At 64.6% G+C, this 55,738-nt stretch carries 55 protein-coding genes and 1 tRNA gene (1 of these 56 cut by a window edge); 30 read left to right on the forward strand and 26 right to left on the reverse strand.

Annotation, left to right across the window (positions count from 1 at the left end; genetic code table 11):
- Positions 1-262: 262 nt before the first annotated feature.
- Entirely contained in the window at positions 263-916 is a 654-nt protein-coding gene (chpT, locus tag QY049_RS32735) for a histidine phosphotransferase ChpT (RefSeq protein ID WP_194477611.1), read from the reverse strand.
- 175 nt (positions 917-1,091) lie between these two features.
- On the opposite strand from chpT, the gene QY049_RS32740 reads away from it, so the two are divergent.
- Positions 1,092-1,919 (forward strand): 3'(2'),5'-bisphosphate nucleotidase CysQ, encoded by an 828-nt coding sequence (locus QY049_RS32740; RefSeq protein ID WP_258765366.1) that lies wholly within the window; start codon positions 1,092-1,094, stop codon positions 1,917-1,919.
- On the opposite strand, the gene QY049_RS32745 is transcribed toward QY049_RS32740, so the two are convergent.
- Positions 1,913-2,398, reverse strand: coding sequence for a YHS domain-containing (seleno)protein (locus QY049_RS32745; RefSeq protein WP_194477613.1), 486 nt, complete (start codon positions 2,396-2,398; stop codon positions 1,913-1,915). The two genes, QY049_RS32740 and QY049_RS32745, sit on opposite strands and share 7 nt — an antisense overlap.
- Positions 2,399-2,539: 141 nt before the next feature.
- Between QY049_RS32745 and QY049_RS32750 the strand changes: the two genes are divergently transcribed.
- The 4 genes from QY049_RS32750 to QY049_RS32765 all read left to right on the forward strand — a co-directional run bounded on the left by QY049_RS32750 (position 2,540) and on the right by QY049_RS32765 (position 5,618).
- On the forward strand, positions 2,540-3,148 hold the full coding sequence (locus QY049_RS32750; protein WP_194477614.1) for a DUF1134 domain-containing protein: 609 nt from the start codon (positions 2,540-2,542) through the stop codon (positions 3,146-3,148).
- A 117-nt stretch (positions 3,149-3,265) separates the two neighbouring features.
- The gene (locus QY049_RS32755) at positions 3,266-4,564 is read left to right on the forward strand and encodes a hypothetical protein (protein ID WP_194477615.1); all 1,299 of its coding nucleotides are present in this window, start codon (positions 3,266-3,268) and stop codon (positions 4,562-4,564) included.
- 159 nt (positions 4,565-4,723) lie between these two features.
- Positions 4,724-4,798, forward strand: a tRNA-Val gene (locus QY049_RS32760).
- 577 nt (positions 4,799-5,375) lie between these two features.
- On the forward strand, positions 5,376-5,618 hold the full coding sequence (locus tag QY049_RS32765) for a hypothetical protein (protein ID WP_258765365.1): 243 nt from the start codon (positions 5,376-5,378) through the stop codon (positions 5,616-5,618).
- 305 nt (positions 5,619-5,923) lie between these two features.
- Here QY049_RS32765 and QY049_RS32775 read toward each other — a convergent pair whose 3' ends face one another.
- The 3 genes from QY049_RS32775 to QY049_RS32785 all read right to left on the reverse strand — a co-directional run bounded on the left by QY049_RS32775 (position 5,924) and on the right by QY049_RS32785 (position 6,757).
- A complete protein-coding gene (locus QY049_RS32775) occupies positions 5,924-6,145 on the reverse strand; it encodes a hypothetical protein (protein WP_258765363.1) in 222 nt (73 codons plus the stop codon).
- 50 nt (positions 6,146-6,195) lie between these two features.
- Positions 6,196-6,450 (reverse strand): transcriptional regulator, encoded by a 255-nt coding sequence (locus QY049_RS32780; RefSeq protein WP_258765362.1) that lies wholly within the window; start codon positions 6,448-6,450, stop codon positions 6,196-6,198.
- Positions 6,451-6,547: 97 nt separating this feature from the next.
- Complete coding sequence (locus tag QY049_RS32785; RefSeq protein ID WP_258765361.1) at positions 6,548-6,757, reverse strand: cold-shock protein; 210 nt, start codon at positions 6,755-6,757, stop codon at positions 6,548-6,550.
- Positions 6,758-7,174: 417 nt separating this feature from the next.
- Here QY049_RS32785 and rpsU point away from each other — a divergent pair, with 417 nt between their 5' ends.
- Positions 7,175-7,450 (forward strand): 30S ribosomal protein S21, encoded by a 276-nt coding sequence (rpsU, locus tag QY049_RS32790; RefSeq protein ID WP_258766891.1) that lies wholly within the window; start codon positions 7,175-7,177, stop codon positions 7,448-7,450.
- On the opposite strand, the gene QY049_RS32795 is transcribed toward rpsU, so the two are convergent.
- The 3 genes from QY049_RS32795 to QY049_RS32805 form a co-directional block, all read right to left on the reverse strand.
- Entirely contained in the window at positions 7,440-7,718 is a 279-nt protein-coding gene (locus QY049_RS32795; protein WP_258765360.1) for a DUF1488 domain-containing protein, read from the reverse strand. The two genes, rpsU and QY049_RS32795, sit on opposite strands and share 11 nt — an antisense overlap.
- Before the next feature lie 119 nt (positions 7,719-7,837).
- Positions 7,838-8,134, reverse strand: a complete 297-nt coding sequence (locus QY049_RS32800) for a hypothetical protein (RefSeq protein WP_258765359.1) — start codon at positions 8,132-8,134, stop codon at positions 7,838-7,840.
- Positions 8,127-8,393, reverse strand: coding sequence for a hypothetical protein (locus QY049_RS32805; RefSeq protein ID WP_258765358.1), 267 nt, complete (start codon positions 8,391-8,393; stop codon positions 8,127-8,129). Before QY049_RS32805 ends, QY049_RS32800 begins: the two co-directional genes overlap by 8 nt.
- Before the next feature lie 364 nt (positions 8,394-8,757).
- On the opposite strand from QY049_RS32805, the gene QY049_RS32810 reads away from it, so the two are divergent.
- Entirely contained in the window at positions 8,758-9,060 is a 303-nt protein-coding gene (locus tag QY049_RS32810; protein WP_258765357.1) for a hypothetical protein, read from the forward strand.
- A gap of 162 nt (positions 9,061-9,222) precedes the next feature.
- Here the strand turns inward: QY049_RS32810 and greA are convergent, their stop codons facing one another.
- From greA to QY049_RS32825, 3 genes are all read right to left on the reverse strand, one after another.
- Positions 9,223-9,705 (reverse strand): transcription elongation factor GreA, encoded by a 483-nt coding sequence (gene greA, locus QY049_RS32815; RefSeq protein ID WP_258765356.1) that lies wholly within the window; start codon positions 9,703-9,705, stop codon positions 9,223-9,225.
- 99 nt (positions 9,706-9,804) lie between these two features.
- A complete protein-coding gene (locus QY049_RS32820; RefSeq protein ID WP_258765355.1) occupies positions 9,805-10,284 on the reverse strand; it encodes a hypothetical protein in 480 nt (159 codons plus the stop codon).
- A gap of 152 nt (positions 10,285-10,436) precedes the next feature.
- Complete coding sequence (locus tag QY049_RS32825; RefSeq protein WP_258765354.1) at positions 10,437-10,805, reverse strand: hypothetical protein; 369 nt, start codon at positions 10,803-10,805, stop codon at positions 10,437-10,439.
- Positions 10,806-11,441: 636 nt separating this feature from the next.
- On the opposite strand from QY049_RS32825, the gene QY049_RS32830 reads away from it, so the two are divergent.
- Complete coding sequence (locus QY049_RS32830) at positions 11,442-12,986, forward strand: heme peroxidase family protein (protein ID WP_258765353.1); 1,545 nt, start codon at positions 11,442-11,444, stop codon at positions 12,984-12,986.
- Positions 12,987-13,122: 136 nt separating this feature from the next.
- Here QY049_RS32830 and QY049_RS32835 read toward each other — a convergent pair whose 3' ends face one another.
- The 4 genes from QY049_RS32835 to QY049_RS32850 form a co-directional block, all read right to left on the reverse strand.
- Positions 13,123-16,251 (reverse strand): CHAT domain-containing protein, encoded by a 3,129-nt coding sequence (locus QY049_RS32835; RefSeq protein WP_301270402.1) that lies wholly within the window; start codon positions 16,249-16,251, stop codon positions 13,123-13,125.
- Positions 16,252-16,624: 373 nt separating this feature from the next.
- Positions 16,625-17,044: a hypothetical protein gene (locus QY049_RS32840; protein ID WP_258765351.1), complete on the reverse strand. Its 420-nt coding sequence runs from the start codon at positions 17,042-17,044 to the stop codon at positions 16,625-16,627.
- A 186-nt stretch (positions 17,045-17,230) separates the two neighbouring features.
- Positions 17,231-17,749, reverse strand: a complete 519-nt coding sequence (locus tag QY049_RS32845) for a hypothetical protein (protein WP_258765350.1) — start codon at positions 17,747-17,749, stop codon at positions 17,231-17,233.
- Between the two features lie 41 nt (positions 17,750-17,790).
- Positions 17,791-19,338 carry an acetolactate synthase large subunit gene (locus QY049_RS32850; RefSeq protein WP_194477629.1) on the reverse strand — a complete coding sequence of 516 codons (1,548 nt, stop codon included), beginning with the start codon at positions 19,336-19,338 and terminating at the stop codon, positions 17,791-17,793.
- Positions 19,339-19,608: 270 nt separating this feature from the next.
- Between QY049_RS32850 and QY049_RS32855 the strand changes: the two genes are divergently transcribed.
- Both QY049_RS32855 and QY049_RS32860 read left to right on the forward strand, forming a co-directional pair.
- Positions 19,609-20,184, forward strand: coding sequence for a L,D-transpeptidase (locus tag QY049_RS32855; protein WP_194477630.1), 576 nt, complete (start codon positions 19,609-19,611; stop codon positions 20,182-20,184).
- 83 nt (positions 20,185-20,267) lie between these two features.
- Positions 20,268-21,083, forward strand: coding sequence for a DUF2927 domain-containing protein (locus tag QY049_RS32860; RefSeq protein WP_258765349.1), 816 nt, complete (start codon positions 20,268-20,270; stop codon positions 21,081-21,083).
- 25 nt (positions 21,084-21,108) lie between these two features.
- Here the strand turns inward: QY049_RS32860 and QY049_RS32865 are convergent, their stop codons facing one another.
- Positions 21,109-22,236 (reverse strand): pyridoxal-phosphate dependent enzyme, encoded by a 1,128-nt coding sequence (locus tag QY049_RS32865; protein ID WP_258765348.1) that lies wholly within the window; start codon positions 22,234-22,236, stop codon positions 21,109-21,111.
- A 305-nt stretch (positions 22,237-22,541) separates the two neighbouring features.
- Here QY049_RS32865 and QY049_RS32870 point away from each other — a divergent pair, with 305 nt between their 5' ends.
- Genes QY049_RS32870 through upp form a run of 3 tightly spaced genes read left to right on the forward strand, consistent with a single transcriptional unit; the run spans position 22,542 to position 25,727 of the window.
- Positions 22,542-23,798 carry a GTP cyclohydrolase II gene (locus tag QY049_RS32870; RefSeq protein ID WP_194477633.1) on the forward strand — a complete coding sequence of 419 codons (1,257 nt, stop codon included), beginning with the start codon at positions 22,542-22,544 and terminating at the stop codon, positions 23,796-23,798.
- 7 nt (positions 23,799-23,805) lie between these two features.
- Entirely contained in the window at positions 23,806-25,044 is a 1,239-nt protein-coding gene (locus tag QY049_RS32875; protein ID WP_258765347.1) for a URC4/urg3 family protein, read from the forward strand.
- A gap of 53 nt (positions 25,045-25,097) precedes the next feature.
- Complete coding sequence (gene upp, locus QY049_RS32880) at positions 25,098-25,727, forward strand: uracil phosphoribosyltransferase (RefSeq protein ID WP_258765346.1); 630 nt, start codon at positions 25,098-25,100, stop codon at positions 25,725-25,727.
- Between the two features lie 8 nt (positions 25,728-25,735).
- On the opposite strand, the gene QY049_RS32885 is transcribed toward upp, so the two are convergent.
- Positions 25,736-26,854, reverse strand: coding sequence for a M48 family metallopeptidase (locus QY049_RS32885; RefSeq protein WP_258766890.1), 1,119 nt, complete (start codon positions 26,852-26,854; stop codon positions 25,736-25,738).
- A 12-nt stretch (positions 26,855-26,866) separates the two neighbouring features.
- Positions 26,867-28,015, reverse strand: coding sequence for a YjgN family protein (locus QY049_RS32890; protein ID WP_258766889.1), 1,149 nt, complete (start codon positions 28,013-28,015; stop codon positions 26,867-26,869).
- A gap of 371 nt (positions 28,016-28,386) precedes the next feature.
- Here QY049_RS32890 and QY049_RS32895 point away from each other — a divergent pair, with 371 nt between their 5' ends.
- A complete protein-coding gene (locus QY049_RS32895; RefSeq protein ID WP_258765345.1) occupies positions 28,387-29,649 on the forward strand; it encodes a cytochrome P450 in 1,263 nt (420 codons plus the stop codon).
- A gap of 94 nt (positions 29,650-29,743) precedes the next feature.
- On the forward strand, positions 29,744-31,018 hold the full coding sequence (locus QY049_RS32900; RefSeq protein WP_194477637.1) for a cytochrome P450: 1,275 nt from the start codon (positions 29,744-29,746) through the stop codon (positions 31,016-31,018).
- 266 nt (positions 31,019-31,284) lie between these two features.
- Here the strand turns inward: QY049_RS32900 and QY049_RS32905 are convergent, their stop codons facing one another.
- A complete protein-coding gene (locus QY049_RS32905) occupies positions 31,285-32,205 on the reverse strand; it encodes a LysR substrate-binding domain-containing protein (RefSeq protein WP_258765344.1) in 921 nt (306 codons plus the stop codon).
- Positions 32,206-32,330: 125 nt separating this feature from the next.
- On the opposite strand from QY049_RS32905, the gene QY049_RS32910 reads away from it, so the two are divergent.
- The 4 genes from QY049_RS32910 to mdlC all read left to right on the forward strand — a co-directional run bounded on the left by QY049_RS32910 (position 32,331) and on the right by mdlC (position 37,220).
- Positions 32,331-33,500, forward strand: coding sequence for an acyl-CoA dehydrogenase family protein (locus QY049_RS32910; protein WP_258765343.1), 1,170 nt, complete (start codon positions 32,331-32,333; stop codon positions 33,498-33,500).
- Between the two features lie 9 nt (positions 33,501-33,509).
- The gene (locus QY049_RS32915) at positions 33,510-34,607 is read left to right on the forward strand and encodes a CaiB/BaiF CoA-transferase family protein (RefSeq protein WP_258765342.1); all 1,098 of its coding nucleotides are present in this window, start codon (positions 33,510-33,512) and stop codon (positions 34,605-34,607) included.
- Between the two features lie 15 nt (positions 34,608-34,622).
- Positions 34,623-35,474 (forward strand): MaoC family dehydratase N-terminal domain-containing protein, encoded by an 852-nt coding sequence (locus tag QY049_RS32920; RefSeq protein ID WP_258765341.1) that lies wholly within the window; start codon positions 34,623-34,625, stop codon positions 35,472-35,474.
- Between the two features lie 123 nt (positions 35,475-35,597).
- Complete coding sequence (gene mdlC, locus QY049_RS32925) at positions 35,598-37,220, forward strand: benzoylformate decarboxylase (RefSeq protein ID WP_258765340.1); 1,623 nt, start codon at positions 35,598-35,600, stop codon at positions 37,218-37,220.
- Between the two features lie 6 nt (positions 37,221-37,226).
- Here the strand turns inward: mdlC and QY049_RS32930 are convergent, their stop codons facing one another.
- Positions 37,227-38,003, reverse strand: coding sequence for an SDR family NAD(P)-dependent oxidoreductase (locus QY049_RS32930; RefSeq protein ID WP_258765339.1), 777 nt, complete (start codon positions 38,001-38,003; stop codon positions 37,227-37,229).
- Positions 38,004-38,078: 75 nt separating this feature from the next.
- Here QY049_RS32930 and QY049_RS32935 point away from each other — a divergent pair, with 75 nt between their 5' ends.
- Positions 38,079-38,540 (forward strand): MarR family winged helix-turn-helix transcriptional regulator, encoded by a 462-nt coding sequence (locus QY049_RS32935; RefSeq protein WP_258765338.1) that lies wholly within the window; start codon positions 38,079-38,081, stop codon positions 38,538-38,540.
- 1 nt (position 38,541) lies between these two features.
- Here QY049_RS32935 and QY049_RS32940 read toward each other — a convergent pair whose 3' ends face one another.
- Positions 38,542-39,336: an SDR family oxidoreductase gene (locus tag QY049_RS32940; RefSeq protein WP_258765337.1), complete on the reverse strand. Its 795-nt coding sequence runs from the start codon at positions 39,334-39,336 to the stop codon at positions 38,542-38,544.
- A gap of 72 nt (positions 39,337-39,408) precedes the next feature.
- The gene (locus tag QY049_RS32945) at positions 39,409-40,104 is read right to left on the reverse strand and encodes a hemolysin III family protein (RefSeq protein ID WP_258765336.1); all 696 of its coding nucleotides are present in this window, start codon (positions 40,102-40,104) and stop codon (positions 39,409-39,411) included.
- On the opposite strand from QY049_RS32945, the gene QY049_RS32950 reads away from it, so the two are divergent.
- The 3 genes from QY049_RS32950 to QY049_RS32960 are packed head-to-tail and all read left to right on the forward strand — an operon-like array spanning position 40,103 to position 42,776.
- Positions 40,103-40,273: a hypothetical protein gene (locus QY049_RS32950; RefSeq protein WP_194477647.1), complete on the forward strand. Its 171-nt coding sequence runs from the start codon at positions 40,103-40,105 to the stop codon at positions 40,271-40,273. The two genes, QY049_RS32945 and QY049_RS32950, sit on opposite strands and share 2 nt — an antisense overlap.
- 11 nt (positions 40,274-40,284) lie before the next feature.
- Positions 40,285-41,754, forward strand: a complete 1,470-nt coding sequence (locus tag QY049_RS32955; protein ID WP_258765335.1) for a YcjX family protein — start codon at positions 40,285-40,287, stop codon at positions 41,752-41,754.
- On the forward strand, positions 41,751-42,776 hold the full coding sequence (locus tag QY049_RS32960; protein ID WP_258765334.1) for a YcjF family protein: 1,026 nt from the start codon (positions 41,751-41,753) through the stop codon (positions 42,774-42,776). Before QY049_RS32955 ends, QY049_RS32960 begins: the two co-directional genes overlap by 4 nt.
- Before the next feature lie 5 nt (positions 42,777-42,781).
- On the opposite strand, the gene QY049_RS32965 is transcribed toward QY049_RS32960, so the two are convergent.
- A complete protein-coding gene (locus QY049_RS32965) occupies positions 42,782-44,287 on the reverse strand; it encodes a glycosyltransferase family 39 protein (RefSeq protein ID WP_258766888.1) in 1,506 nt (501 codons plus the stop codon).
- A gap of 417 nt (positions 44,288-44,704) precedes the next feature.
- On the opposite strand from QY049_RS32965, the gene QY049_RS32970 reads away from it, so the two are divergent.
- From QY049_RS32970 to QY049_RS32985, 4 genes are all read left to right on the forward strand, one after another.
- Positions 44,705-46,441: an adenylate/guanylate cyclase domain-containing protein gene (locus QY049_RS32970; RefSeq protein WP_258765333.1), complete on the forward strand. Its 1,737-nt coding sequence runs from the start codon at positions 44,705-44,707 to the stop codon at positions 46,439-46,441.
- Positions 46,442-46,649: 208 nt separating this feature from the next.
- Positions 46,650-47,849: a molybdopterin-dependent oxidoreductase gene (locus QY049_RS32975; protein ID WP_258765332.1), complete on the forward strand. Its 1,200-nt coding sequence runs from the start codon at positions 46,650-46,652 to the stop codon at positions 47,847-47,849.
- Positions 47,850-47,861: 12 nt separating this feature from the next.
- Positions 47,862-48,170, forward strand: coding sequence for a cytochrome c (locus QY049_RS32980; RefSeq protein WP_194477652.1), 309 nt, complete (start codon positions 47,862-47,864; stop codon positions 48,168-48,170).
- A 196-nt stretch (positions 48,171-48,366) separates the two neighbouring features.
- Positions 48,367-48,567 carry a cold-shock protein gene (locus QY049_RS32985; RefSeq protein WP_008134691.1) on the forward strand — a complete coding sequence of 67 codons (201 nt, stop codon included), beginning with the start codon at positions 48,367-48,369 and terminating at the stop codon, positions 48,565-48,567.
- A gap of 169 nt (positions 48,568-48,736) precedes the next feature.
- Here the strand turns inward: QY049_RS32985 and QY049_RS32990 are convergent, their stop codons facing one another.
- Entirely contained in the window at positions 48,737-49,198 is a 462-nt protein-coding gene (locus QY049_RS32990) for an Lrp/AsnC ligand binding domain-containing protein (protein ID WP_025032087.1), read from the reverse strand.
- A 113-nt stretch (positions 49,199-49,311) separates the two neighbouring features.
- On the opposite strand from QY049_RS32990, the gene putA reads away from it, so the two are divergent.
- From putA to QY049_RS33005, 3 genes are all read left to right on the forward strand, one after another.
- The gene (gene putA / locus QY049_RS32995; protein WP_258765331.1) at positions 49,312-52,311 is read left to right on the forward strand and encodes a bifunctional proline dehydrogenase/L-glutamate gamma-semialdehyde dehydrogenase PutA; all 3,000 of its coding nucleotides are present in this window, start codon (positions 49,312-49,314) and stop codon (positions 52,309-52,311) included.
- Between the two features lie 112 nt (positions 52,312-52,423).
- On the forward strand, positions 52,424-53,629 hold the full coding sequence (locus QY049_RS33000) for a CaiB/BaiF CoA-transferase family protein (protein WP_258765330.1): 1,206 nt from the start codon (positions 52,424-52,426) through the stop codon (positions 53,627-53,629).
- A gap of 76 nt (positions 53,630-53,705) precedes the next feature.
- Complete coding sequence (locus QY049_RS33005) at positions 53,706-54,353, forward strand: glutathione S-transferase family protein (protein WP_258765329.1); 648 nt, start codon at positions 53,706-53,708, stop codon at positions 54,351-54,353.
- A 3-nt stretch (positions 54,354-54,356) separates the two neighbouring features.
- Here the strand turns inward: QY049_RS33005 and QY049_RS33010 are convergent, their stop codons facing one another.
- Together QY049_RS33010 and QY049_RS33015 are read right to left on the reverse strand one after the other, a co-directional pair.
- A complete protein-coding gene (locus QY049_RS33010; RefSeq protein WP_194477656.1) occupies positions 54,357-54,521 on the reverse strand; it encodes a hypothetical protein in 165 nt (54 codons plus the stop codon).
- Positions 54,522-54,549: 28 nt separating this feature from the next.
- Positions 54,550-55,738 carry the 3' portion of a hypothetical protein gene (locus QY049_RS33015; protein ID WP_301270403.1) on the reverse strand. Its footprint extends 338 nt past the window's final position, so 1,189 of the gene's 1,527 nt are visible here — the last part of the coding sequence; the start codon falls outside the window, past its right edge — the gene reads right to left on this strand; its stop codon occupies positions 54,550-54,552.

Raw genomic sequence — 55,738 nt, forward strand, 5'->3', positions numbered from 1 at the left:
CTGATTGTCGACGGTGTCCAGGCTCTCGCTGGTCTCCGTCAGAAACTCCCGCAACAGATCATCCATGAAACAGGCCTTCATACAGGGAGGGCACGCACGACTTGTGATGCGCCTATTCGGAATGGGGCCAGCTTCACCGCAAAGCGTTTAATATTGGTTGAGTATGTGCAAAAGAACGGAACCAACAAAGACATAAGGCGCTCCGGACAAGCCGAAGCGCCTCGTAAAGGATGGCTTAACAGTTCGAGAGCGACGGGCGCGTTTACGAAGCGGTAACGATGATCGCCTCGCCTTCGAGCTTGAGCGTCACGGTCAGCCCACAGGCCTGCGCCAACAGCCGCGTATAATAAGGCTGGATTGCGTGCGCATCCGCAGCCGGTCCGCGCTCGCCGCTCAGAAGCTCGGAGATGTTCTGCGGCAGGCGGGCATTGTGTCCGGTCGCGGTGATGCGGAAGCTCATCGTCTCGCCCTCGCCGATCGGATCGATCGTCAGCATGCCGCCGCGCGGGATCGTATGCTGGGACACGACCAGCATGTTGAGCAGCAGCTTGACGCGGTTCTTCGGCAGCAGCAGCCGCGGCAGATTCCACGTGATCGTGCACTTGCCGTCCTCGATGTGGCCCTTTGCCATGGTCTGGGCATCGCCGAGATCGATTTGTGCGCCGGAGGAGCCGGCCGCGCCGAAGGCGAGGCGACAGAATTGCAGGCGGGCGGAGGCGGTCTTGGCACTCTTGCGAATGAGATCGAGCGCGAATTCGCGGTCCTCGGGCTTGGGATCGTCGTCGAGCACTTCGAGCCCATTGACGATGGCGCCCACCGGGCTGATGAGATCATGACACACCCGCGAGCACAGCAGGGCCGCGAGTTCGAGCATGTCGGGAGCGGAAGCGGTAGCGGGTGACGGAGCGTCAGACATAAAGGGTTCCTGGAATTGCACGGTGCGGACGCGGCGAATCACGCATGCTTGAACTGTTGCTGCGGGTTCTATCATTCGCCAGCCTGTGGCAGCTAGCTTGCGATAGGTTCGAAGCGGCCGTAATGGACGCAGGCGAATCACGTGACGAGAGGCGAAACTTGCCGATGAATGAGGCATGCGGGTGAGGATCATCGACGGCGAGGCCGCGTTCCGGCTGATGGAGCCCCTGACCGCACTGGTGGTGCAGGCCGGCGAGGCGATCCTGAGCGTCAATCGCGGGGCGATGCGGGTCGACGGCAAGCAGGACGGCTCGCCGGTGACCGAGGCCGACCTCGCCGCCGACCGCATCATTGCCGAAGGGCTGGCACGGCTTGCCGGCGACGTGCCGACGCTCTCGGAAGAGCGGACACACCTCGCCACGCCGCCGTTTCGCGGCAGCTTCTTCCTGATCGATCCGCTCGACGGCACCAAGGAGTTCGTCGCCGGCCGCGACGAGTTCACCGTCAACCTCGCGCTCGTGACCGAGGGTGTGCCGCTGCTCGGCATCGTCAGCGCGCCGGCGCTCGGGCTGCTCTGGCGCGGCATTGTCGGCCGCGGTGCCGAGCGTGTGAGGTTCGACGGCACCGCCATCGGCGCGGCCGAGCCGATCCGGACCCGCAAGCTGCCAAAAGCCGGCGAGCCCTGGATCGCGGCGGTGAGCCGCTCCCATGGCGACCCCAGAAGCGAAGCATTCATCGACAACAGACCCAACGCCGTCAGAAAGACCTGCGGCTCGGCCGTGAAGTTCGGCCGGATCGCCGAGGGCAGCGCGGACATCTATCCGCGCTTCGGGCCGACCTGCGAATGGGACGTCGGGGCGGGCTGCGCAGTGGTGACCGCAGCCGGCGGCAGGGTGACCGACGGCCAGGGCGGCGAACTCCGCTTCGGCGAACGCGGCGACACCGGTTTCATCATTCCGGCGTTCGTCGCCTGGGGCGATGCCGCGGCGGTGATGCCCTACTGACTGAGCTGATCCTGAAGCGCCGGCCAGCGTTTGCCGACCTCATACAGGAAGCGTTCGGGATTAGCCGCGAAGGCGTCGCGATTGGCCTCCCGGCTGAACAGATAGAGCCGCTGCGCCGAGATCACGAAGAAGCGGGGATTGCCGGCAATGGTCACGCCGCGGGCGATATCGGCGGGGTCATAGCCGCCGAATTGCGGGCCGTAGATTTCTGGGTGGGCCAGAAACTCCGCCCGGTTGCCCTCGTTGCGGAAACGCCAGACCGCCCCCCAGAGGTTGGCCTCGAACTCCGCCGTTCCTCGCTCGGGGCCGCCATCGACGAAATAGGCGACGGGGTCGAAGCCTTCGATCGCGACGCCCGAGAAACGATTGACGACGACACGCTCGGTGGTCGCCGCATGCGCCGGCAATCCGGAAGAGACCAGCCAAATGCCCGCCAGCAGGCAGACCAGACGGCCGATCAAGGCAATTCCGGGGCGCAAAGGGCTATCTTCCTGCCGTTGTGCCGTCATAGTTGCTGCGGATAACATCCGAGTCGAGGGGACATCCGGCGCAACCTAGAGCCGTGCCTGTTGGCGTCAGGTTAAGGGAAGCGGACCGGAATCGATACCAGGGGTTCTTTTATGACTTTCGCATCACGCCTTGCCGCAGTGGCGCTCATCGCGCTGGCTGGCTGGACCGTGCCGGCCTCGGCCCAGACGGCCGCGCCGCCGCCGGACTTGCCGCCGCCGCAGCGGACCCCGTCACCCACCACCTATGGGCCGGAAGAGCTCGTCACCGCCGGCCACCGCTTCTTCGGCAACGTCTCGCGCGGGCTCGCCTCGATCATCGAGAAGGCGGTCAGCCAATGGGGCCTGCCGAACGGCTATATCCTGGGCGAGGAAGGCTCCGGCGCCTTCGTCGCGGGCCTGCGCTACGGCGAAGGCACGCTCTACACCAAGAACGCCGGCGACCTGCGCGTCTACTGGCAGGGTCCCTCGCTCGGCTTCGACTGGGGCGGCGACGGCGCGCGCACCATGACGCTCGTCTACAACCTGCCCGCCACCAACGCGATCTACCAGCGCTTCGCCGGCATCGACGGCTCGGCCTACATCATCGGCGGCTTCGGCATGACGGCGCTCACCGCCAACAACATCGTGCTGGTGCCGATCCGCTCCGGCATCGGGCTACGCCTGGGTGCCAATATCGGCTACCTCAAATACACGCCGCGCGCGACCTGGAACCCGTTCTAGATCCCCTCTTCCGATCCAATTCCGGATTCACGTTAACAACAGGGCGGGGCTGGCTTTTTGCCGGCCCGCCATGCATTGTCCTTGGTAAATTTTTCCTTGTTTCTGGAGCTCTGACCCATGGTCGAACCGATCATGTACCTGGCGATCGGTTTCCTGCTGTCGATGCTGTGCGGGCTTGCCATCGTGCCGCTGGTGCATAACCGCGCGGTGCGCCTGACCACGCGCCGGCTCGAGGCGGCGACACCGCTGTCGATGGCGGAAATCCAGGCCGACAAGGACCAGCTCCGCGCCGAGTTCGCGATGTCGGCGCGCCGGCTCGAGATGAGCGTCGACCAGCTCAAGAACAAGACCACCAGCCAGCTCGCAGAGCTCGGCAAGAAGAGCGACGCCATCAACCGCATGAAGATCGAGCTCGGCGAGAAGAACGCCACGATCTTCGCGCTGGAGGCGCGCGAGAAGGCGGTGAAGGAACAGCTCCGCGCCACCGAGGAAGAGTTCAACGCCAAGACCGCGTCCTTGCGCGAAGCCGAGATTGCACTGACCGACAAGCAGGCCGAGCTCGCAAAAATCAATTCCGAACTGTCCGACCGCTCGATCATGGCGGAGAGCCGCCAGGTCGAGCTGGTCGCGGTGCGCGCCCAGATCGAGGAACTGAAGAACCGCGTCGGCGACGCCGAGAAGGAATTCACCGCCACGCAGGCCCGGCTGACGCAGGAGCGCTCGGACTCGGAAGTCGCCTCGCGCGAGCTTGGCGATGCCCGCGGCCGCGTCGAGAATCTGAGCCAGCGCGTCACCGAACTCGATCGCCAGCTCGTCGTGCAGGTGAAAGAGGCCGAGATGCTGTCGGGCCGCGTCGCCGACCTCGAGGGACGCCTCGCCACGCAGGGCAAGCTGCTCGCCGAGCGCGACTACGAGAACAACCAGCTGCGCCAGAGCAACGACGGCGCCGAACGCACCATCAAGGAATTGCGCGTCGAGATCGCCGCCCTGAGCGGCGGCAAGTCGTCGGCCGCGATGGAGACGCTGCGCACCGAGAAGGCCGCGCTGGAAGACCAGCTGCGCACCGCCCGCGACGAGCGCACCAAGCTGCAGCGCGACATCAACGCGATCCAGCAGCAGGCCGAGAGCTCCTGGGCGACCGAGCGCATGGAGAACGCGCTGCTGCGCGAGCGCATCAACGACATCGCCGCCGAGGTGGCAAAGCTCGCGATGCAGCTCGAAGGCCCGAACTCGCCGATCGAGGCGCTGCTGGCGGCCGAGGCCGGCCAGCCGCCGAAGCCGGCCCCGCGCCCGGCTAATGGCATCGCCACCAACGGCGCGGCAGCAAGCCCCCTGCCCGAGGGTGGCGGGACGCTGGCCGAACGCATCCGCGCGCTCCAGGCCCACGCCTCCCGCGCCCGCCAGCAGGGCGCATAATCAGCCCGAAACCCGGCCTCGCCGCCGATTTGAACGATCGACGAAAGGTTTTCCGGCCCCGGGGCGCCTGAAAACTTGACACGTCTAGCCCGCACTTCTAAATCGCGGGCTTCGATGCGCCGGCCGGCCCAAAAGTCCGGCCGTCTGCATGATGGTCCCGGGCGCATAGCTCAGCGGGAGAGCGTTCCCTTCACACGGGAGAGGTCCAAGGTTCGATCCCTTGTGCGCCCACCACGCTTCGCCAAAAGGCTTCGCGTGGCGCAGCCACGCCCAATGATGGCGAAGCGTGTCCGGCGTAGCTCGAAGAGCGTAGAGGGACCGGGGCATTTGCTCCCGCTCCGTCAAAGCCTCGAAAACAACCCCATGCACAGTAGCCGACATCAGTCGGACCGATCGATTACGTCTTTTCCGAAATACAGTTGACGCGTCGGGCAAAACAGGGGCATGATGGCAGCATCCCGGAAGAGGACCGCGTTGCCGACGGCTCGCGGCGCGCGACTGAAGCCCGGTCCTCAGAGGTGAGCGTAACGGCTTCGAGCCACTCGCAAGGAGAAACACGGCTCGATCCATGCCCGTGCAGCCATGCACTCCCAGCCCCCTCGTATGGCCTCAGGCTTTTCCGAGGAACGCATCGGGGGATCGGCGGTTGACCTTGCGACTAGCGCCGGGCGCTGGGTCAATTCATATCCTGCAATTGCCGAGCGTGATGAAAACACCGAAAAACAGCGGTCGTCCCGCTCGCACCGTTTGCTTTCGCCCCTCGCGGTCGCAGTCGAGAGCCATCACGGCGTGGATGGCTCGTCGGAACGATGTGACGAGCCTGACCGAAGCGATAGGTCGTCTGGTGGAGCTGGGACTCGCATCGGACACTCACCAGGATCGGCAGAAGCGGCGCGCCAGGAAAATGGCTGGCGACACGATCGACCGGATCGGCGACGCAACGACGACCGCAGATACCCGGGCGATCCGCAAGCGAGACCTGCTCGATGGCCCCGAAGAGTTCGGCCGTCTGCGAATTGATCGGTCAAGACGCAGTAAGTCAGTCAGGGCCTAAGCTGACCAGTCGGGAAGTCCCTCACACGAGAGGATTTCGGATCACAGAGATAGAGAGGACAAGAGATGAGACAGCAGTTTCGATCGTCTGCCGTCAAGGCGGCAAACAACCTGTTCAGGCAGGGCCCCGAGAAAGTCGTGAGCGATTACGAGAAGGCGCAAAGGGCTTTCCACGCGAACAGGGAACGGCTCAAGGCCGAACGACTGGCGAGGGAAGCAGAGCAGCGGAGCCGGCGCGACGGGACGTGTTAGCTATCGCTCACCCGATCCATTGAAGACTCGCCGGTGCAGACGTGGTCGAGACGATCAAAGCATCGACAGCACGACGACGCCGTCTTCGAGCTCCCCCGAGGCAAGGCGCGTGCGCGCCATATGCTCGAACTCCGTTCGATGCTTCTGGAGGTAGCTGAACGCCTGCTTCTGCGTGTCGAAGGTCGTCGCAAGCCGGCACATCTGCCTGCTAGCGCCGAACGCGACGAAGAAGGTGATGGTTCCGCCTTCCGGTTTGATTCTGCGCACGACCTGCACTCTCCGGAATGGGATCGGCGCTCGAATTGCGGCGACGAGGCTGAAGACGATTATCGTGCCGTTTTCCTGGAACGCTTTTTGACCGCGGGTGCGGGCGAGGCGGTTTGAAGAGCTGCGTCCGCCGCTTCCTTCTCGCGTTCACTGGCCTCGCGAATCTCTCGGAGCCGCGCCATGTTCCTGCGCACTTCGATGGCCTGTCTTTCGACGTCCGCCAGTGCGCGCATTCCCTCTTCAGCGGCGAGGCGCTTGCGATCAGAACGCGCGATACCCTCGGGTGACAGCTCGGCCGTTTTCCTGGCGCTCATGCTTCACTCCGTTTTACACGCGACGAAACCCGCTCAATCCTGGGATCGAGCGGGCCAAGCGGCCGTTTCAGTACATCCGTGAAACGGCACCACGATATCAAGCCAGCGAGAGATTCTCGGCGCTGACCTTACCTCGCATCTTGTCGGTCTTGGCCTCGAAGTTGACCTTTTGGCCTTCTGCAAGACCTGAAAGACCGGCGCGTTCGACGGCGCTGATGTGAACGAACACATCATTGCTGCCGTCGTCCGGCTGAATGAATCCAAAGCCCTTTTGGCCGTTGAACCACTTCACGGTACCTGTCGTCATATTCTTCTCCAAAGCGCAGCAGCGCATGCGTGCCGCGCGACATTCACGCGGACACTTTCAATTTCGTCGATGTCTTTGGAAAAGGAGCCCGCGGGCGCATTCAACAAGGCACAGCGGCTGATCGAACAACCCCTATATACACCGCGCTCGTTCTTTTACAAGGGCGAAAGCCGATTTGTTTTCGCCCGGTTGTTCCCGCCGGATCGGCCGAGATCGTGGCAGGCCTTGTCGATTGACTTGTCCGCGCGAGAGTGTTCACGTGACGCACGAGGTTGCATCGCGTGCGAGAGCGCATCGACCGGTCCGGAGCCGGCGACTGAAGTCGCGGCTACTATCCTGAAAAATCGCAATGAAGCTCCTGCGCAATTGGCTGCCTGCAGGACGTGTCGCATTTGCAGCCTCGAGCGAGGAACATCAATGCAGGTCGTCGTCAGAGATAACAACGTCGAGCAGGCGCTTCGTGTTCTCAAGAAGAAGATGCAGCGCGAAGGCGTCTTCCGCGAGATGAAGCAGCGGCGCTCCTACGAGAAGCCGTCGGAGAGAAAGACGCGCGAAAAATCCGAAGCCATTCGCCGCGCGCGCAAGCTCGCTCGGAAGCAGGCGATCCGGGAAGGATTGCTGCCAGCGCCACCGAAAAAGAAGCCGTTCGAGCGCAGACCGCCTTTGCCGGAGATCAAGGCTCCTACGACCTGAAATCGATGCCGCGCAGCACGATCCCCGGCGGAGTGCCTTCGAACTCCGTCGCGCAGTATTTGCTCGCCGCGCGTGCTTCGATGCGGTCGCGCAGGCGGATGAACTGTGCTTCCCGCTGCTCGGGCCTGACCTGCGAGCCAGGCTCGAGATCATCCATCGCGGAAGTCGAGATCGCGCAAGGAATCTCCCTGGCGCCGTCCTGCATCGAGAAGCGGACGATCATTCGATCGTACTCGTGGCTGATAAAGCGGCCGCGGGTCAATGCCATTGGCTTACCCCGTTACGTGATCCGTTCCTCACAAGTGCAGAAATCGTCGCGCGCGAACGGCCGCCCGCCTTCGCAACCGTTGCACGTCACGCGTCGAGGCCAGGTGCCCGACGTTCGGCTCAGCCTTCTTCCGACAGCCGGACGAAATCGTCGAACAGCGCAGCCACCAGCGCCCGATGGCGGGTGTCCTCGACCGGCAGACTCGCGGCATAGAGGTTGAGCAGATAGCGGGCCTTGGTCGCGGCCTCGGGCCAGGACGCGGCCGGCACCGTCAGCATGCGATTCTCGAGGTCGGCCTCGCGCTCACGCAGCTCCCTGACGTTGGCTTCGACCTCGGCCAAAGCGCGGCGAAGCTCGGTCGCTTTCTGCGCGGCCATGCCGCGGTGCTTATCGAGATCGACGGTGTGCTCAGTCATTTGCGGTGCTCGCGTCTGCGGCTTGCGCGTTCGCAAGATCGACCGAGCCTATCGACAGTGTTTCCATGGTGCCAACTGCGCCTTCGGCGGGCACTGTGATCATCGTGGCGATGCGGCGATAGGCCGAGAATGTCAGGCCCTCGATCGTCTCCTCGTCGGTCACGACTTCATAGACGCCAGCGGGCAAGGTGCGATCGATGCCGCGGATACGGAATGGATGCCTGAACGTGACGGCTTCCCGCCGCGAGCGAATGGTCACACACGCCTGCCTTTCGCAAGTGAAGCCCGACCGGTGCCGCGGCTGACACGACCATGCGCCCTTGCCGGAGCGATAGCCAGCACTATCATCAGCCACGCCGGCAATCACAGCACAGCGGTCGCTCGCGCAGCATTTAATCCTCGCTATTGCCCTGGGGCGGGCGTAGGGTCGCTGCCATCACCGCGCGTCTCAACGGCTTCGACCGGTGACTGAGGGTCCGATGTGCTCCCGCCGAAAGCCTCGCAGGAGCGTGTAATGGCGCCTGTTCGCATATCGGAATGGATCGTGCCGCCGGTGATCCTTCCGCTTCTTCTTCTGCTTCTCGTGTTGGCTGCCTCCGTTCTCAATGGCTAGGGCAATTCGTGTGCCGTATCTGGTCAGCGGGACCAACGAATACGGCAGTTCGAATCTCGGCCGCGGCACCGCGACCGTTGCGCTGCGGCTCGCGCGAAAACTGCTCCGCGAAGGCTACATGGACGTCAGAGTCTGCACCCCGCGTGGACGGGTGCTCCAATCCGATGAACTCGACGAACTCAAACCACCAAGGGAGAGCGACATGGCGAAGGGGCAGCAACGCGGCAATCGCGAAGCCAAAAAGCCGAAGAAGGAAAAAGCCAAGGTGATTGCCGCGGCCCCGAGCCGCAAAGAACCCGCAAAGAAGACGTAGCAGACGTCGCGTTCAAGCCGTTCACCCGGGAGATCGCCAGCCCGCGATCTCCGACAAGCGAACATGATTCGTGCGTGGGCGGAGCTTGATTCAGCAGTTGCGAGATCGTAGTCACGATTTGCGCCGGCGCGAAGGGCTCTTGCAACAGCACGCTGTTGGGCCTCAGGCGATCGCCAGAATCTCGATCTCTTGCGCGCCCGCGCCCCCGACATCACCCACCGCCTTCCCCATCAGCGACTTCGCGACCGGCGCGACAAACGAGATCGAGCCCGCCTTGGGATCGGCTTCGTCCTCGCCGACGATGCGGTAGGTCTGCACGCGGCCATCGGTGCGGCTGAACGTCACGGTGCTGCCGAAGGCGACAACATCCGATGACGCCGGATCGGCGACGAGCTGAGCGGTGCGCAGCCGCTCGGCGAAGTATCTGACATCGCGCAAGGGCACTGCCGACTGCCGGCGCTTTTCGTTGACGTCGTCGATGGCTTGCGCGGCTTCATAGGCCTCGCGCGCTTGGTGGAGCTGCGTCTGCAACGCCTTCAAGCCCGTCTCCGTCACGAGGTTCGGATGCGGCGAGATCGGGCGATCCGGCAGCAACGTCTCGGAGGCCGTCTCGGCGCTCTCTTCTTTGGTAAAGGCGACGCTCAATTCGATATCCTGTCGAACGGTTTTGGCGTGATCGCCGCGTCATTCCACCGCAGTCCATCGAAATGAACTGCGTCGAAGCGCCCCTGCGATCGTCCTCCACTATATCTCAAGTTCGACGAAACGGCGCAGCTTGAAGACGAGGTCGGGCAGCGCCTGGCGGAACCGCGTCGCGTTCTGGAAATTGGTCGAGAACGGCGCGAAGGTGATCATCGCGTTCCAGTGCCTGTAACCGTAGACCGTGACCGAGACGCCGGACGCCGGAAAATCCTCGATCTTGCGGAGTTCGCCGAGCACGAGCTCGGCAATCGCCTCCGCCGGCAGGAGTCGCTTGCCGCCGGGTGTCAGGGGTTGAGCGGCAGGCGCGATTGGCTTTGAAGCTGCCGCGTCATCGGATGCATCCTGGAGCTTCGGCGACTCGGCTTCCGGGATCTCAGGCACCGCAGCAACGGGTTCGGCCGCCGGCGCGGCCGGCGTGAAGTCGGCGAGCGGCGGCGGGCTGGCGCCCTCTGCACGCTTGTTGCCTCCCAGGATGCTGCTGATCATGGCCACCAGGCCAGCATCCTTTGCGTCGTCACTCATCACGGCTCCCCCCGGCTTGGCCCAGTCTAACACCGGGACCGCGGACCGCCACAGGGGGCAGCCGATCAGATCGCGCCGTCGCTGCTGCATGGCTTCCGGCCAATTCCACCGCAACGCAAGGCGGAAAACGCCTCACGCCGCGGCGACGCCGGTCACTGCTTCTCGAACGGAATATACTGCTGGTATTGCTTCGGCACGGAGCTGCGATAGCGCGCCGGAACGGTGCCGCTGTCGATCGAATGATCGATCTCCTGCTGCCGCGTCATCTTCTTCTTCGGCTTCTTCTCGGCGCTCTTCTTCGAGCCGGCCGGCGCGGTCGAATTGTCGGTGGTCGTGGCCGGAGCCGTGGTCGCGGCCGGAGCCGTGGTCGCGGTTGGAGCCGTGGTTGCGGCCGGCGCCGCGCTGGTTGCGGCGGCCGGCGGCGTGCCACCCGCGGCGGGCGCGCTCTGCGCCAGCGCGAGCGGCGTTTGCATGACGAGCGCCAGTGCCGCAGTCGCGGCCAGCAAATATGATCTTTGCATCAGAACCTCCAAAATGCCTGATCCCCAATGACGGAAGCTCAAGTCCCGCGGGATCGACGCGTGCAAGTGCGCCGAGGATAGGCGGGACCACGGCTGCAAAATGTGGCCGAGGTCACATGCCCACACCGGCCCGCCGCATCATAGGCCCATGCCGGACATGGCGCACGCCCCGATACCAGGACATTTGCGGCATCATGCCGGACGAGTCCCGGACCACGCGAGTGCCTCGCGACGACTTGCCGGACCTTTGCCCCAGTGGCGGCATCGATCCGCGCCACGCATCCGTCAAGCCCGCAACTTTTGGCGAAGCGGCATATGTGCACCATTGCAATTTTTACGCGAACACGACTCCGGGCACGACGATCGCTCTGCCGATTAGGTCGGCGAGGCTGACGTTGCTTCCATGCGCCGACGTCGATGTCGAGAATGTTATTCGGAATCGACACGCGAAAAATTTGCAAAGCGCATCCGCAGCTTGATCGCAGTGCCGGCGCGCGAATCCGGATCGACGTCGCGCGATGTGTGAAGCAACGCATTGCGACGCCGGATTCCGCGATCTAGCCTCACATGCATATTCTATTGCGAACAACTTTAACTTTAGTTGCTTGCCGTCGTAACTTTTCATGGAGGTCCTTTATGAGCAGTCGTCACGCCATTACTCCCCGCGGTCTCAACGCGACCCGCTCGCCGCTGTCACAAGGCCGCTTCGGCCGCATGTTCCGCACGCTGACACCGGCGAAATTCGGCCCGAACGACGCCGACAGCATCGCCAACCTCTCGGCGCTCGCCGACAACATGGTCGGCGATTTCGATCCGCCCAAGGATGGGCCGGACGCGGAAGAGAGCGGGATTCCCGCGCTCTACACATATTTCGGCCAGTTCGTCGATCACGACATCACCTTCGATCCCGTGAGCTCGCTGACCAAGCAGCAGGATCCGGACGGGCTCGTCGACTTCCGCACGCCGTCGTTTGATCTCGACAATCTCTATGGGCGCGGTCCGAACGACCAGCCCTTCATGTACGACAACACAGGCAAATTCCTCCTCGGCGACCCGCTGACCGGCACCGGCGTTTCCAACGCCTTCGACCTGCCGCGCTTCAGGGGCCGCGCACTCATCGGCGATCCCCGCAACGACGAGAACAGCATCGTCTCGCAGTTCCAGGGGCTGATGCTGCGCTTCCACAACCGCATGGTCGACGACAACGACGGCCTCTCGTTCCAGGACGTGCAACAGCGCGTCCGCTTCCACTATCAATACGTGGTGCTGAACGACTTCCTGCCGCGCATCGTCAATGCCGCCGTGCTGAACGATCTCAGGACCGGCGGCCACTACGATCGCGGCAAGCTCGCCTACTATCACTGGAAGACGTTCCCCTACATGCCGGTCGAGTTCTCGGTCGCAGCCTACCGGCTCGGGCATTCCATGATCCGGCCCGGTTATCGGCTGAACGACGCCGACAACATGCTGCTCCAGATCTTCCCCGATCCGAACAATCCCGACAACAACGCGCTGACCGGCTTCCGCGCGATGGGGCCGGGACGCGCGATCGACTGGGGACGCTTCATCGACATCGACACGCGCCCCTATGGCGTCGAGGACGACGGCACCAATCCCGACAACAAGCGGCGGCTCCAGTTCGCCTATCGCATCGACACTTCGCTGGTCGATCCGCTGCGCAAGCTGCCGCCGGAGGTCGCCTCCAATCCGTCGTCGCTGGCGCTTCGCAATCTCGAACGCGGCTGGCGGCTCGGGCTGCCGTCGGGCCAGGCGGTCGCCAGGGCGATGCACCAGACGCCGCTGACCGACGAGCAGATCATCGTCGGCCGGGCCGTCGACAATCCCGATCCGGTCGGCGACCCGCAAGTTCCGATCGCGTCGATCGCGAACGGCGTGTTCAAGGGCAACTGCCCGCTCTGGACCTACATCCTCGCCGAAGCGCGCCAGTTCGCGACCTCTGTCACGGTCCCCGCAAGCGGCGCGCCTGCGACCGGCATCAAGACGCCGCAGCTCGGGCCGGTCGGCGGACGCATCGTCGCCGAAGTCTTCCTCGGCATGATGTTCGGCGACGCCTCCTCCGTGCTGTCGCTCGATCCTAACTGGGCGCCGGTGACCGGTTCCAACTTCGCGCTGAAGGACCTCGTGACCTACGCGCTGGGTGGCGGCGCTCCGCTGCATTGAGCTTGTAGTGACTGGTGCTTAAGGGTCGCTCGCGCGAAGCGGGCGGCCCTTTTGCCAAAGACGAGTTGCCCCATGGTCTACCTCTCTCGGACCGGGACAACACCAACTTGCGTCGCGCTCCCTTTTTTCGAGGCGATCAACGCGTGCCTCCGTCGCCCAAGATGGTATAGGGCGCCCAAAACAACGGGTGAGCGTAAGTGAACTCTGTCTTCCCGTCGGGGCCGACATAACCCGGCCCGTCCATCAGAGCCATCATCGCCTGCCGTAGCGCTTCAGCGCGCGTCAGCTTGGGATCATCTGCCTGGCGCTTGAATAGATCGGTGACCAGCTCCTTTGCCGATTGCGAATGAACCGACCAGTTGGTTACGAGAATGGCCCGTGTGCCTGCATAGAAAAACGCGCGGCCGAGCCCAGATGCTGCTTCCGCGCCGGCCCCTTCCCCGGCACCCGTATTGCAGGCCGAAAGAATGACCCAGTCCGCGTCGAGCCTCAGTTGCAAGATTTCCTCCATCGTGAGCAACCCATCGCCGTCGACGCCAGCGACGGCAGGCGCGGTCAGCGCCAAAGCAGGCTGCGTCAGCCCGTCGAGTTCCCCCGTCGCGAGGCCATGCGTCGCGAAAACGACGATCCTGAAGCTGGACAAATTCGTCGTCTTGACGACCTTTTCGTTGGCATCCCTCCCAAGCCTCAGCACTTTCGACGGATCGACCCCCAGCGCAAGCGCGATCGACTTGAGTTCGTCGGCAGTGTCCGGAAGCCGTGGCAGCATCGCGAGCTCGGCGCTGTCAATGCCTTCCAGCTTCGGAATTGATCTCCGACTTAATGGCCGGCGACGCATAGTTGAGGCAGCCGAGGGATTGACAGGCTCGTTCGTTTCTTCCGCCTCCTCGGCCTGCTGTTCGTTGAAGAGCGGGTCACCGAATGCGATGAGTTGGCTGCGTCCGGAAGCGGCCGCCGGCAGGGAACGCAGGGTACGAAGTGCCGACAATGATGGCAGAGTAACGACGTCATGTGTGCGAGCCAGCCAAGGAACATTCCGATAACCTGCGAAGAGCGGACCGTCGTCGGATTTGAGCACGGATGGCGCGGTCGGCAACAGCGACAGCGGTAGCAGCCCGAGCGCACCGTTCGTCACCACGATCAGGCTTTTCGACTGCTTCCAGCCGGCTTCAACGGGCTTCAGCAGGAGGGAATAGAGTTGATAACCGAGGCCGACGTCGAAGGGCGGGATATCGGAAATCAACGCCGCTTCCGGCTCCAAGGCTTCCCGCAGCTTTTTTATCTTGCTTTTGATTTCATCGGGTTTGGCTTCAACGGAAGCAAAAGCGATCGGGCCGCTCTTTGGGACCGCCCAGACAAAGCTCGCATCGTCTCCAAAGTAGAACGACAGAGCCGCTTCGCCGTCGTGAAGAGCGTCCTTGATCTGTGCTATGCTAGGCGGCTTCGGATTGACGAGATCAGCATAGGCAGGGAACCGCCCGTTCATCTCGGCACGAGCCACGTCCCGATCGACACGCAATCGCGCAATCGAACTCTCGACGTCGTGCAGGATTTTCTCGTCGCGCTCGCTTGACGGCACATTTAGAAGATTATTGAGCGAGCCGACCCGAGCCCTGAGCTGTTTACTCAGATCCTGCTCATTGCGCACCAGCTCGGCGAGCGCCGGATCCTTTGCCGCCACGCGTGCGCTCGACTCGGCCAAAGCCTGCTGCACTGCGTGCCCGCGAATGGAGTCCGCCAAGATGAAAGTTTGCGCAGCAATGTCGTCAGCTGGGCTTCGGGTTGTTGCGAGGAGCTTGATGTAGTTCTCGACGATGAACTTCAGTCGGGCCTCAGCCTTTGCCACAACCGCAGCATCATTATCATCAGAGTCCTGTTGCGCCGCTTGCAGCACCGGCAACGCGAGCTTGAACTCGTGGATTGCTTCGGCGCCTCTGCCCGCGCGCATCAAGGCAATGGCCAGAACGCCCCTTGCAGAGGCGCTATCATAGTTGCTCTCGCCGAAACGTGCGACCTCGTGTTGAACAAGTGCCTGCGCAGCGCCGAGCGCTTCCTCGTTTCTACCTGAAGCCAAGAGCGCATTGATCCGCGTGGCGTTCCACAGCAAACCCTCCCGTTGCCGGGCATCCCAGGTGGCGACCGCTTGGTCGAGTTGGTCGAAGACCTCATTTGCCTCATCCGCTTTCCCTTCGCCGGTCAGGATAGAACCGAGCCAAGAGAGAGCGTAGGCACTATTCGGATCCGCGTCGCCGATACCAAGCGTGCGCTGGATGTCGAGGCCCGTTCGTACGAGCCTCTCGGCCTCTGAGAAGCGGCCTTCCCAATTCAGGATGTTGGCAAGACGAGTGACGTAGGGCGTTGTCAGACGATTGTACTTGCCGTCCGCCTTGAGACGCGAAAACAATGCGATGCGAGCGTCCGACTCGGCTTCAGCCAGCCGTCCTTGCCGTGATTTCATCGTGGCGATATTCAGCAGAAATGAATCGGTCTGTCTCTGCAGGTCCGAATCCAGCGGCACGTCCGGGTCTGTTTTTGCTAGCTTGTCGAAGACCTCGATCGATTTCATTCTGAACTCGCGTGCCCGAACATAGGCGGCCTCGGCACTACGATACTGGCCTCGCGCGGCGAAAATGACCGCTTGCATCCATGCAATTGAACATTCCCATGAGCTGCCTCTGATGCGGTAGGCTTGCCAGCGGGGGTTGCCACTGCGCGCCTCCTCGATGAGGGCCAGTGCTTGTCGTAAGTACTCGTCAGCCCGCGGCAGGTCCCCCATGGCAACCGCAATATTGACAGCGAGATGGTGCAGGGGGAACAAATTACCCCTTGTGCGCGGTTGATCGGCTTCGGCCATCAGCCGTTCTGCCATCGCGAGGGCGCGCTTGTAGTCACCCACCGTCTTGAGCCTGCTCGCGACATCCATCCCGATCCGCATCGCAAGACGATGGTTGCCGACCGCCCGCGCGACGACGAGCGCGTGCTGACTGTCGGCCAGCGCATCGGCCGAGCGCCCCAGGATTCCCCTCGCCTCGGATCGGGCGTAGTAGAATTGCGCCAGCGGCCCTTGCGAAAGGTCGTCAGAAGGTTCCGCGTCGGCGGCAGATTTCATTCTAGCCAGAGTGGCGGGATCGGGCTTTTCGCTATCGAGAATCGCGGTGATATCCGCAATCGATCGCGGCGGAGGAAGAAAGCTTGCCGGGAGCGGGACGCCAACATTTGATTCTGTGGCTTTGCCGTTCGGTGTTTCGCAGGCATGCTTTTGCAACGCGTCACGAGAGCATTCATCGGGTTGTGCCTGCAGGGGACCGAGCGTTAGTACAAGGCAAAGGACGATTGTCCACCCTGACCACCTGTCCATGCGGAGTCCTCGCTCAAGCGCAGCCCGATGGAGACTGCGAGTAAATTGCAATTTGATCTCAGTCGTTGTTTCTCTAACGGGACAGGTCGTGCACTGCAGGTCTTCGAAAAATTCAAAACTACTTTCAGGAGGAACAAGAAGGAGATGGCGCCATTTGCGTCCCTGGCACGCCTATGCTGCACGGACACCAAAAACGGAATCGTTTAGCTCGGCAGCGCAGCGATTCGCTCGACGGGACCGTACTCCGGCGAGAGCAAGCGTCGACCAGAATGCAGAACACTCACTTCGGTGAACAGGACCGATAACCAAATTTCCTGATCATGTCCCGCCCTGAGATGGTGGTGAAGCTGGTAGTTTCCATGATGTGATTTGCGACGAGGTAGCCGCGCAGCGAGCCATTGTAGGAGTTCATCATCCTCTGCGTACCTTTGGGGGTTTCGGCCGCATGAAACAATAGTTCGGCATTCGGGTCGACACAGACGTTCTTCAATTTGAGGAACATTGTGCAGGCCGACTGACAATGACCTTCGATTCGGAAAGGTTGACCGCTCTCGGAGATCTGCTTGCGGACTTCACCAAATTGCTTGGTTTGACCACCCATCCCGTAACGGGACGAGGAATCCTGAGCGAGAGCGTGTTCACAATAGAGCAGTGACGAAAAGACGAAGAAAAGTGACGCGGCTCGAAATCGGTCCGGCATAAAAAATTCCTTTTTGATTTATCTATGGACAATCAGTTGGAGAGCAAAATCTTGGTGTCAGCAAGCGACGAGCCGACCTCAGGTAATCAGTCTATGCCACGCTAACGAATAGTCAAATGTCCCACGGGTCGCGTCGCTAATCGTGTTCCGCTCTGCCTCGATATCTCACGTTTATGAGTAGGCGCCCTAACGCGCTTCCCCAAGACCACTCTCCGCGAGCCGCTCCGCGAACCACAGCGACTGCACCTGATCGATACCGCCGCTGACATAGACCTCCGACATGGTCACGTTGTGCTGGTCGAGCACCAGCAGCACGCCGATCCAATAGGCGAACCAGACATGCGGATCGGTCAGCGCCATCAGCTTGTGCTGATCGTGCTCCAGCGGCGTATGATTGCTCGCCTTGCGGATTTCGACGGTCAATAGGTTGTTCGGGATCTCGCGCTGATGCACCACGACATCGGGATAGATCGACTTGCCGAGATGATCGTCGGTCGAGATGATGGTGCCGTGCGGCAGGTGCAGCGTCCGCTCGCCGAGCCGGTCGTAATTGCAGTCGACCGACCAGCCGGAAAACTGCCGCTCGAGATGGACGGCGAAGCGGTGCGTGATCGCACGCTCGCCGATGTCCTTCTCGAACAGGAAGCCCTCGTGGGCGTAGAAGTCCCGGAGCGCCGCGATCACCTTGTTCAGCTCGGTCTGCATTTTGCCTCCGGGCTCTCGGCGCTCCGTCGTTTGCGCGCCCCTTACATCTGGACTTCGATCAGCCGCGGCCCCGGCTCGGCGACGGCCTCTGCCAGCGCCTTGTTGAACTCGTCGGCGTTGGTGACGGCGCGGCCCGGCACGCCCATGCCCTTGGCCAGCGCGACGAAATCGAGCGTCGGGCGATCGAGGCGGAGCATGTCGTTGGCGCGCTGGCCGGGCTCGCCGGCGCCGACATTGTCGAACTCGCCGCGCAGGATCTGGTAGATGCGGTTGGCGAACACGATGGTGACGATGTTCAGATTCTCTCGTGCCTGCGTCCACAGCGACTGGATCGTGTACATCGCGCTGCCGTCGCCGACCATGGTGATGACCTTGCGGTCCGGGCAGGCGATCGCGGCACCGATCGACAGCGGCGTGGAGAAGCCGATCGAGCCGCCCATGTTCTGGAGCCAGTCGTGCGGCGCGGCTGCCGCGGTCGGCGGGAAGAAGCCGCGGCCGGTGGTGAGGGATTCGTCGACCATGATCGCGTTCTCGGGGATCGCACAGGCGATCGCCTGCGCGATCGAGGCGAAGGTGAGCGCGCCGGTCGGCTTGACCAGTTCCTGCAACGCCTGCGGCTTGACGTCCCTGGCGCTGGCCCTCACGGCGCCGGCGAGCGCTTCCAGCGCCGCCACCGAATTCTCGCCCCAGGAGGTCATGCGATGGACCTCGCAGCCCTCGGGCTTGAGCATGCTCGGCTTGTTCGGATAGGCGAAGAACGCGACGGGATCGTCTGACTCGACCAGCACGATGTGACGGAACTTGGCCAGCATCGGCAGCGCGTTCTCGATGACGTAGTGGATGCGGTCGATCGAGAAGCGGCCGCGGCCGCGCGCCATCTTCGGGCGGAACGTCGGGCCCATCACGGTGCAGCCGGTCTTGCCGGCGATGCGCTCGGCCAGCGCCAGGCCGTGCTCGCTCAGCGCGCTGCCGGTCATCAGGAGCAGCGTGCCCTCGCCGTCGCCGTGCAGGATCTTTGCGGCCTGCTCGACCGCCTGCGGCGAATAGCTGGCGCGCTGCTGCTCGGCCGGAACCTCGGCAATGCCATCGGCCTCGTTCCAGGCGGTGTCGGCGGGCAGGATCAGGGTCGCGATCTGCGGCGGGGCGCTCCTGGCGGCGGCGATCGCCGCGGCACCGTCGGCGGCGACCGATTTGGAATTCGGCGAGGTGCGGACCCAGGACGACATCGGCCGGGCCAGGCCCTCGATGTCGGAGGTCAACGGCGCGTTGTAGTCGATGTGGTAGACGGCGTGCTGGCCGACGATGTTGACGATGCCGGAATTGGCCTTCTTGGCGTTGTGCAGATTGGCAAGGCCGTTGGCGAGGCCGGGGCCGAGATGCAGCAGGGTCGAGGCCGGCGAGCCCTTCATGCGGAAATAGCCGTCGGCCGCCCCCGTCACCACGCCCTCGAACAGGCCGAGCACGCAGCGCATGCCCGGCACGCGGTCGAGCGCCGCGACAAAATGCATTTCGGAGGTGCCCGGGTTGGTGAAGCAGACGTCCACCCCGCCCTTGACCATCGTCCGCACCAGGCTTTCCGCACCGTTCATTCTTCTTGCTCCCGCAATCGGCGATTTCCAGTGATCCCTGCGATCAATCATTGTTCGCTGGCCCGGTCAAAGCAATAGCCGGCATTGCGGCCCTGCCCCGCATGGCAATCCGCCGGTTTGGCTAATGCTTTTTTCGACAAATTGGCGCGGTTGCCGTTTTGGTAACGCCATCCGCCGGGGGATGCCCTGTCTCACGGGGCCGTGGCTTGCGAAATGCCCGCAAATATGGCCTGTGGCTGTCGTTGAATCGATTTTTTTCTGGGGGAAGCAATGATCCGGTTTTTTGCCGCGCCGATCACCGCAATGGCGCTCTTGCTGGCCGGCGCGGCCGGCGCGTCCGCGGCGGGGATGGTGGACTTCACGGGCACCAGCTCCACCGGCTTTCTCGGCGGCGGCGCGAGCCCGATCCCCCGCACCACCGTCATGTACAACGGCAATTATGCCCCCGGCACGATCGTGGTGAACACCGCCGAGCGCCGGCTCTATCTGGTGCTCCAGAACGGCCAGGCGCTGCGCTACGGCATCGGCGTCGGTCGCGACGGCTTCCGCTGGGGCGGAGTGCACAAGATCACCGCCAAGAAGGAATGGCCGGATTGGACGCCGCCCTCGCAGATGATCGCCCGCCGGCCCGACCTGCCACGTCACATGAAGGGCGGCATCGAGAACCCGCTCGGCGCGCGCGCGATGTATCTGGGCTCGACTCTCTACCGCATCCACGGCTCCAACGAGCCGGAGACGATCGGCCAGGCGGTCTCCTCGGGCTGTTTCCGCATGACCAATGACGACGTCACCGACCTCTACGGCCGCGTCGGCGTCGGCACCACCGTGGTCGTACTCAACAACTGATCCGCGGACACGGCGGGATGCTGCCCGCCGCGTGAATTTGCGGACTTGTGCGCGGGCAGCGAATACGGCAGCGTCGCGCGACGATGAGCGCATTGGTCCCGCCCTCGGCTGCCCCTCGCTTCGCCCTGCTGGCGTTTGCAGCGTTCGCGCTTGTGCCTGACACCGCGCCCATGGCGACCGCCGGCGAGCTGCCCGCGATCGCCTCGCGGCAGCGTGCCGAGAAGAAGAGCTTTACCGACGCCGAGATCGTCGACGGCTTTTTCAAGACCGCCTTCGGCGCCGAATACCACCTCGCCGGCCGTGTCGATCGCATCCGCAAGTTCGACGGACCGGTGCGCGTGTTCGCCGAGACCGACCGCGCCGACCGCAAGGCGCAGCTCGCAAGGGTCGTCGCCGACATCGGCAAACGCGTGCAGCATCTCGACATCGCCATGACCGACACCGCCGAGGCGGCGAATGTGCGGGTGAAGCTGGTGCGCGACCGCGACCTCTACCGCACCATCACGAGCTTCTACGGCGCGGAGAAGGCGCGCGAGATCCGCACCTCGCTCGATCCGCAATGCCTGTCCGGCTTCCGCAAGAACGAGCAATTCGAGATCGAGCATTCCGACGTCATCCTGACCGTCGACACCGGCGACTTCACCTTCCTCGACTGCGCCTACGAGGAAGTGCTGCAATCGCTCGGGCCGATCAACGACACCGCCAGCGTGCCGTGGACGATGTTCAACGACAACGTCTCGATGGGCTATTTCGACGTCTACGACCAGTACATCCTCAATTTGCTCTACGACCCCCGCATCAAGGCCGGCATGACCGTGCTGGAGGTGAGAGCGGTGCTGCCCGAGGTGCTCGCCGACGTGCGCGCCTGGGTGAAGCAGGTGAACGATCTGAAGGAGTGAGCGCGCCGTCGTTGCGAGCCCCGCCCTACTGCACGAGGTCGGCCACGGTGGTCGCCGCCTTCAGCCCGGTGCCGGTGAGGACTGCCACCGTGGTCTCGTTCGCCTTGATGGCCCCGTCGGCCGCGAGTTTCTCCAACGCCGCAGCTGCGCTGGCGCTGGTGGGCTCGGCGAACAGCCCCTGCCGCGCAAGACGCCGCAGGGCGGCGACGATCTCGTCCTCGGTGAGCGCGACCGTACCGCCGCCGCTTTCGCGAAGAGCGCCGATGATCTCGCGCAGCCGCAGCGGGGACTTGATCGCGGTGCCCTCGGCGATGGTCTTGCTCACCTCGCGCGCGACGGGCGTATCGACGCCGGCCTTGAAGCTGGCATCGATCGGCGAGCAGTTGAGCGGCTGCGCCGCGAACAGGCGCGGCAGCTTTGCGATCTGCCCCGCCTTCAGCAGCTCGCGGAAGCCGAAGGCGCAGCCGAGCAGGCTGCTGCCCGCACCGACCGGGACGATGACGTTGTCGGGCGCGCGAAAGCCGAGATCTTCCCAGATCTCGTAGGCAAGCGATTTTGTGCCTTCGAGGAAGAACGGCTGCCAGTTGTGGCTGGCATAGAAGGTCCGGCTCGACTGCCTGATGGCTTCCGCCTCCGATTCCTCGCGCGGCCCCTCGACCAGTTGCACCTCGGCGCCGTAGGCGCGCACCTGCGCGATCTTGGCCGGCGAGGTCGAGGCCGGCGCCAAAATCTTCACGCGCATGCCGCCGGCCGCGCCAAGCCCGGCCATCGACGAGCCGCCGTTGCCGGAACTATCCTCCAGGATGGCGTTGACGCCGATCTGCCGGAGGAACGAGAGCATGACCGCCGAGCCGCGGTCCTTGAAGCTGCCGGTCGGATTGAACCATTCGAGCTTGAAGAACGGCCGCAGATCGCCCCATGCCTGCTGCACCAGCGGCGTGCATCCGGTGCCGAGCGAAATCGGGTCCTTGATCTCCACCGGCAGCGCCGCCCGGTAGCGCCATAGCGAGCGCGTACCGCTGTCGATATCCGCCCGCGAGATCCCCGCCCCCGGCGTCACCAGCAGCGGCGTGCGCTCATCCGAACACCAGCGCGGCTCATCAAGCGAATAGAGCTTTCCATTGCGGGGATCGATGTAGCTGGCGGTGGGCATGGCATTCTCCGGGGCGGGCCGATCCGGTCGATATGTCCGAATATGCAGGTTTTATCCAGTCACCTGTTTCGGCGGCGCCGCCCCCTCCCCTTCAAAAATTCGAACGATTACATAGATATAGAACACGTTCCGGCGTCGTTCGCCGGTCTGGACGAGGAGGCGAACGCCAGCCCGCCACGATTAACTTGTCTGTCGCGGGTCGCCGCTACAATATGTTGGATTGCGTCGCCGGGGCTTCGTTCCGGCAACGCTGATGAGCCAGGCCCGTCCGAGCGGCGGGCCGTTGGCTTTTTGGGAGTTTGGCCATGAGCCGCGCGAACCGTACCGACCATATCCGCCTCACCTCGCACCCCGAGCCGGGCCGGAAAGCCGCCTTCCCGATTCACTGGGGCGCAGCCGACGCGCGCGCCCGCGGGCCGATCATCGGCACGGTGTCGCGCGCCGGGGATCGCAACGTGATCGGCAGCCATGGCGGCTCCTATGCGATGTACCGCGCGCTCGCCGTCTCCGCCGGCGCGCTCGATCCCATCAGGCGCCCGGATCTCACCAACACCTTCCCGGCCGCCACCATCGGCCCGTTCGAACAGTGGCGCGATCCCGCGAAAATCGTCGCGCTCGATCCCTGGGGCCATCTGGTCGCCGAGAACTTCGGCAAGGACATCGCCGAGGGCGTCGATATCCGCCCGAGCATCGCGATCACGCGCGCGCGGCTCGACCTGCCCGAGATCCGCGAGGCGCTGGCGGCCAAGCGGCTGCGCGCCGACGGCGAGGTCGTCCACGCCAATGGCAGCGTCTCCGTGGTGAAGATCGCGATCGATCCGGTCTGGTACCTGCCGGGCCTTGCCGAACGCTTCGGCACCGGCGAGACCGAGCTGCGCCGCACGTTGTTCGAGCAGACCGCCGGCATGTTCCCGGAGCTCGTCACGCGCCCGGACATGAAAGTGTTCCTGCCGCCGATCGGCGGCACCACCGTCTACATGTTCGGCGATGTGACAAAGCTGCCTGATCATCGCACCAGGATCACGTGCCGCGTGCATGACGAGTGCAACGGCTCCGACGTGTTCGGCTCCGACATCTGCACCTGCCGTCCCTATCTGATCCACGGCATCGAGGAATCCGCGCGCGGCGCGCAGGAGGGCGGGCTCGGGCTCGTCGTCTACAACCGCAAGGAAGGCCGCGCACTCGGCGAGGTCACCAAATTCCTGGTCTACAACGCGCGCAAGCGCCAGGAGGACGGCGATGCCGCTGCCGCGTATTTCGAGCGCACCGAATGCGTCGCCGGCGTGCAGGACGCGCGCTTCCAGCAATTGATGCCTGATACGATCCACTGGCTCGGCCTGAAGCGCATCGACCGTTTCCTGTCGATGAGCGACATGAAATACGACGCGCTGACCTCGCAGGGCATCGACATCGTCGAGCGCGTGCCGATCCCGCCTGAGCTGATCCCGGCGGACGCCTATGTCGAGATCGCGGCGAAGAAGGCGGCCGGCTATTACTCGACCGACATCGCGCCCGAGAAGGACGTCGATGGCGTGGTCGGGCGCTCGCTGGAAAAATACTGATCCGGCGATGGCGGACGTTTTGGAACAACAGGCACGCGCGCTGCTCACCGCGAAGGCTGTTCGCGCGCGCGCCGGACAAATGCTCGACATCGGCCTGCGCGACGGGCTCACGCATTTCACCATCGATCTCGATCGCATGGACGGAGTTGCGGAGGCGGTGCTTGTCGTCACGCGCAAGGCTTACCCGACGCTCGACATTCCCTTCCACGCGCGGTGGCGGCATTTTGTGTCCGGCGGCGCGGACCGCTGGGCGCAATTGGCCGACGCGACATCGTGGCCCGATCGTGCGGCACGGGCGCGCGCGGAATTCGACCTCGCCATCGTCAGCGTCCTGCTCGACGCCGGCGCGGGCGCGACGTGGCGATACCGTGATGCGATGACCGGACAAGGCATCGGCCGCTCCGAGGGGCTCGCGATCGCAAGCCTCGACATGTTTGCCGGCGGCCTCTTTTCGCGCGATGCGCGCGCGCCGTTCAGGGTCGATGCGGACGTGCTCGCCAAGCTGCCGCTTTCGGCACTGACGTCGGCCTTCCAGGCGAGCGATGCCAATCCGCTGCTGGGCCTCGAAGGACGCACCGATCTGCTGCAACGTCTGGGCAGGCTGGTGGCTGCGCGCGCCGATGTCTTCGGCATGCAGGACAGGCCGCGGCCGGGCGGCTTGTTCGATCATATCGCCGCGCAAGCGAGGGGCGGCGCCATCCCTGCGCCTACGATCCTGTCCGCGGTGCTGAACCAGCTCGGACCGATCTGGCCGTCACGACTCGAGCTCGCCGGCGTTCCGCTCGGCGATTGCTGGCGTCATCCTGCGATCAAGAGCGACGATGCGACCGCCGGCCTCGTGCCGCTGCACAAGCTGTCGCAATGGCTGAGCTATTCGCTGATCGAGCCGCTCCAGCGCGCAGGCTTCGAGGTCACCGACATCGATGGCCTGACCGGGCTTGCCGAATACCGCAATGGCGGCCTGTTCGTCGATCACGAGGTGCTGTGCCTGCGCGATCCCGCCGACGCCGAGCGCGCGCATGCGGTCGACTCGCTGCTCGTCGTCGAGTGGCGCGCGCTGACCGTCGCGTTGCTGGATCGTGTCGCCGATCTTGTTCGCGCCAAGCTCGGCCGCACGCCTGATACATTGCCGCTCGCCAGCATTCTGGAAGGCGGCACCTGGGCCGCCGGCCGCGCCATCGCGTTTGCGCGCCGTCCCGACGGCTCACCGCCGCTCAAGGTGATCAGCGACGGCACCGTTTTCTAGCCCACCCTTGTTGCCCGCCGCACTGACTTGAAGAATTTCAGGAGCATCCGATCATGGAAGGCGTCACGATCGTCGATCATCCGCTGGTGCAGCACAAGCTGACCCTGGTGCGGGACAAATCGATCTCGACAAAGTCGTTCCGCGAGCTGATCAAGGAGATCGGCATGCTGCTCTGCTACGAGGTGACGCGCGACCTGCCGCTCACTGATACCGTCATCGAGACGCCGCTGGCGACGATGCACTCGGCCAAGATCGCCGGCAAGAAGCTGGTGTTCGTGCCGATGCTGCGCGCCGGCACCACCTTCGTCGACGGCATGATGGATCTGGTGCCGACCGCGCGCGTCGCCCATATCGGGCTCTACCGCGAGCCCGAGAGCTTTGCCGCGGTCGAATACTTCTTCAAATCGCCGTCCGATCTCAGCGAGCGCCTTGCGATCGTGGTGACGCCTGTCGTCGCAACCGCCAACACGGCGGTCGCCGCCGTCGACCGATTGAAGGAACGCGGTGCCAAGGACATTCGCCTCGCCTGCCTGATCGCAGCACCGGAAGGACTCGAGCGCCTGCGCGGCCTGCATCCCGACGTGCACATCTGGACGGCAGCCGTGGATGAAAGTCTCGATGAAAACGGCTTTATCCTGCCGGGCCTCGGCGATGCCGGCGACCGTGCTTACGGAACGCGGTAGGCGCCAAGCTAAATCTTCCCGCTGCCGCAGATGCCCTTCAGCGCCTGCCACTCCTTGTCGGTCAGCAACGGCGGGCCGCTGGCGGGACGGTCCTCTTTCGTCATGCGCGCGAGGCGATCCTCGGTGAGCGGATGGCTCGCCAGGATCGTCGACAGGCCCGAGCCTCCTTCCTTGCCGGTGATGCGGAACATCAACTCGGCCGCGGGCTTCGGCGAGCGGCCGAGCGCGTGCATGATCTCGATCGCAAAAGTGTCGGCATTGGTCTCGGCCTCGCGCGAATAGGAGGCTTCGACCACGCTGCGCGAGGCGAAGATCACGGCGGAGGAGCCGGTGACGTCGCCGAACAACAGGCCGATCAGGAACGAGGTGCCGCCGTTGTAGATCAGGCCGCGCATGTTGTCGGAGTGCTTGAGATGGCCGAGCTCGTGGGCGAGGATGCCGGCGAGTTCGTCGGGATTTTCGGCCTTGTCGAGCAGTCCGCTCAGCAAATAGACCTTGCCGCCCGGCAGCGCGAACGCGTTCGGCACCGAGGTCCGCAGCACGCCTGCCGTCATGGAATCGTCGTCGAGGCCGGCGGCGTCGCGCAGCCGGTTGACGAGCTTGCGAAACGCCGCCTGACCGGCCGCGTCGTCGCAGGCCGCGCCGCGGAAGATCGTCTTCACCTGCACCTCGGAGGCATCGCCGATGCGCCGCTCGATCGGCTTCGGCACCAGCGGCGCGAGGCGGTCCGCGGCCAGCGGCACGCCGAACAGCACCACGCTGACGATGGAGACGGCGGCCGCGACCGACCAGCCCACGATCTTTGCAACACCGCGGCCCGTGGTCTGGTGCTCGTCGATGCTCGGACAGCGTGCGACGAGACCGGCACTGAGCGCCGCATCGCGAATCTCGAGCCGCGCCAGCGGCGGCGCGGACATGGAGGTCAGGCGCAGGGTGCCGGCCGGACTGTCGGCGCGTCGGATTTCGGCGTAGGCCCAGCGCGTGACGGTCGCCTGCCCATCGCTCGGCTCGACGATCTCGAGCGCATCGCCCAGCGTCAGCACGACCTGGCGCCGGCGGCTCGACAGGCCGTCGAAGAAGATAGCCTTTTGTCCGGGCTTCGTCTCAGCGCCGGGCTCGGCAGTCACATCACTCACGATCTAGAATCCCGCGACATCGAGACCATCGGCAAAACCTTCGCCAAGCGCGCTGGCCAGTTCGCCGCTGGCGCGAACGTCGGCCGCGGCTCCGATATCATGCACCGCGACGGTTTCCAGTACCTTGGCCCAGAGATCGCGCTGCAGATAGACGCGCATGATGATGTTGATGGCAAGCGCCAGCGCGAGATAGCCGATCACCATCGCCACCAGCATCGGAATGCTCTTGGCCGCATGACCGGGCCCGAACACCTGCTCGGGCGGCAGGCCAGTGAGCTTGACGACGAGCAAGGTGGCACCGCCGATATAGACGCCGAACAGGGTCGAGAGCAGCGCCCACCAGCCGATCATCTTCCAGTACAGGCCGTAGAAGGCATTGTGCGGCAGATCCGAGGACAGGCTGACACCGCCGATGCGGATGCCGTTCAGCCACCAGCGCCATTCGCGCGCCTTGAACTCGGCATAGAAGAACGGCGCGAGCGGGAAGATCACCACCGCGATCGGACTCAGCAGCCACAGCCACCAGCCGCGCTTGAAGAATTCCCAGCCGGTGCCTTCGAAGTCGCCTTGCAGATCGCCGAAATGCGTATGCCGCATCTTGTAACGCTCCAGCGACGCCTCGCGCCACGGCAGCGCCAGGCCGAACGTCATGAACACCAAAAGACCCCAAAGCATCGCACGGAAGGAATAGGCCCAGCCGGAGCCGTCCATCCAGAAGCGGACACCACGCCAGACCGTGCGCGTCAAACGATAGCGACGCGCGCGAAAGATCGCGAACTGGCCGAAGGCGTAGAACGAGATGAACAGCGGCGTCGAGGCAAAGCCCTGCCAACGTTCGAACTCGATACCGATGAGGAAATAGCCGAGATAGATCGGCACCAGGATCGCCAGCGCGAACAGGAAGCCGACCAACAGCTCCTTGGCCCGGCCGGTGTATTCGGCGGCATCGCCATCGATCGCGGTGTTCGACCACAAATGCCTGCGGATGTCGGTGACGAGCCAGAACCGGTAGAAGCCGAAGGTGACCAGCTCCAGCATGGCCCCCTTGGTGACCATCTTGCGGAACTCGGTGCGATTGCCGGTGAAGTCGACCCGCGTGGGCGGCAGCGGCGGGGGGACCGGTTCGGAGGGGCCGATGGGAGCCCACTGCATGTCGTTCACGGCGGCAACCTCGGGATGCGGATCCGATCCGCTCAAACTATAGATCAGAGATTAGTCGATCCCCGGGGTGGCCGGGTTCGATTTGCCTCGGTTTCGAGCGAATTTTCGGACGTCTCCGTTGGCCAGGGCGTGCTGAAGATCACGCTGGCGGATTCGTCGCCCGGACAGAGCGCAGCGCAAATCCGGGGCAGTGTCGGTTGCGGGCCGAATCCCGGATTTTCGCTTGCTCAATCCCGGATACGCACCTCGCTTGCGGCAAAACTGCCGCTTGCCCCGAAGCACGTAACGCGTTGTAATTGTAGTTCAAATACCGCAGCGCAGAATTCACAAAAATCGCGCGGTCCACGCCAGGGAGAACGGTCATGCACGGGACCATCGAGAGCGCGAAGATCGACGCATTGCGCGAGCGCGCTTCGTCGCTGCCGCTGGAGCAATACGATCCCGGCGATCCTGAATTGTTCAGGACCGATACGTTCTGGCCCTATTTCGATCGTCTGCGCCGCGAAGATCCGGTGCACTATTGCAAGGATTCGATGTTCGGGCCGTACTGGTCGGTGACGCGCTACAACGACATCATGGAGATCGAGACCAACCATTCGGTGTTCTCCTCGGCCTCCGCGCTCGGCGGCATCACCATCCGCGACGTCGATCCCGATCTGCGCCGCGAGAGCTTCATCTCGATGGACCCGCCGCGGCATGCGGCGCAGCGCAAGACCGTGGCGCCGATGTTCACGCCGACGCATCTGGACAATCTCGCCCTCAATATCCGCAAGCGCTCCGCCGAGTGCCTGGACAACCTGCCCCGCGGCGAGGTGTTCGACTGGGTCGACCAGGTCTCGATCGAGCTCACCACGCAGATGCTCGCGGTGCTGTTCGACTTCCCCTGGGAGGACCGCCGCAAGCTGACGCGCTGGTCTGACATCGCGACCACCATTCCCGGCGCCGACGGACTCGTCGCCACCGACGAGGAGCGAATGGCCGAACTCGGGGAATGCGCGGCCTACTTCTCACGGCTCTGGAAAGAACGCGCCGAGCAGCCGCCGAAGAGCGACCTGCTCTCGATGATGGTTCATAGCGCGGCGACGCGCGACATGGACGCCAAGAACTTTCTCGGCAATCTCGTTCTTTTGATCGTCGGTGGCAACGACACCACGCGCAACACGATGTCGGGCTCGATCTATGCGCTGAGCCAGCATCCCGAGCAGTACCGCAAGCTGCGCGAAAACCCCGCGCTGCTCGACAGTTTCGTGCCCGAGGTGATCCGCTGGCAGACGCCGCTCGCGCATATGCGCCGCACGGCGCTCTCGGATTTCGAGTTCCGCGGCAAGCAGATCAAGAAAGGTGACAAGGTCGTGATGTGGTACGTCTCGGGCAATCGCGACGAGGAGGCGATCGAGAAGCCGTACGACTTCATCATCGATCGCGCCCGGCCACGCACGCATCTGTCCTTCGGCTTCGGCATCCACCGCTGCGTCGGCTTGCGGCTTGCCGAACTCCAGCTCAAGATTATCTGGGAAGAGATTCTGAAGCGGTTCGACCATATCGACGTGATGGGCGAGCCGAAGCGGGTGTATTCGAGCTTCGTGAAGGGTTTGGAAACGCTGCCGGTCAAGATTGCGGCGTGACCTCCGAATTATAGTGTATAACATTGGCAATTGCGACGACGCCCCTCGCCTCGCCACTGCGACGGCGCGAACGAACACACTGGAGCGACTGCCCATGAACATTCAGACACCGGTCAAGACCGACAAGGCCGAACGCATGCGGCGCGCGCGCGAGGAAGCCTATGCGACCCCGCTGAAGAATTTTCATCCGGGTGCGCCAAGACTGTTCCAGGACGACACGCTGTGGCCGTGGTTCGAGCGGCTGCGCAAGGAAGAGCCGGTGCATTACTGCACCAACGCGCCGATCGAACCCTACTGGTCGGTGGTGAAATACAACGACATCATGCATGTCGACACCAATCACGGCATCTTCTCGTCGGACTCGACGCTCGGCGGCATCTCGATCCGCGACGTGCCCGAGGGCTACGACTGGCCGAGCTTCATCGCGATGGACCAGCCCAAGCACTCGTCGCAGCGCAAGACCGTGTCGCCGATGTTCACGCCGACCCATCTGGACGAACTGGCAAAACTGATCCGGCAACGCTCGCAGACCGTGCTGGACAATCTGCCGCGCAACGAGACCTTCAACTTCGTCGAACGGGTCTCGATCGAGCTGACGACGCAGATGCTGGCAACCCTGTTCGACTTCCCCTGGGAGGAGCGGCGCAAGCTGACGCGCTGGTCCGACGTCTCGACCGCGCTGCCCAAGAGCGGCATCGTCGCCTCGGCCGAAGAGCGCCGCCGCGAGATGGACGAGTGCTACGCCTACATGTCGAAGCTGTGGAACGAGCGCGTCAACTCGGCGCCGCGCAACGATCTGTTGTCGCTGATGGCGCATAACGACGCCACGCGGTTCATGGATCCCGACAACCTCATGGGCAACATCATCCTGCTCATCGTCGGCGGCAACGACACCACGCGCAATACCATGACGGGCTCGGTGCTGGCGCTGAACGAGAACCCCGAGCAGTACGACAAGCTGCGCGCCAACCCCGGCCTGATCGACACCATGGTGCCCGAGGTGATCCGCTGGCAGACCCCGCTGGCGCATATGCGCCGCACCGCGCTTGCCGATACCGAGATCGGCGGCAAGCACATCAAGAAGGGCGACCGCGTCGTGATGTGGTACGTCTCGGGCAACCGCGACGAGGAGATGATCGAGAAGCCGAACGACTTCATCATCGACCGCGCGCGCCCGCGCACCCATCTCTCCTTCGGCTTCGGCATCCATCGCTGCGTCGGCATGCGCCTCGCCGAGCTACAGCTGCGAATCGTCTGGGAGGAGATGCTGAAGCGGTTCGACCGGATCGAGGTGGTCGGCGAGCCGAAACGGATCTATTCCAGCTTCATCAAGGGATATGAGTCGCTGCCGGTGAGGATTGCGGCCTAAGGCCCATCCTCCGTCATCGCGAAGGCAGCTATAAAATTCCGGCATGACAGCTCGCACAACATGCGAAGGGCCGGCTGCCGCCTTGTGTCCTAAGCAGTCACCGCGCGCTCGCTGCGCCCCCTCGCCCCGCTTGCGGGGAGAGGGTTGGGGTGAGGGAGAGTCTCCACGGGGACGGTGACAATTGGACTCGCGGAGACTCCCCCTCACCCGGAATTTGCTCAGCAAATTCCGGCCTCTCCCCGCAAGCGGGGAGAGGCAAAGAAAGGTCAACTCAATTTGATGTCCCACACGCCTTCCTTGCGGCAGGCGGCGACTTCCTCGCGCAGGAGCGCGGTGATGGCGAGCGAGGCCGTCGAGGCCGAGCGGTCGATCGGAGAGGCGAAAATGAGCTCGCGCGTCATCGGCTTGGAGACGACAGCGGTTTCCAACCGGCCGTCCGCGACCTCGCCATGGACCGACGAAGGCGGCAGCAGCGCGAAGCCGAGCCCCTCCTCGACGAGGCTCGTCAGCACGCGGAACGAATCCGCCTCGAGCTGGACGTCGAGCTTGATCTTGCGCTGGGCTGCCGCATGCTCGATCAGCGCGCGGAGGCCGTGCGAATGACTGGGCAACACCAGGCGCTGCCGCAGCAGCCAGCCGACATCGACGCTCTTCCTGCGCGCCAGACCGCAGCCGCGCGGGCCGACCGCGACGATGTTGTCGCGTCCCAAGCTCTCGACGTTGAGATGCAGATCCGCCGAGCGGCCGTACAGGATGGCAAGGTCCATCTCGCCGCGATGCAGCCATTCGACCAGATGGCCGCTGTAGCTCTCGACGATGCGCAGCGAAATGCCCGGATATTTTTCGACGCAGCGCCGCGCAAAGCGCGCCGACAGCACGCAGCTCACGGTCGGAACCAGGCCGAGCACGACCTGCCCCGACGGCGGCCCCTTCGCCGACTGGATGTCGTCGCGAATCTGGTCGATCTGCCGCACGATGCCGGAGGTGCGCGCCAGCAAAAGGCGCCCGGCTTCGGTCAGCACCATGCCGCGGCCGTTGCGGGTGAACAGCTCCGTGCGCAGCTCGTGCTCCAGCAGCTTGATCTGCCTGGAGAGCGCGGGCTGCGCCACGCGCAGCGTGTCGGAGGCCTTGCTCAGGCTGCCGAGCTCCGCCACGCAACTGAAGGTCCTGAGCTGCCGGAAATCCATGCTTGCCAATCCTGGAAGGCTACTCCATACGCTATAGCAAATGAGCATAGGGGGCTGGCGTTGTTTTCACAACGCCGGAGGATCGGCCGGCGTTATCTTAACTGCCGCTACCAACGGGAAACGCCATGACTGAGCAACACCACAGCGAAGATTACGCCGACATCCGCGAAGCCGTCGCAAAGCTCTGCGCGCAGTTTCCCGGCGAATACTGGCGCAAGCTCGACCGCGAGATGGCCTACCCCAAGGCGTTCGTCGACGCGCTGACGCAGGCCGGCTATCTCTCGGTGCTGATCCCCGAAGAATATGGTGGCGCGGGCCTGAAGCTTTCCGCCGCGGCGGCGATCCTGGAAGAGATCCAGCGTGCCGGCTGCAACGGCGGCGGCTGCCATGCCCAGATGTACACGATGGGCACCGTGCTGCGGCACGGCAACGCCGAGCAGAAGGCAAAATACCTGCCGAAGATCGCGAGCGGCGAATTGCGCCTGCAGGCGTTCGGCGTCACCGAGCCGACCAGCGGCACCGACACGTCATCGCTGAAGACCTTCGCGCGCAAGGAAGGCAACGACAACTACATCGTCAACGGCCAGAAGATCTGGACCAGCCGCGCCGAGCATTCGGACCTGATGGTGCTGCTGGCGCGCACCACGCCGAAGGAGCAGGCCAAGAAGCGGACCGACGGTCTCTCCGTGTTCATCGTCGACATGCGCGAGGCCAGGAACAACGGCCTCGAGATCCGCCCGATCCGCACCATGATGAACCACGCCACGACCGAAGTGTTCTTTACCGACATGAAGGTTCCGGCGGAGAACCTTATCGGCGAGGAAGGCAAGGGTTTCCGCTACATCCTTTCCGGCATGAACGCCGAGCGCATCCTGATCGCCGCCGAATGCGTCGGCGACGCCAAATGGTTCATTGCCAAGGCGACCAACTACGCCAGGGAGCGCGCGGTGTTCGGGCGCCCGATCGGCCAGAACCAGGGCATCCAGTTCCCGATCGCGAAGGCCTACGCCTCGATGCGCGCGGCCGAGCTGATGGTGAAGGAAGCCACGCGCAAATACGAGGCCGGGCTCGACTGCGGCGCCGAAGCCAACATGGCCAAGATGCTGGCCGCCGATGCGTCCTGGGAAGCGGCGAACGCCTGCATCCAGACCCATGGCGGCTTCGGCTTTGCCGAGGAATACGACGTCGAGCGCAAGTTCCGGGAGACGCGGCTCTATCAGGTCGCGCCGATCTCGACCAACCTGGTGCTGTCCTTCGTTGCCGAGCACGTGCTCGGCATGCCCCGCTCGTACTGAGGTCGCATCATGGGAGCACTTGACGGGATCAGGGTGATTGCGGTCGAACAGGCGGTGGCCGCGCCGTTCTGCACCTCGCGCCTGGCGGATGCCGGCGCCGAGGTGATCAAGATCGAGCGGCCCGAAGGCGATTTCGCCCGTGGCTATGACGCGGCCGCCAAGGGCCAGAGCAGCTATTTCGTCTGGCTCAACCGCGGCAAGCAATCCGCCGTGGTCGATCTCGCCACCAAGGAGGGCCGCGCCGAGCTGGAAAAGCTCATCGCGAGCGCCGACATACTGGTGCAGAACCTCAAGCCGGGCTCGATGGACAAGCTCGGCTTCTCCCGGGAGCGGCTTCTGAAGGACTATCCGAAGCTGATCTCGTGCACGATCACCGGCTATGGCGACGAGGGCCCCTACGCGCATCGCAAGGCCTACGACCTGCTGATCCAGGCCGAGAGCGGCCTTGCCTCGATCACCGGCAATCCTGACGGCGCCTCCCGCGTCGGCATGTCGATCGTGGACGTCGCGACCGGCGCCACGGCGCATGCGGCGATCCTCGAAGCGCTGATCGCGCGCGGCCGCACCGGCAAGGGTGCGGACATCCGCATCTCCATGTTCGACGTGATGGCGGACTGGTGTACCGTGCCGCTGCTCAACGCCGAGGCCGGCAATCCGCCCAAGCGCATGGGCCTGCGCCATCCCTCGATCGCGCCCTATGGCGTGTTCACTTCGAAGGACGGCAAGGACATCCTGATCTCGATCCAGAGCGAGCGCGAGTGGAAGACGCTGTGCGCCGAGGTGCTGGATCAGCCCAATCTGCCCGCCGACCCCCGCGTCGCCAACATGGTGGAGCGCGTGCGCAACCGCGACTTCACCGACACGACGGTCGCTGACATCTTCGGCAAGCTGACTCGGGACGAACTGCTGAAGCGGCTGTCCGACGCCGACATTGCGTTCGCCGAGGTCAACACCATGACCGATCTCACCAACCATCCGCATCTGCGCCGCATCGAGGTGGACACGCCGAACGGCCGCGTCAGCTATCCCGCGCCCGCGCCGATCATCGTCGGCGAGACGCGCAGCTACGGCGCCGTGCCGGCGATCGGCGAGAATCCGAAAAGGTAGGAAGAGCGAGGCATCATGACCGAGAAGCTCGACGTCGATCACCTCCGGCAATGGATCGGCCGCAGCACCGAGGCCACCGACATCGTCACCGCGCAGCTCGTGAAGGGCCTGCGCGCGACGCTGTTCCAGGATGTCGGCGAGCCCAACGCCGGCGATGCCGCACCGTTCACCGTGCATTGGTGCCTGGCGCAGCCGGTGTTTCCGATGTCGATGCTCGGGCCCGACGGCCACCCGACCCGCGGCGGTTTCCTGCCGCCGGTGCCGCTGCCGCGGCGGATGTGGGCCGGCGGCGAGATCGAGTTCCTGCAGCCATTGCGCGTCGGTGATGAATCGACGCGGACCTCGCGCATTGCCGATGTGCAGGTGAAGACGGGCTCGACCGGCACGCTCTGCTTCGTCTCGGTCGAGCACAGCATCTCCTCGCCACGGGGCGTTGCCATCCGCGAACGCCAGGACATCGTCTATCGCGAGATGACCAGCAGCGCGCCCGCGAGCGCGAAGGCCGCGTCCCCGCCGCCGAAGGCGCAGTACCGCGAGACGCATGTCTCCGATCCCGTGCTGCTGTTTCGCTACTCCGCGCTGACTTTCAACGGCCACCGCATCCATTACGACCGCGACTACGTCACCAAGGTCGAGGGCTATCCGGGCCTGATCTTCCACGGCCCCCTGCAAGCCGCGCTCATCATCGAGATGGCGGCAAAGCTCCGCAGCAGCAAGCCGCCGAAGAAGTTTACCTATCGCGGCCTGCAGCCGCTGTTCGAGGGCAGCGAGTTCTCCATCAATGCCAACGAGACCGACGCTGGCATGGAGCTGTGGACCGCGAATGCCGAGGGACAGCCGACGATGAAGGGCACGGCGGTGTGGTGACGGCGACACCGTCATTCCGGGACGGTCCGCCGGACCGGACCCGGAATCTCGAAATTCCGGGATCCATGCTTTGCATCGCCCCGGGATGACGAACGAAACAATAAGCAGCGGGGAACGGAAACCATGTCCAAGAACGGCAAGACCGGCAGCAAGTCCGTCACCGTCAAGCAGGCGACGCTCGACCTGCTGCGCGCGTTCGGCATCAGACGCGTGTTCGGCAATCCCGGCTCGACCGAGCTTCCGTTCCTGAGCGACTGGCCCGACGACATCGACTACGTGCTCGCGCTGCAGGAAGCTTCCGCCGTCGGCATGGCCGACGGTTACGCGCAGGCGACACGCAATGCCGGCTTCGTCAACCTTCATTCGGCGGCCGGCGTCGGCAACGCGCTCGGCAACATCTACACCGCGCATCGCAACCAGACGCCGCTGGTGATCACCGCCGGCCAGCAGGCGCGCTCGATCCTGCCGCTGCAGGCATTTCTTTACGCCGAGCGCGCCTCGGAATTTCCGCGGCCCTACGTGAAGTACAGCGTCGAGCCGGCGCGGCCCGAAGACGTCCCGGCCGCGATCGCACGCGCCTATTACACCGCGATGCAGCCGCCGTGCGGGCCGACCTTCGTGTCGATCCCGATCGACGATTGGGCCCATGCCGCAGCGCCAGTCGAAGCGCGCAAAGTCAGCCGCGAGATCGGCCCCGAACTCGATGCGATGAAGGCGCTTGTCGCGGCGCTTGGTTCCGCAAAACACCCTGCCCTGGTCGTCGGTCCCGGCGTCGACCGCGCCGGCACGGTGGATCTGATGGTGCGCGTCGCCGAGAAGGCAAGGGCCAGCGTCTGGGTCAGCCCGTTCTCGGCGCGCTGCTCGTTCCCCGAGCGTCATCCGCAATTCGCGGGCTTCCTGCACGCCTCGCCGGCACAGCTCTCCGATGCGCTGCGCGAGCACGATCTGGTGGTCGTGATCGGCGCACCAGTGTTCACCTTCCACGTCGAGGGCCACGCCGCGATCTTCGATGGCGGCGCGACGATCTTCCAGATCACCGACGATGCGGACGCGGCCGCGGTGACGCCGGTTGGCACCAGCATCATCGCCACGATGAAGCCGGCGCTGAGCCTGCTGCTCGACATGCTCCCGGACAGCAAACGCGCCGCGCCAAAAGGCCGCACGCTGCCGCCGGCGCCGCAGGCCGCCGATCCGCTGCCGGTCGAATTCCTGCTGCATTCGCTGTCGCAGGCGATGCCTGAAGACGCCTCGCTGGTCGAGGAAGTGCCCTCGCACCGGCCGGCGATGCAAAAATTCCTGCCGATGCGCGGCCAGGACAGTTTCTACACCATGGCGAGCGGCGGCCTCGGCTACTCCCTGCCCGCCGCCGTCGGCATGGCTCTCGGCAAACCGAACCGACGCACGGTCTGCCTGATCGGCGACGGTTCGGCGATGTATTCGATCCAGGCGCTGTGGACGGCGGCCCAGCGAAAGCTGCCGCTGACCATCGTCGTCATCAACAATTCCGGCTACGGCGCGATGCGCTCGTTCAGCCAGGTGATGCAGGTGCGCAATGTGCCGGGACTGGAATTGCCGGGGATCGATTTCGTGCGGCTCGCCGAAGGCATGGGCTGCCATGCGGTGCGCGTGAGCAAGGCGGCCGAGCTCGGTGAGGCGCTGAAGCGCGGGATGGCGCACGAGGGCACGAGCCTCGTCGAGGTCGTCGTGGATTCGGCGGTGCCGGTCCTGTACGGGCAGAAGCACTAGGGGGCACTACGCCGCCAGAAATCCCCCGTCCGCCGCCAGCACGTGGCCGACTACATAAGACGACGCATCCGAGGATAGCCACACCACGGCTTCCGCCACCTCCTGCGGCGTGCCCATCCGCCGCAGCGGCAGGCCGGCGCCGACGGTCGCGACATCGCCGACGCCGGCGCTCAGCATCATGTCGGTGATGACACGGCCGGGCGCGATCGCGTTGATGCGGATGCCGCGCGGGGCGTTCTCCATCGCGGCAGAGCGGGTCAGCGAAATCGCGGCGGCCTTCGAGGCCGAATAGAGCGCGAAGCCCGGATTGGGATTGCGCACGCCGCTGACGGAGGCGTTGACCACGATGCTGCCGCGCCCCTGCGCCAGCATGACAGGCAATTGATGACGCAGGCAGAGAAACAGCGCGCGAACATTGGTGTCGAACACGCTGTCGTAGATATCAGTGCCCTGCTCCTCCAGCGGCGCGCGGCGTTCCTGGAAACCGGCATTGTTGAAGGCGACATCGAGACGGCCGCAGCGCTCGACGGCGGTGCCGACGAGGCGCACGACGTCATCTTCTTGCGTGATGTCCGTCTTCAGCGCGACCGCTTCGGCGCCGAGTTCGCGGCACGCCGCCGCTGCAGCGTCGATCTCGGCCTCGCGCCGGCCCGCGACAATGATTGCCTCGGCGCCCTCGGACGCCATCCGCAGCGCCGTGGCGCGGCCGATGCCGCTGCCGCCGCCCGTGACGAGGCAGACCTTGCCTCTCATCCGCTGGCCAGTTGGCAGGGTTCCGCTCATGGCCCACTCCAAAACGCTTGCGCGCGCCGTTGCGCGCATATAGTTGTATGATACAACTATATGCCGGGAGTCAAGATGGCTGAGCTTTCGCTGATCGACGACATTCGCTCTGCCTCGCGGTTGATGGTGCGTGAGCTCGGCTTCATGGATGCGACGGTGGCGGAATCGAACTATCCGCCGTCGGCCGTGCACACGATCCTGGAGATCGGCATCCGCGGCCCGCTGACGTCGGGCGAGCTCGGCGCGTTCCTGCACCTGGAGAAATCCAGCGTCAGCCGCCTGGTGCGCAAGCTGGTCGATTGCGGCGAGCTACGTGAGACGCCCGATGAATCGGATGCCCGCAGCAAGCTGTTGTCGCTGACGGCAAAAGGCCGGCGAACGCTGGAGGCGCTGCATGCGTTCGGCCGCCAGCAGGTGCGCGGCGCGCTGGCCGCGCTGTCGGACGCCGAGCGGCGCACTGTGCGCGAGGGGATGATGCTCTATGCACGGGCGCTCAGGCAGAGCCGCATCGGTGATGAAGCAGAAGCGGCCGCCTAGCCTATTTCCCGAGCTCCTCCCGCATCTTCGCCTGGATCTTGGCCATGCCGCCGATCCAGCGGTCGTAATTCTCGGTCTTCTTGCGCATGTAGCCGAGCACCTGGGGGTGCGGCAGGATCAGGAACGTCTCCTGCTCGAGGCCGGCGAGGACGTCCTTGGCGACCTGCTCGGGCGAGAGATCGCCATCGCCGGATTGCGGGCCCTTGGGGATCGAGCGCAGCATGTTGGTGTCGACGCCCTGCGGGCAGAGAATCGAGACCTTGATGTTGTCGGCCTTGTGCGAGATCGCGAGATTTTCGGCAAAGCCGACCGCGGCGTGCTTCGTCGTCGAATAAGCCGGGCTGCCGACCTGCGACAGCAGGCCCGCGGCCGAGATGGTGTTGAGGAAATACCCGCCGCCGCGCGACTTCATGCGAGGGACGAGATGCCGCGCCGCGTAGACATGGGCCATCACGTGGATCGCCCAGCTGCGCTGCCAGGGCTCATCGGACGCGCCGCCGGCGTTGACCGACATCGGATCGAAGCCGCCGCCGATGCCGGCATTGGAGCAGAACAACGCGATGGGGCCGAACTGCCGCTCGGTCTCATCGATGACGTGCGAAATATCTTTTTCCTGCGCGACGTCGCATTTGAACGCCGCGCCGTCAACCGTCGCCGCGACGGCCCGCGCATTGGCGGCATCCATGTCCGCGACCACGACCTTGGAAGCACCTGCCCTGTGAAACGCCTCGCACAGCGCCTTGCCGATGCCATTTGCGCCGCCCGTGACGACCACGACCTTGCCGGTCACCTGCATGCGACGTCTCCTCTCTCTTATACAGCGCTTCGCTCGTATGCCGCTTGGCCTATGCCGCTTCGCGGAACTTAGCTAGCTCAACACGAGGTCGAGCACCGCGGTATAATGGCATGCCGCGCCGGCCAAGACAAAGCCGTGCCAGATCGCGTTCTGGAAGCGCAGCCGCCGCCAGGCGTGGAAGATCACGCCAAAGCTGTAGAGCAGGCCTCCCGCCAGGATGAAGCCCAGCACCAGCGCGGGCAACGCCCTGACCACCGGCCCATAGAGCATCACGCCGCTCCAGCCCATCGCGAGATAGATGCCGACAGCGACGCGATCGAACCTTCCGGGGTAGAGAAGCTTCAGCACGATGCCGAGAATCGCGACACACCAGACACCGGCGAGCAGCACCAGCGCGAACACGCTGTCCTTCACCTCCAGGATGAACGGCGTGTAGGTCGCGGCGATCAGCAGATAGATCGCGGAATGATCGAAGCGGCGCAGCAGCCATTTGGCGGGCGATACCGGCCACAGATTATAGGTCGCGGACAGCACCAGCATCGACATCAGCCCGGCGACATAGATCGAGACGCCGACGATGTTGGTCGCATCGGCATAGACCGCCGTCAGCACCACCAGCACGGTCGCGGCGATGATGCCGGCCAGCACGCCGATGCCATGGATGATGCCGTCGGCGATCAGCTCGGCGCGATCGTAATTCCAGCCGATCACGTCGGCTGCGGCGTGGACGGAGGTGGATGCAAGTTGTTTCAATTGGAAGACGGTCATGGCAATCCGCAAAGCAAAGACAAGGCCACTCTTCAAGAAGTCTTTCGGGACCGGCGCGTCGTTCAACCGGCTGATCGCCGATAAAGGCGGTGGAAGTATGAAGCTTGATTTTCCTCACGCAATTGCCACTTTTGTGAACGGCTTCACTGTTCCGCCCGCCCGGGATTAAATCACGTTCATATGGCATTCAGCTTCCAGGATATGGTCGAAGAGGCGCGCCTGTCGGCCCGGGCGCTCATCGACTATGGCGAGCACTTCTTCAACCCGACGGTACGGCTTGGTGTCACCGGCCTGTCGCGGGCCGGTAAGACGGTATTCATCACCGCGCTGATCCACGGTTTGACACGCGGCGGCCGGTTTCCGGTGTTCGAGGCCTATGCTTCGGGGCGGATCGCACGAGCGCATCTGGCGCCCCAGCCTGACGATGCCGTGCCGCGTTTTTCCTACGAGAACCATCTGCGCGCGCTGATCGAGGAACGGCGCTGGCCGAATTCGACCGTCGACATCAGCGAACTGCGTCTCGTCATCGACTATCAGCGACAGAACGGCGCCGACCGCACGCTGACGCTCGACATCGTCGACTATCCCGGTGAATGGCTGCTCGACCTGCCCCTGCTGCAGAAGAGCTACGAGCAATGGTCCGCCGAAAGCCTAGCGCTCTCGCGCGAGACGCCGCGCGCGCATCTGGCCAAGGACTGGCACGCGCATCTTGCGACGCTCAAGCCCGAGGCACGCGAGGACGAGCAGGCAACGCTCACGGCCGCAAGGCTCTTCACCCAATATCTGCGCGCCTGCCGCGACGAGCGCTTTGCGATGAGCCTGCTGCCGCCCGGCCGCTTCCTGATGCCCGGCAGTCTCGCCGATACGCCGGCGCTGACCTTCGCGCCGCTCGACGTCCCCGTCGGCGGACAGGCTCCGGAGGGATCGCTGTGGGCGATGATGGTGCGCCGCTATGAGGCCTACAAGGACGTCGTGGTGCGGCCGTTCTTCAGGGACCACTTCGCCCGGCTCGATCGCCAGGTCGTGCTCGCCGACGCGCTTGCCGCATTCAATTCCGGACCCGAAGCGCTACACGATCTCGAAGCCGCGCTATCAGGCATTCTCGACTGCTTCCACATCGGCCGCAGCACGTTTCTCTCCACCCTGTTCAGGCCGCGCATCGACCGCATCCTGTTCGCGGCGACAAAGGCGGATCATCTGCATCAGTCCAGCCACGACCGGTTGGAGGCGGTGCTGCGCCGCGCCGTCACCCGCGCGGTCGCGCGTGCGGAAGATACCGGCGCGCAGATCGACGTCGTCGCGCTCGCCGCCGTCCGCGCCACACGCGAGGCGCAGGTCGCGAATGGCCGCGACAAATTGCCCTCGATCCTCGGCACACCTGCCGCCGGCGAGAGTGCCAACGGCGAGTTCTTCGACGGCAGCACGGAGGTCGCGACCTTTCCGGGCGATCTGCCAGATGATCCCGAGCCGCTGTTCAACGGCACCGAAGCGTTCCGAGGCCTCGCGACGGAGGTCGCCGAAAGAAGCGATTTTCGGTTCCTGCGCTTCCGCCCGCCCAGGCTCGAACGCGACGGGACGAATGAGCCCGCGCTGCCTCACATCCGCCTCGACCGTGCCCTGCAGTTCCTGATCGGAGACAAGCTCGCATGAACGACCGATCGAAGCCACGGCGGCCGGCGACGTTCCGGCTGGACAATCCCGATGTCGTCGTGACCGAGGCCGACGAGACCAGCCGCCTCAGCCGCGCCACGATCCAGATCACGCCGGAGCCAGATCCATCGACCTTGCCGGTGCCGATTGAAACGGCGCTTCCGGCGCGGCGCCGCTTTCCCTGGGGCACGCTGTTCTGGTCCGGCCTCGCCGGCCTGACGCTGCTCGGCACCGGGCTCGGCGTTGTCAATCTGATCGAAGATCTGTTTGCGCGCAGCGAAACGCTCGGCTTCGTCGGCATTGCCTTCGCCTTCGTCACCGCGCTTGCGCTTGCCGTGGTGATCGGGCGCGAGGCGCTTGGGCTCGCGCGTCTCGCGACGATCGAGAGGCTGCATCAGCGTGCAGCCGCCGTTCTTGCCAGCGACGACCGCAAGGAGAGCCGCGCCATCGTGCAGGATCTCCTGAAGATCGCGCACCAGAACCCGCAGCTCGCACGCGCTCGCGCGGCGCTGGAGAGCCACACCGGCGAGATCATCGACGGCGCCGACATGATCCGGCTCGCCGAGCGCGAATTGATGTCGCCGCTGGATGCGGAGGCGCGGCGGCTGGTGTCGTCGGCCGCGCAAAAGGTCTCGATCGTCACGGCGGTGAGCCCGCGCGCCGCGATCGACGTGATCTTCGTGTTCGTCGCCGCGTTGCGCCTGATCCGTCGGCTCGCTTTTCTCTATGGCGGCCGTCCCGGCGCGCTCGGCATGATCCGCCTGCTCCGCCACGTCATCGCCCATCTCGCCATCACCGGCGGCATGGCCGCCAGCGACAGCCTGGTGCAGCAGATGCTCGGGCACGGGATCGCAGCAAAGCTGTCGCAGCGACTGGGTGAAGGCATGCTCAACGGGTTGCTAACGGCGCGGCTGGGCCTCGCCGCAATCGACGTCACGAGGCCACTGCCCTTCGCGGCTCTCCCGCCGCCAAAGCTGTCGGATCTCGCGACGGATCTGCTGCGGAGGAAGGAAGAGGAGTAGGGGCGTCAGGCGAGCGGACGCGCTTCAAGTTCCCCCGCCAGCACGCGCCACTGGAATAACGGCGAGTCCTTCGGCGGCGAAAGCTCCGGGGTCCATCCGGTGAGCTTGTCGAGCGTGTAGGTATCGATCAGGACGCCTCGCCAGCGGCGCTCGACTTGCGCCAGTGGCGCGCGCGTCGCGGGGATCTGCGCCCACAGCGACGAGTGATCGTCGGGCTGGCGACCGATATAGAGACCGGCGTGTCCGCTGATCCTGTCCATGCCGGGATCGCGGAAATCCTGGAAGCGGCCGCGTTCGTTGATTTCGACCACGGGGACACGGCCCCTGAACAGCCAGCGCATCATGGCATAGGTGCGGTAATCCGTGGTCGCAATCCAGGTCGCACCGGTCTCGTCCAGCGCGGCCTGCGCGCGCGCGGCGACCTGGTCGTAGCCGGCCTCGGCGCCGATCGGATCCATCTTGCCGAGCAAATTCCAGGGCGCGGCGACGTAATAGAGGAACACGATCACGACGAAGGCGATGCCCGACACCAGTGCCGTGTTCACCCAAAAGATGCTCGAGCGGATCGTTCGCGACGACCAGCCTTCCTTCGGCAGTGCCGTCAGGTTCATCGCAGCAGCAGCGAAGCCGACCGGCCACATGAACATCGGCCAGGTGTCGCCGACCCTGAGCGTCAGCGACTTGAAGAAGAAGTAGAGGAACGGCACCAGCACGGCCGTCGACAGCAGGATCGCTACCGGCTCGCGGCAGCGATAGCCGCGCCACGCCGTCATGACGAGCCCCGACAGCACCACCGGCAGCAAGACGAAACCGACGAGGCCGAACTGCAGGCCGATGTAATCGCCGATGGTGCGCAGCGAGATGCCGTAATTGGCGGTCGCGCGCACACCCTGAAAACGGAACGAGGCCCAATCATGCTGCGCGTTCCAGATCAGCACCGGCGAGAAGACGGCGATCGCGACCAGCACCGCCAGATACGGATAGGGGCTGCGCAGCCAGCGCCAGCGCCAATTCGGTACCAGCAGGAACGCGGCGACCGCCGGTGCGAACATGATCGCGGTGAATTTCGAAAGCAGTGACAGGCCGGCGAACAGTCCGGCCGCGAGCCACCAGCGGCCATCGTCGCTTTGCGCCAGCCGCACCAGCGACCACATCATCGCCACCGCAAACGGGATCATCGCGACATCGGGCGCCACCTTGGCCATCAGCAGACCGTAGTAGAGCGCGGCCTCCGGCATCAGCACCGCCACCACGATCGCGCGCACATCATGGGTGAGGCGGCGAACGATGTCGGCGAGCAAAAGCTGCGTCACCAGCATCGCCACGATGCCGCCGAAGCGGACACCGAGCACGGTGTCGCCGAAGATCGCCGTGCCGAAACGGATCAGCCACGCGATGCCCGGCGGATGATCGAGGAAACTCAGCGCGCCCTCCTTCGACCAGGTCCAGTAGTAGGCCTCGTCGGTGCGAAGCTCGATCGCGGAGGCATAGACGATGCGCAGAACCGTCATCGCGGCGATCACCAGCACGGCCACGACGAGCAGCCGACGCGATGCGCGGTCGGGTTTCACGGTGATGTCGGGAGCGATCGTCACGGCCGCGCTTTTCCCCGACTTGGGAGGGCGAGTCAATGTGGCGGGTGATGCGTCATATTTCAGTGTCGTTCCGGGGCGCGACGTAGTCGCGAGCCCGGGGTCCATACTCCCCAGGGAGCGGTTGTGGCACGAGATTGTAGCCATGCGCGTCTTCGTCAAACTACTCCCTCCGGCTAAAGGTCCCGAATCTGCGCGCGCCTGAGGGCGCGCTTGTCCGGCACGACAGGAGAGTGTGGCGGCGGGTGTCCCGCGCATGTGATCGGAGGGGGCGTCTATCCGCGGAATTTAACTCTCCGCTGGCTGTTCTCCTCAGTGAACTGGTACAAGCGAATCATGGCCACGACCGCCCTTTCACGATTGCCCGAACTCGTGCGCTCGACCAGCGCGCGGCAGGTGAGGCTGGTCTGCGGCGTCATCCTGTTCTCTTACGTGATCAGCCATTTCCTCAACCATGCGCTCGGCAACATCTCGGTCGATGCCATGCAGATCGGGGTCTATTACCACACGACGTTCTGGCAGTTTCTTCCTGTCGCGATCGTGTTCTACACCGCCGCCCTCACCCATATGGGGCTCGGCGTCTATGCGCTCTACCAGCGCCGCCAGTTCCGCTGGCGGACGATCGAGCCGATGCAGCTCGTGCTGGGACTGAGCATCCCCGCGCTGGTGATGGCGCATGTGATCGGCGTCCGGCTGGGCCAGACCCTGTACGGGCACGAGAAGCTCTATCCGCAGGAGCTCTATCTGTTCTTCGTCGCAGCGCCAGGCCGGCTCTGGACGATGACGACCCTGCTCATCGTCGCCTGGGTGCACGGCTGCATCGGCATCTACTTCTGGCTCCGGCTGAAACCGTTCTTCACCCGAGCGGCACCGTATCTGCTGGCAGCCGCCGTGCTGATCCCGACGCTGGCGCTGCTCGGCATCTACCAGGGCGGCCGCAGCATCGCCGCCGACAGCGACGACGGCGAGTGGCGCACGCACAATCTCACCCAGCGCCAGGTCGGCTCGGTCGCAGAGGCCGACATGCTCGATCGCATCACCGGCGGGCTGACCATCGGCTATGTCGGCCTGCTCGGCCTGGTGCTGCTCGCGCGCGGCGTGCGCGGCTGGCGCGAACGGCGCGGCGGCATGATCGCGCTGTCCTACGGCAACGGCAAGACCGTGCGCGTGCCCAAGGGGCTCTCCGTGCTGGAAGCGAGCCTGCGCCACAACGTGCCGCATGCCAGCGTCTGCGGCGGCCGCGCCCGCTGCTCGACCTGCCGCATCCGCATCATCGGCGACCACGGCTTGCTGCCCGAACCATCGCAGCGCGAGGCGTTCGTGCTCGCTCGCGTCGGCACCGCCGATCCCTCCATCCGCCTCGCCTGCCAGCTGCGGCCGAACGCCGATCTCTCCTTCTTCCAGCTGTTCATGCCGCACATGCTGTCGGCGAACGCGCACGCGTCCTCGCCCGCAAGGATCGGCCAGGAGCGCTACCTCGTCAGCCTGTTCGTCGACATGCGCGGTTCGACGCAGCTCGCCGAGAAGCGGCTGCCGTTCGACACCGTCTTCATCGTCAACCGCTTCCTCGGCGCGGTGTCGCAGGCCGTGATCGAAAATGGCGGCCAGCCGAACCAGTTCGTCGGCGACGGCATGCTGGCGCTGTTCGGCCTCTCCAGCGATCCGCAAGAAGCCTGCCGGCAGGCGCTCAAGGCGGTCGCCGGCATCGCGACCCATGTCGACGAGCTCAACGAACTCCTCAGCCACGATCTGCGCCAGCCGATCCGCTTCGGCATCGGCGTCCATGGCGGAGAGGTCATCATCGGCGACATCGGCTATCGCGACCACATCGTCTTCACCGCGCTCGGCGATGCAGTGAACGTCGCTGCGCGGCTCCAGGACATGACCAAGACGCTGGCCTGCGAGGCGATCGTCTCCGAAGAGGTCCGCCGCACCGCCGGCCTTCAGGAGGACGCGCTGCCGCAGCAGGAGGTCGCGATCCGCGGCCGCGACGAGCCGATGGTGGTGCGCGTCATCACTGACACCAGGACATTGTCCGCCCTGATCGCCAGCGGCGAGCGCGTCGCAGCGTAACGCGAGCCACCCGCAAGGGGCGCTCCCTTTCCCGCGAGCGGGAGAGGTGAAGAGAGAAACAACTCGCGTAACACCGGCCTGTTGCAGCGCAGCGGCATGGGCTTGCTGCGAAAGCACGAATTGACTTCAACCAAATGGTCGAGACAGATGAGCGCAGGTCTTGCGGTGATGACCGCGAGCCAACGAAAAGCTCCGGGAGGAGACCAAAATGTTCGACCGACGCGACCTGCTCAAAGGAGCCGGCCTTGCCGCCATGGCGGCCACACTGAAGTCCACCAAGGCACTGGCACTCGACACCGTCACCCTGCCGATCGGCAATGGCGAGCGACCGCTGGTGAAGTACCCGCAGAAGCGGCCGATGATCGGCCTGACCAGCCGGCCGCCGCAGCTCGAGACGCCGTTCGCGGTGTTCAACGACGGCCCGATTACGCCGAACAATGCGTTCTTCGTGCGCTATCACCTCGCCGGCCTCCCTTACGATCTCGACCCCGACAAGTTCACGCTCGACATCAAGGGCAAGGTCGACAAGCCGCTGAAACTGTCGCTGAAGGATATCCGCAAGATGAAGGCGACCGAGATCGTCGCCGTCAACCAGTGCTCAGGCAACAGCCGCGGCTTCTTCGAGCCGCGCGTTGCCGGCGGCCAGCTCGCCAATGGCGCGATGGGGAATGCACGCTGGCGCGGCGTGCCGCTGAAGACCGTGCTCGACATGGCCGGCGTTCAGGCCGGAGCGAAGCAAGTGGTATTCGGCGGTATGGACGGACCGGTCAGCGACAAGACGCCGGACTTCGCCAAGGCGCTGGATCTCGCGCACGCCACCGACGGCGAGGTGATGCTGGCCTATGGCATGAACGGCGACGATCTGCCGTTCCTCAACGGCTTCCCGCTCCGCCTGATCGTTCCAGGCTATTACGGCACCTACTGGGTCAAGCACCTCAACGAGATCACCGTCATCGACAGCGTCTATGACGGCTTCTGGATGAAGGGCGCCTATCGGATTCCGGACACGCCCGACAATTCGATCGAACCCGGCACGACGCCGAAGGCGACGATCCCGATCAACCGCTTCACCATCCGCTCCTTCATCACCAGCGTGACCGATGGCGCCAAGCTGAAGGCTGGACGCACAATGCTTCGCGGCATCGCCTTCGACAGTGGCAAGGGGATCAAGGACGTGTCGGTCTCCACTGATGGCGGCAAGACCTGGGTTCCCGCCAAGCTCGGCAAGGATCTCGGCAAGTACTCGTTCCGCGAATGGAAGCTGCCGGTGAAGCTTGCGGCCGGTCAGGTCGAGCTCAAGGTGCGCGCCACCAGCAATTCCGGCGAGACGCAGCCGGAGACGCCGCGCTGGAACCCGGCGGGTTATTTGCGCAACGTCGTCGAAACCGTCCGCGTCAGCGTGGCCTGAGGGAGAATGATCATGCAGCGCACCGTTCTCCTCGCCATCGCATTGGCCGCAGCAGCAGCAAATGGTCCCGTCCTTGCCGCACCGGTCAATTACAAGACGCCCGATGAGGTCGCAGCCTTCAAGCCCGGCCCCAATCTCGAAGTCGTGCAGGGCAATTGCGCCGCCTGCCACTCGTCCGACTACATCGCGACGCAGCCGCAGATGAAGGACAAGAAAGCATTTTGGCAGGCGGAGGTGACCAAGATGATCAAGGTCTATGGCGCACCGATCGACGATGCCGACGTCGGCAAGATCGTGGACTATCTGGCCGCGACTTATTGACGGTGTACAGGCCAATTGACCGCGAAACGGGCAAAACCGGCAAAAACGCCGCGAAGTTGAGCGAATTTCAGGGAAATGCGGATGTGGTTTGATCTACCAAGCCCGCCACATTCCGCGTATCCTATAGGACCGAACCGGCCGGTTGGCGGGGACTGGCGGTTCGTGATCTCGGAGGAAGACCCGCGGAGAAGTCGTGATGGCTAAAGGTACGGTCAAGTGGTTCAACCCGACCAAGGGTTATGGATTTATCCAGCCTGCGTCGGGCGGCAAGGATGTGTTCGTGCATATCTCGGCAGTGCAGAAAGCCGGCCTGTCCTCGCTCAACGAGGGACAGACGGTGGAATATGAAGAGATCGCAAACCGGGGCAAGACCTCCGCAGAGAACCTCAAAGTATAAGCCCGTCAGCGTTTGCTGCCTCCCGGATCCGCTCCGGGGGTGAGGCCAAAAAAATTTAGAAGACGATCAGTGCATTCGACGACAGGCGTTGCGATTGCGCGAAGAGGGCTATTTGCCTGGAGAGATCGCCGATCAACGCCGCAGCAATGACAATCGCGACCGCATGTGGTCAGCCCACCGGCAACGGTGCGTCGCGCTTGATCTCCTCCATCACCGCATAGGTGCGCGTCTCGCGCACACCCGGCATCGACAGCAAGGTCTCGCCGAGGAAACGCCGATACGCGGTCATGTCGGCCAGCCGCGCCTTGACCAGATAGTCGAAGCCGCCTGCAACCATGTGACATTCCAGCACTTCGGGCGCGAGTTTCACCGCGCGCGCAAAGCGCTCGAAATTGTCAGGCGTGGTCTTGTCGAGCAGCACCTCGACGAACACCAGCAAGCCAAGGCCCAGCCGGTGCGGATTGAGCCGCGCCCCATAGCCTTCGACGAAGCCCTCCCGCTGCAGACGCTTCAGCCGCTCGCCGATCGAGGTCGGTGACAGCCCGATGCGCTCGGCCAGCTCGACATTGGCGATTCGTCCATCCTCCTGCAGAATTGAGAGGATTTTCCGGTCAGTTCGATCAAGTTCCATATTTTATACGGTCGATATGTATAGGATATTCATTTTCTAAGGCAAAATGGCTATCTTGTCTATCGAACTACGGTCATGCGGGCTTTATCCTGACTTCAACCACAGGACATGCCATGCCGAACGTCCCGCCTCCCTTCTCCGCGCCCTACGCTCCTGATGATGCCGACATCGCGGCGCGGCTGTTTCCATCAGCGCATCTCGCCTCGCCGCAGGAAGCGCGGATCGACCGCACGGCGACAAGGCTGATCGAAGCGATCCGCAAGCGCGACGACAGGCTCGGTGGGGTCGAGGACATGCTGCGCGAGTTCGCGCTCTCGACCAAGGAGGGCCTCGCGCTGATGGTGCTGGCCGAGGCTTTGCTGCGCGTGCCCGATGCCCGCACCGCCGACCAGTTCATCGAGGACAAGCTCGGCGAGGGCGACTTCATCCACCACGAGACCAAATCCACCGCGTTCCTGGTCAACGCCTCCGCCTGGGCGCTTGGCCTGTCGGCGCGGGTCATCCAGCCCGGCGAGACGCCCGACGGCACTATCGGCCGCCTGGTGAAGCGGCTCGGCGCGCCGGCGGTGCGCACCGCCACGCGCCAGGCGATGCGGTTGATGGGCAATCATTTCGTGCTTGGCGAGACCATCGAGCAGGCGCTCGAGCGCGGCAAGCCGCGCTCCGGCCAGAAGCCGCGCTATTCCTTCGACATGCTCGGCGAAGGCGCCCGTACGGCTGACGACGCCAAGCGCTATTTCGACGCCTATGCGAGTGCGATCGAGACGATCGGCAAGGCGGCCGGCAACCATCCCCTGCCCGACCGCCCCGGCATCTCAGTCAAGCTCTCGGCGCTGCATCCGCGCTTCGAGGCGATCAGCCGCGACCGCGTCATGGCCGAGCTCGTGCCGCAGCTGCTGGGCCTCGCCCGGCGCGCCAAGGCGCATGACCTCAACTTCACCGTCGATGCAGAGGAGGCCGACCGGCTGGAGCTGTCGCTCGACGTGATCGCGGCAACGCTCGCCGATTCCTCGCTCAATGGCTGGGACGGCTTCGGGCTGGCGATCCAGGCCTATCAGAAGCGTGCGAGCGCCGTGATCGACTACATTCACGAATTGGCCGGCGCGCATGATCGCAAGCTGATGGTGCGGCTGGTCAAGGGCGCCTATTGGGACACCGAGATCAAGCGCGCGCAGGAGCGCGGGCTCGACGGCTATCCGGTGTTCACCCGCAAGGCGATGACGGATCTGAACTACGTCGCCTGCGCCTCGAAACTCTTGGGCCTGCGGCCGCGCGTCTTCCCGCAGTTCGCGACCCATAACGCCCTCACGGTCGCGACAGTGCTGGAACTCGCCGGCGACAGCGGCGGCTTCGAATTCCAGCGCCTCCATGGCATGGGCGAAGCGCTCTACGAGCAGATTGCCAAGGATCACCCCGACATCGCCTACCGCACCTACGCGCCGGTCGGCAGCCATCGCGATCTGCTCGCCTATCTGGTGCGGCGCCTCCTGGAGAACGGCGCCAACTCGTCCTTCGTAGCGCAGGCGGCCGACTATCGCGTCCCGGTCCCGGCGCTGTTGAAGCGTCCGGTCGATCTCATCGTCCGTCCCGATCACGCACATCACGCCAGGATTCTGATGCCGGGCGATCTCTTTGCGCCGGAGCGGCATAATTCAGCTGGCATCGAGTTCGGCGAGCGCGCGGCACTCGACCGGTTGCTCGCCGACGTCAAGGCCGCGACGCCCGATCTCAAGCCGGTCGCGGACGCGACGCCGAGGCAAGCGGACGCCGCGATCATGGCGGCCCGCGCGGGCTTTGCCGGATGGAGCCGGACACCGGCGGGGACGCGCGCGGCGGCATTGGAGCAAGCCGCGCATCTGCTGGAGAGCCGCGGCGCACACTTCATCGCGTTGCTGCAAGCCGAAGGCGGCAAGACGCTCGATGATGCGCTCTCCGAGTTGCGCGAGGCCGCCGATTTCTGCCGCTATTATGCAGCGCAGGGCCGCAAGCTGTTCGGAAGCGAGGTCGCGATGCCGGGCCCGACCGGCGAGAGCAACGCGCTCGCCATGCGCGGCCGCGGCGTCTTCGTCGCGATCTCGCCGTGGAACTTTCCGCTGGCGATTTTCCTCGGTCAGGTCAGCGCCGCCCTGATGGCCGGCAACAGCGTCGTTGCAAAGCCCGCGGAGCAGACGCCGCGCATTGCGCGCGAGGCTGTTGCGCTGCTGCACGAGGCCGGTATCCCCACGAGCGCTCTGCATCTCGTCACCGGCGACGGCCGCATCGGCGCCGCGCTGACCGCGCACACTGACATTGCCGGCGTCGTCTTCACCGGGTCGACCGAAGTTGCACGTCACATCAACCGGACTCTGGCCGCCAAGGATGGGCCGATCGTGCCGCTGATCGCCGAGACCGGCGGCATCAATGCCATGATCGCGGATGCGACCGCGCTCCCCGAGCAGGTCGCCGACGACGTCGTCACCTCGGCGTTCCGGTCCGCCGGCCAGCGCTGCTCGGCGCTAAGGCTGCTGTTCGTGCAGGAGGACGTCGCCGACCGCATGATCGAGATGATCGCGGGTGCCGCACGCGAGTTGAAGATCGGCGATCCCGCAGGTGTCGCGACCCATGTCGGCCCTGTCATCGACACTGATGCCAAACAACGGCTCGATGCGCACATCGCGCGGATGACGAGCGAGGCACGGCTGCACTTTGCCGGCATCGCACCGGAGGGCTGCTTCGTCGCCCCACACATCTTCGAGCTCAAGGACGCCGGCCAGCTCACCGAGGAAGTATTCGGCCCGATCCTGCACGTGGTGCGCTACCGCGCCGAGACGCTCGGACACGTGCTGCAAGCGATCGAGCGCACCGGCTATGGATTGACACTCGGAATCCACTCCCGCATCGACGACACGATCGAGGCCATCATCGACCGCGTCCAGGTCGGCAACATCTACGTCAACCGCAACATGATCGGCGCCGTGGTCGGCGTGCAGCCGTTCGGCGGCAACGGCCTGTCCGGAACCGGCCCCAAGGCCGGCGGCCCGCACTATCTCGCCCGCTTCGCCACCGAGCAGACCGTGACCGTCAACACCGCCGCGGCCGGCGGCAATGCTGCCCTGCTCGCAGGCGAGGCGTGAGTCCCGCCGCGAGCCGTTGCATCCCGCCGAAACATCGGTCTAATGCCTCCGCGAGTGGCCCGCGAAAATTCCAGCAAGCGGGAAACAACAAGAGCGAGGGAGCAACGCCGCGATGGAAAAAGGCATTTTTGCAGGGCTCAAGGTTCTGGACTGCGCGAGCTTCATCGCGGCGCCCGCGGCCGCGACCGTGCTGTCCGATTTCGGCGCCGACGTCATCAAGATCGAGCCGCCCGGCGCCGGCGATCCCTATCGCAACCTGCCGAACCTGCCCGGCTATCCCACTGGCGAGCACAATTTCGCCTGGCTGCTCGAGGCCCGCAACAAGAAGAGCCTCGCGCTCGACCTCTCCAAGCCGGAGGCGCAGGCCGTGCTCTACAAGCTGGTCGAGGAGGCCGACGTCTTCATCACCAACATGCCGCCGCCGGTGCGCGGCCGGCTCGGCATCAGCTATGACCATCTCGCCCACCTCAACGACCGGCTGATCTACGCCTCCTTCACCGGCTACGGCGAGAAGGGCGAGGAAGCCAACAAGCCCGGCTTCGACAGCAACGCCTATTGGGCGCGCTCCGGCCTGATGGACCTCGTCCGCGCCGACACCGATACGACGCCGGCCCGCTCGGTCGCCGGCATGGGCGACCATCCTTGCGCCATGGCGCTGTACAGCGCGATCGTCACGGCGCTGTATCAGCGCGAGAAGACCGGCAAGGGCTCGCATGTCGCCTCCAACCTGATGGCCAACGGCGTCTGGGCGGCGAGCGTGCTGGCGCAGGCAAAACTCTGCGGCGCCAAGTTCGGCGAGCGGCGTCCGCGCGAGCGCGCGCTCAATGCGGTCGCCAACCACTACCAGTGCAAGGACGGCCGCTGGCTGATCCTGTCGCTGCTCAGCGAGGAGAAGCAGTGGCCGACGCTGGCCAAATGCCTCGGGCGCGAGGACCTGATCAACGATCCGCGTTTCGCCACCAAGCCCGACCGCCACGCCCGCTCGATCGAGCTGATCAAGATCTTTGACGAGACCTTCGCCACCAGGGACCTCGCCGAATGGCGCAAGATCCTCGACGGCAACGGCCTGGTGTTCGGCATCGTCGGCATTCTGGACGACATCCCGAACGACAAGCAGATGCTCGACAACGAGGTGCTGGTGCCGTTCGAGAACGACACCATGCTCACCATCAACTCGCCGATCTGGATCGACGGCACCAAGAAGGTGCGGCCGCGCAAGCCGCCCGGCGTCGGCGAGCACAGTGACGAGATTTTGCGTGGCGCGGGATACGACGAGGCCGCGATCAAGCAGCTGCGGGCAAAGGGCGCTGTGGGGTAAGGGGCGCTCGCACAGCAATGACGATGCCGCACCATCGCGGTATCGTCTCACGGCCATGATCGTCTCGTGAGGTCCCATGCCCCTCTATCGCCTGCACTACTTCCCGGAATCCGGCAACAGCTACAAGCTGGCGCTGATGCTGACGCTGTGCGGCGAGACGTTCGAGCCGGTGTGGACCGATTTCGGCGGCGGCGTCACGCGCACGGCGGAATGGCGCAAAGCCGTGAACGAGATGGGCGAGATACCTGTCCTCGAGGTCGACGGCGTGAAGATGACGCAGACGGCCCCTCTTCTGCTCAAGCTTGCCGAACAGTACGGCCGCTTCGGCGCCGCAACGGAAGACGAAAAATTCGAGCTGCTGCGCTGGCTGTTCTGGGACAACCACAAGCTCACCGGCTACATGGCGACCTATCGCTTCATGCGGGCCTTCACCGAGAGGAACGATCCGCAGGTGCTGAAGCACTTCCGCCGGCGGCTCGACGACTTCCTCGGTATTCTCGACGGACACCTCCAGCACAGCGCCTTCGCGATCGGAGCCAAGCCGACCGTCGCCGATATCTCGATGATGGCCTATCTGCACTATCCTGATGACGAGCACGGCTTCGATTTCGCGGCGAGCCATCCCGCCATCCACGCCTGGCTCGGCCGCATGGCGGCGCTACCCGGCTGGAAGCCGGCCTACGAGTTGCTGCCCGGCAAGCGGATGACGAACTACGCGAAGTGAGGGCTACCTCAGCGCCAGCCAGCCGAGCGTGAACAGGATGCCGCCGACAAGGACGACGACCGCGATAGCGGAGGTGCTGACGCGGATGCTGCCGGCCACTTGCCTGGCTTCCTCATTCTGCGCGATCTCGCGATTGCGCTCCTTGTTGGCGTCGCTGGTGTCCGTCATGGATCATCCAAAATCGGTTGGAGCGGGCCTACCGCGTCTTGATGAAGCACATGCCAATGCGGCTCGAAGCCGCCGCAGCCTGACAGGTGAGACCCTTGGCACAGGTCCATGACGTAAAACTCTTATCGGCCGTTCCCGATCCCGCGTTTTGCAGGGAACAATGGGCGCCCCAGCCGTCCTGATACTCGGTGCCGGCGAGTTCACGGCTGCCGCGGGTTTGCGGCCGGCTGGCGAATCCACGTGAGAAATCAGGGCGTTTGCCGGCGGCAAAGGCGGTCAGGATGTCACGACGGCGGGGCTGGTCGCCAAAGAAGTGCGGCGAGGCCGGCACGATGGTGGAATTCGACGCGTTCTCCGTCAGCCAGTCCACGCCCGGGAAATGAAAGCCGCCGATGCCGCGGGTCTGGTGGCAGCCGGCGCAGGTGACGTCGTTGAGGCGACGTTGGAAGCCCGCGACCGAGCGAATGTTCTCCATGGTGATGCCGCGCGCCGCCGCATGGTTCAGCGCGCCGACGACATCCTCGTCGGTAAAGACGGGTTCGCCTTTGCCCTCCCCTTGCATCATCCCGAACTCCGGCTGCAACGTCGAGGCGTCCAGGCCTGCAGGTGTCGGCGCCACCGCAGCCTTGGCGAGATACTTCTCCGGGATCAACACCGTGCCACGATCGAACGCGCGAAAATTCGCGGGCGTCAGCAGCCAGGCCTTGAAGTCGCGCCTGAGCGCTTCATCGGCAAGGATGCGGTCGCGGTCGATCTGGTTCTCCAGCGTCGATTCCACGAACGTTTTCGTGGCGGCGTCGTATTTGAACACCTTGAGGAGATAGTCGGAGCGGAAATCGTGCAGCGCCGACTTCGGCGCGATCGAGATCTGGATGTTGGTTTCGATGCGGTCGATCATTGCGTCATAAGGCGCGGAGCGGCTACCGATCAGAGCCTGCCAGTCGCCATTATCGAGCCAGCGCCGCGCGACCTCGGCGCAGGTGACGGGCTTACCGCTCGCGTCGGTCTGGCGCGCATCGCGCGCCTTCATCACCAGGTTGAACGTCATCGGCAGGCGCGTCGCAGTGTTGCCGGTGTCGAACCGCGCGAGACGATAGATCAGCCGGATCTCGCCGCAGGACTCTTCCGACACGTAGGCGCGATCCATGCGGTTGACGATGCCTGCCAGCACGAAACGCGTGTTGGCAGAATTAAGACCGGCCCTATCGAACAGCTGG

Source organism: Bradyrhizobium sp. WYCCWR 13022, assembly GCF_030435535.1.
GTDB lineage: Bacteria > Pseudomonadota > Alphaproteobacteria > Rhizobiales > Xanthobacteraceae > Bradyrhizobium.

Coding starts and splice junctions, on each gene's coding strand:
- chpT (WP_194477611.1), bottom strand. CDS start 916: ATGTCTGACGCTCCGTCACCCGCTACCGCTTCCGCTCCCGACATGCTC.
- QY049_RS32740 (WP_258765366.1), top strand. CDS start 1,092: ATGCGGGTGAGGATCATCGACGGCGAGGCCGCGTTCCGGCTGATGGAG.
- QY049_RS32750 (WP_194477614.1), top strand. CDS start 2,540: ATGACTTTCGCATCACGCCTTGCCGCAGTGGCGCTCATCGCGCTGGCT.
- QY049_RS32755 (WP_194477615.1), top strand. CDS start 3,266: ATGGTCGAACCGATCATGTACCTGGCGATCGGTTTCCTGCTGTCGATG.
- QY049_RS32780 (WP_258765362.1), bottom strand. CDS start 6,450: ATGAGCGCCAGGAAAACGGCCGAGCTGTCACCCGAGGGTATCGCGCGT.
- QY049_RS32785 (WP_258765361.1), bottom strand. CDS start 6,757: ATGACGACAGGTACCGTGAAGTGGTTCAACGGCCAAAAGGGCTTTGGA.
- rpsU (WP_258766891.1), top strand. CDS start 7,175: ATGCAGGTCGTCGTCAGAGATAACAACGTCGAGCAGGCGCTTCGTGTT.
- QY049_RS32795 (WP_258765360.1), bottom strand. CDS start 7,718: ATGGCATTGACCCGCGGCCGCTTTATCAGCCACGAGTACGATCGAATG.
- QY049_RS32800 (WP_258765359.1), bottom strand. CDS start 8,134: ATGACTGAGCACACCGTCGATCTCGATAAGCACCGCGGCATGGCCGCG.
- QY049_RS32820 (WP_258765355.1), bottom strand. CDS start 10,284: ATGAGTGACGACGCAAAGGATGCTGGCCTGGTGGCCATGATCAGCAGC.
- QY049_RS32825 (WP_258765354.1), bottom strand. CDS start 10,805: ATGCAAAGATCATATTTGCTGGCCGCGACTGCGGCACTGGCGCTCGTC.
- QY049_RS32830 (WP_258765353.1), top strand. CDS start 11,442: ATGAGCAGTCGTCACGCCATTACTCCCCGCGGTCTCAACGCGACCCGC.
- QY049_RS32840 (WP_258765351.1), bottom strand. CDS start 17,044: ATGCCGGACCGATTTCGAGCCGCGTCACTTTTCTTCGTCTTTTCGTCA.
- QY049_RS32845 (WP_258765350.1), bottom strand. CDS start 17,749: ATGCAGACCGAGCTGAACAAGGTGATCGCGGCGCTCCGGGACTTCTAC.
- QY049_RS32850 (WP_194477629.1), bottom strand. CDS start 19,338: ATGAACGGTGCGGAAAGCCTGGTGCGGACGATGGTCAAGGGCGGGGTG.
- QY049_RS32855 (WP_194477630.1), top strand. CDS start 19,609: ATGATCCGGTTTTTTGCCGCGCCGATCACCGCAATGGCGCTCTTGCTG.
- QY049_RS32860 (WP_258765349.1), top strand. CDS start 20,268: ATGAGCGCATTGGTCCCGCCCTCGGCTGCCCCTCGCTTCGCCCTGCTG.
- QY049_RS32865 (WP_258765348.1), bottom strand. CDS start 22,236: ATGCCCACCGCCAGCTACATCGATCCCCGCAATGGAAAGCTCTATTCG.
- QY049_RS32870 (WP_194477633.1), top strand. CDS start 22,542: ATGAGCCGCGCGAACCGTACCGACCATATCCGCCTCACCTCGCACCCC.
- QY049_RS32875 (WP_258765347.1), top strand. CDS start 23,806: ATGGCGGACGTTTTGGAACAACAGGCACGCGCGCTGCTCACCGCGAAG.
- upp (WP_258765346.1), top strand. CDS start 25,098: ATGGAAGGCGTCACGATCGTCGATCATCCGCTGGTGCAGCACAAGCTG.
- QY049_RS32890 (WP_258766889.1), bottom strand. CDS start 28,015: ATGCAGTGGGCTCCCATCGGCCCCTCCGAACCGGTCCCCCCGCCGCTG.
- QY049_RS32895 (WP_258765345.1), top strand. CDS start 28,387: ATGCACGGGACCATCGAGAGCGCGAAGATCGACGCATTGCGCGAGCGC.
- QY049_RS32900 (WP_194477637.1), top strand. CDS start 29,744: ATGAACATTCAGACACCGGTCAAGACCGACAAGGCCGAACGCATGCGG.
- QY049_RS32905 (WP_258765344.1), bottom strand. CDS start 32,205: ATGGATTTCCGGCAGCTCAGGACCTTCAGTTGCGTGGCGGAGCTCGGC.
- QY049_RS32910 (WP_258765343.1), top strand. CDS start 32,331: ATGACTGAGCAACACCACAGCGAAGATTACGCCGACATCCGCGAAGCC.
- QY049_RS32915 (WP_258765342.1), top strand. CDS start 33,510: ATGGGAGCACTTGACGGGATCAGGGTGATTGCGGTCGAACAGGCGGTG.
- QY049_RS32920 (WP_258765341.1), top strand. CDS start 34,623: ATGACCGAGAAGCTCGACGTCGATCACCTCCGGCAATGGATCGGCCGC.
- mdlC (WP_258765340.1), top strand. CDS start 35,598: ATGTCCAAGAACGGCAAGACCGGCAGCAAGTCCGTCACCGTCAAGCAG.
- QY049_RS32930 (WP_258765339.1), bottom strand. CDS start 38,003: ATGAGCGGAACCCTGCCAACTGGCCAGCGGATGAGAGGCAAGGTCTGC.
- QY049_RS32935 (WP_258765338.1), top strand. CDS start 38,079: ATGGCTGAGCTTTCGCTGATCGACGACATTCGCTCTGCCTCGCGGTTG.
- QY049_RS32940 (WP_258765337.1), bottom strand. CDS start 39,336: ATGCAGGTGACCGGCAAGGTCGTGGTCGTCACGGGCGGCGCAAATGGC.
- QY049_RS32950 (WP_194477647.1), top strand. CDS start 40,103: ATGGCAATCCGCAAAGCAAAGACAAGGCCACTCTTCAAGAAGTCTTTC.
- QY049_RS32945 (WP_258765336.1), bottom strand. CDS start 40,104: ATGACCGTCTTCCAATTGAAACAACTTGCATCCACCTCCGTCCACGCC.
- QY049_RS32955 (WP_258765335.1), top strand. CDS start 40,285: ATGGCATTCAGCTTCCAGGATATGGTCGAAGAGGCGCGCCTGTCGGCC.
- QY049_RS32960 (WP_258765334.1), top strand. CDS start 41,751: ATGAACGACCGATCGAAGCCACGGCGGCCGGCGACGTTCCGGCTGGAC.
- QY049_RS32965 (WP_258766888.1), bottom strand. CDS start 44,287: ATGACGGTTCTGCGCATCGTCTATGCCTCCGCGATCGAGCTTCGCACC.
- QY049_RS32970 (WP_258765333.1), top strand. CDS start 44,705: ATGGCCACGACCGCCCTTTCACGATTGCCCGAACTCGTGCGCTCGACC.
- QY049_RS32975 (WP_258765332.1), top strand. CDS start 46,650: ATGTTCGACCGACGCGACCTGCTCAAAGGAGCCGGCCTTGCCGCCATG.
- QY049_RS32980 (WP_194477652.1), top strand. CDS start 47,862: ATGCAGCGCACCGTTCTCCTCGCCATCGCATTGGCCGCAGCAGCAGCA.
- QY049_RS32985 (WP_008134691.1), top strand. CDS start 48,367: ATGGCTAAAGGTACGGTCAAGTGGTTCAACCCGACCAAGGGTTATGGA.
- QY049_RS32990 (WP_025032087.1), bottom strand. CDS start 49,198: ATGGAACTTGATCGAACTGACCGGAAAATCCTCTCAATTCTGCAGGAG.
- putA (WP_258765331.1), top strand. CDS start 49,312: ATGCCGAACGTCCCGCCTCCCTTCTCCGCGCCCTACGCTCCTGATGAT.
- QY049_RS33000 (WP_258765330.1), top strand. CDS start 52,424: ATGGAAAAAGGCATTTTTGCAGGGCTCAAGGTTCTGGACTGCGCGAGC.
- QY049_RS33005 (WP_258765329.1), top strand. CDS start 53,706: ATGCCCCTCTATCGCCTGCACTACTTCCCGGAATCCGGCAACAGCTAC.
- QY049_RS33010 (WP_194477656.1), bottom strand. CDS start 54,521: ATGACGGACACCAGCGACGCCAACAAGGAGCGCAATCGCGAGATCGCG.